Origin of the sequence: Mediterranea sp. ET5 (assembly GCF_023337025.1) — a bacterium.
Classification (GTDB): Bacteria; Bacteroidota; Bacteroidia; order Bacteroidales; family Bacteroidaceae; genus Phocaeicola_A.
Genome location: NZ_JAMBLN010000012.1, coordinates 57672 through 115342, shown reverse-complemented (window position 1 = coordinate 115342; position 57671 = coordinate 57672). Strand labels below are relative to the sequence as shown.

Annotated in this window: 36 protein-coding genes, 1 tRNA gene and 1 pseudogene (2 of these 38 cut by a window edge); 25 read left to right on the top strand and 13 right to left on the bottom strand. The window is 56.1% G+C overall.

Features of this window, described 5'->3' with window-relative positions; translation table 11 throughout:
- The 3 genes in view from glpK to M3087_RS08870 are tightly spaced (at most 5 nt apart) and all read right to left on the bottom strand, a layout consistent with a single transcriptional unit that may run on beyond the window.
- Positions 1-1352 carry the 5' portion of a glycerol kinase GlpK gene (gene glpK, locus M3087_RS08880; protein ID WP_249095072.1) on the bottom strand. It extends 130 nt beyond the left edge of the window, so only the first 1352 of its 1482 coding nucleotides appear in the window; the start codon lies at positions 1350-1352; its stop codon lies off the left edge, out of view.
- Positions 1353-1357: 5 nt separating this feature from the next.
- Complete coding sequence (locus tag M3087_RS08875) at positions 1358-2299, bottom strand: transketolase family protein (RefSeq protein ID WP_249095069.1); 942 nt, start codon at positions 2297-2299, stop codon at positions 1358-1360.
- Positions 2300-2301: 2 nt separating this feature from the next.
- Positions 2302-3150: a transketolase gene (locus M3087_RS08870; RefSeq protein ID WP_249095067.1), complete on the bottom strand. Its 849-nt coding sequence runs from the start codon at positions 3148-3150 to the stop codon at positions 2302-2304.
- A 1103-nt stretch (positions 3151-4253) separates the two neighbouring features.
- Here M3087_RS08870 and M3087_RS08865 point away from each other — a divergent pair.
- The 12 genes from M3087_RS08865 to M3087_RS08810 all read left to right on the top strand — a co-directional run bounded on the left by M3087_RS08865 (position 4254) and on the right by M3087_RS08810 (position 33120).
- Positions 4254-6341 (top strand): glycoside hydrolase family 127 protein, encoded by a 2088-nt coding sequence (locus M3087_RS08865; protein WP_262918930.1) that lies wholly within the window; start codon positions 4254-4256, stop codon positions 6339-6341.
- Between the two features lie 23 nt (positions 6342-6364).
- On the top strand, positions 6365-8182 hold the full coding sequence (locus M3087_RS08860) for a right-handed parallel beta-helix repeat-containing protein (protein ID WP_249095065.1): 1818 nt from the start codon (positions 6365-6367) through the stop codon (positions 8180-8182).
- A gap of 29 nt (positions 8183-8211) precedes the next feature.
- A complete protein-coding gene (locus M3087_RS08855) occupies positions 8212-9579 on the top strand; it encodes an MFS transporter (RefSeq protein WP_249095063.1) in 1368 nt (455 codons plus the stop codon).
- Entirely contained in the window at positions 9563-11716 is a 2154-nt protein-coding gene (locus tag M3087_RS08850; RefSeq protein WP_249095061.1) for an alpha-L-rhamnosidase C-terminal domain-containing protein, read from the top strand. Before M3087_RS08855 ends, M3087_RS08850 begins: the two co-directional genes overlap by 17 nt.
- A gap of 25 nt (positions 11717-11741) precedes the next feature.
- Positions 11742-14438, top strand: a complete 2697-nt coding sequence (locus M3087_RS08845; protein ID WP_410796974.1) for a glycoside hydrolase family 20 zincin-like fold domain-containing protein — start codon at positions 11742-11744, stop codon at positions 14436-14438.
- A gap of 218 nt (positions 14439-14656) precedes the next feature.
- The gene (locus M3087_RS08840; protein WP_249095059.1) at positions 14657-18841 is read left to right on the top strand and encodes a malectin domain-containing carbohydrate-binding protein; all 4185 of its coding nucleotides are present in this window, start codon (positions 14657-14659) and stop codon (positions 18839-18841) included.
- Positions 18842-18904: 63 nt separating this feature from the next.
- On the top strand, positions 18905-22168 hold the full coding sequence (locus M3087_RS08835) for a glycoside hydrolase family 2 TIM barrel-domain containing protein (protein WP_249095090.1): 3264 nt from the start codon (positions 18905-18907) through the stop codon (positions 22166-22168).
- A gap of 16 nt (positions 22169-22184) precedes the next feature.
- Positions 22185-25028: a glycoside hydrolase family 2 TIM barrel-domain containing protein gene (locus M3087_RS08830; RefSeq protein WP_249095058.1), complete on the top strand. Its 2844-nt coding sequence runs from the start codon at positions 22185-22187 to the stop codon at positions 25026-25028.
- 190 nt (positions 25029-25218) lie between these two features.
- Positions 25219-28473 (top strand): glycosyl hydrolase, encoded by a 3255-nt coding sequence (locus M3087_RS08825; protein ID WP_249095055.1) that lies wholly within the window; start codon positions 25219-25221, stop codon positions 28471-28473.
- Positions 28474-28524: 51 nt separating this feature from the next.
- On the top strand, positions 28525-29985 hold the full coding sequence (locus tag M3087_RS08820; protein ID WP_106625591.1) for a sialate O-acetylesterase: 1461 nt from the start codon (positions 28525-28527) through the stop codon (positions 29983-29985).
- 56 nt (positions 29986-30041) lie between these two features.
- Positions 30042-30491, top strand: a complete 450-nt coding sequence (locus tag M3087_RS08815; protein WP_022384097.1) for a DUF6078 family protein — start codon at positions 30042-30044, stop codon at positions 30489-30491.
- 355 nt (positions 30492-30846) lie between these two features.
- Positions 30847-33120: a DUF5703 domain-containing protein gene (locus tag M3087_RS08810; protein WP_262918927.1), complete on the top strand. Its 2274-nt coding sequence runs from the start codon at positions 30847-30849 to the stop codon at positions 33118-33120.
- A gap of 113 nt (positions 33121-33233) precedes the next feature.
- Here the strand turns inward: M3087_RS08810 and M3087_RS08805 are convergent, their stop codons facing one another.
- From M3087_RS08805 to pheS, 8 genes are all read right to left on the bottom strand, one after another.
- Positions 33234-33704, bottom strand: coding sequence for a hypothetical protein (locus M3087_RS08805; RefSeq protein ID WP_249095053.1), 471 nt, complete (start codon positions 33702-33704; stop codon positions 33234-33236).
- A gap of 156 nt (positions 33705-33860) precedes the next feature.
- Positions 33861-36086 (bottom strand): tetratricopeptide repeat protein, encoded by a 2226-nt coding sequence (locus M3087_RS08800; RefSeq protein WP_249095051.1) that lies wholly within the window; start codon positions 36084-36086, stop codon positions 33861-33863.
- A gap of 15 nt (positions 36087-36101) precedes the next feature.
- Positions 36102-37166, bottom strand: coding sequence for a porin (locus M3087_RS08795; RefSeq protein ID WP_249095049.1), 1065 nt, complete (start codon positions 37164-37166; stop codon positions 36102-36104).
- Between the two features lie 29 nt (positions 37167-37195).
- The gene (locus tag M3087_RS08790; RefSeq protein ID WP_249095047.1) at positions 37196-38155 is read right to left on the bottom strand and encodes an ABC transporter substrate-binding protein; all 960 of its coding nucleotides are present in this window, start codon (positions 38153-38155) and stop codon (positions 37196-37198) included.
- A gap of 281 nt (positions 38156-38436) precedes the next feature.
- Complete coding sequence (locus M3087_RS08785) at positions 38437-39693, bottom strand: phosphoglycerate kinase (protein WP_249095045.1); 1257 nt, start codon at positions 39691-39693, stop codon at positions 38437-38439.
- 100 nt (positions 39694-39793) lie between these two features.
- Complete coding sequence (gene nth / locus M3087_RS08780; RefSeq protein ID WP_022384104.1) at positions 39794-40489, bottom strand: endonuclease III; 696 nt, start codon at positions 40487-40489, stop codon at positions 39794-39796.
- Entirely contained in the window at positions 40486-41682 is a 1197-nt protein-coding gene (locus tag M3087_RS08775; RefSeq protein WP_022384105.1) for an MFS transporter, read from the bottom strand. The genes nth and M3087_RS08775 overlap by 4 nt, the downstream gene beginning before the upstream one ends.
- A gap of 103 nt (positions 41683-41785) precedes the next feature.
- Positions 41786-42820, bottom strand: coding sequence for a phenylalanine--tRNA ligase subunit alpha (pheS, locus tag M3087_RS08770; RefSeq protein WP_249095042.1), 1035 nt, complete (start codon positions 42818-42820; stop codon positions 41786-41788).
- A 1145-nt stretch (positions 42821-43965) separates the two neighbouring features.
- On the opposite strand from pheS, the gene M3087_RS08765 reads away from it, so the two are divergent.
- The 7 genes and pseudogenes from M3087_RS08765 to M3087_RS08735 all read left to right on the top strand — a co-directional run bounded on the left by M3087_RS08765 (position 43966) and on the right by M3087_RS08735 (position 49892).
- On the top strand, positions 43966-44628 hold the full coding sequence (locus tag M3087_RS08765; protein ID WP_249095040.1) for a hypothetical protein: 663 nt from the start codon (positions 43966-43968) through the stop codon (positions 44626-44628).
- A gap of 28 nt (positions 44629-44656) precedes the next feature.
- On the top strand, positions 44657-44848 hold the full coding sequence (locus tag M3087_RS08760) for a hypothetical protein (RefSeq protein WP_249095038.1): 192 nt from the start codon (positions 44657-44659) through the stop codon (positions 44846-44848).
- Between the two features lie 217 nt (positions 44849-45065).
- Positions 45066-45728: a hypothetical protein gene (locus tag M3087_RS08755; RefSeq protein ID WP_249095035.1), complete on the top strand. Its 663-nt coding sequence runs from the start codon at positions 45066-45068 to the stop codon at positions 45726-45728.
- 309 nt (positions 45729-46037) lie between these two features.
- Positions 46038-46965: pseudogene (locus M3087_RS08750) on the top strand (ATP-binding protein).
- A gap of 268 nt (positions 46966-47233) precedes the next feature.
- Complete coding sequence (locus tag M3087_RS08745) at positions 47234-47986, top strand: DUF4348 domain-containing protein (RefSeq protein WP_249095033.1); 753 nt, start codon at positions 47234-47236, stop codon at positions 47984-47986.
- Between the two features lie 104 nt (positions 47987-48090).
- Positions 48091-49107 carry a UDP-N-acetylmuramate dehydrogenase gene (gene murB, locus M3087_RS08740; RefSeq protein ID WP_410796978.1) on the top strand — a complete coding sequence of 339 codons (1017 nt, stop codon included), beginning with the start codon at positions 48091-48093 and terminating at the stop codon, positions 49105-49107.
- A 26-nt stretch (positions 49108-49133) separates the two neighbouring features.
- Positions 49134-49892, top strand: coding sequence for an MBL fold metallo-hydrolase (locus M3087_RS08735; RefSeq protein ID WP_022384167.1), 759 nt, complete (start codon positions 49134-49136; stop codon positions 49890-49892).
- Between the two features lie 57 nt (positions 49893-49949).
- On the opposite strand, the gene M3087_RS08730 is transcribed toward M3087_RS08735, so the two are convergent.
- Positions 49950-51500 carry a hypothetical protein gene (locus M3087_RS08730; RefSeq protein ID WP_249095029.1) on the bottom strand — a complete coding sequence of 517 codons (1551 nt, stop codon included), beginning with the start codon at positions 51498-51500 and terminating at the stop codon, positions 49950-49952.
- Positions 51501-51832: 332 nt separating this feature from the next.
- Here M3087_RS08730 and M3087_RS08725 point away from each other — a divergent pair, with 332 nt between their 5' ends.
- The 5 genes from M3087_RS08725 (at position 51833) to M3087_RS08705 (ending at position 55975) form a co-directional block, all read left to right on the top strand.
- Entirely contained in the window at positions 51833-51988 is a 156-nt protein-coding gene (locus tag M3087_RS08725) for a hypothetical protein (RefSeq protein ID WP_249095027.1), read from the top strand.
- Between the two features lie 369 nt (positions 51989-52357).
- Positions 52358-53704: a signal recognition particle protein gene (gene ffh / locus M3087_RS08720; protein WP_022384170.1), complete on the top strand. Its 1347-nt coding sequence runs from the start codon at positions 52358-52360 to the stop codon at positions 53702-53704.
- Between the two features lie 35 nt (positions 53705-53739).
- Positions 53740-54624, top strand: a complete 885-nt coding sequence (folD, locus tag M3087_RS08715; RefSeq protein WP_022384171.1) for a bifunctional methylenetetrahydrofolate dehydrogenase/methenyltetrahydrofolate cyclohydrolase FolD — start codon at positions 53740-53742, stop codon at positions 54622-54624.
- 113 nt (positions 54625-54737) lie between these two features.
- Positions 54738-55808, top strand: coding sequence for a CapA family protein (locus tag M3087_RS08710; protein WP_249095086.1), 1071 nt, complete (start codon positions 54738-54740; stop codon positions 55806-55808).
- 93 nt (positions 55809-55901) lie between these two features.
- Positions 55902-55975, top strand: a tRNA-His gene (locus tag M3087_RS08705).
- A 725-nt stretch (positions 55976-56700) separates the two neighbouring features.
- Here the strand turns inward: M3087_RS08705 and ahpC are convergent.
- Positions 56701-57267, bottom strand: coding sequence for an alkyl hydroperoxide reductase subunit C (ahpC, locus tag M3087_RS08700; protein ID WP_022383295.1), 567 nt, complete (start codon positions 57265-57267; stop codon positions 56701-56703).
- Between the two features lie 233 nt (positions 57268-57500).
- Here ahpC and M3087_RS08695 point away from each other — a divergent pair, with 233 nt between their 5' ends.
- A protein-coding gene (locus M3087_RS08695) for a hypothetical protein (RefSeq protein ID WP_249095025.1) crosses the window boundary here: on the top strand, positions 57501-57671 show its 5' portion. It continues 153 nt past the right edge of the window; only the first 171 of its 324 coding nucleotides appear in the window; it begins with the start codon at positions 57501-57503; the stop codon falls past the right edge of the window.

Here is a 57671-nt window from a genome sequence, read left to right as displayed (position 1 = left end):
CACACGCCGCGTGCCAGTCCGTTCATCACGACGGCACCCATGGCAGACGCTTCCTCCACGTCGGAGCGGTTGATGCAGGCATTCAGCATGTCTGCCTGAAACTGCATGAGGAGCTTGTTCTTCGTCGGTCCGCCGTCCACACGGAGTTCCTTCAGGGTGATGCCGGCATGGCAGGTCATCAGGTCGATGAGGTCCTTGATCTGGTAGGCGATAGCTTCCAGGGCTGCACGGCAGACGTGTCCGCGTTCCGTCCCGAGTGTCATGCCGCAAATCATGGCTTTGGCGTGCGGGTTCCACCACGGGGCGCCCAGTCCGGCAAAGGCAGGCACGAGGTAGACACCTCCGTTGTCCGGCACACCCGCGGCAAGCGCTTCGATGGCAGCCGGGCTCTCGATGAGGCGCAGCTGGTCCGCCATCCACTTGATGGTGGCACCGGTGCAGTGGATGTTGCCTTCAAAGGCGTAGAACACCTTGCCGCAGGCGGCAAAGCCGACGGAGGTCACCAGTCCCTCGGGAGCACCGATGGCTTCCTCTCCGATGTTGACCATCACGGATGAGCCCGTGCCGTAAGTCGCCTTGCCCATTCCCGGTTCGAAGCACATCTGTCCGGCAAGTGCGCCGTGCGAGTCGCCCAGAACTCCGGCAATGGTGATGGGGGAGGAGAAGATGCCTTCGACGGTGGTTTCACCGAAGACAGAGTCGCAGGGATGCGGCTCCGCCATCATGCTGCGGGGGATGGTGAAGAGGCTCAGCAGCTCGTCGTCCCAGTCCAGCGTATGGATGTTGAACAGCAGGGTGCGCGAGGCATTGGTGTAGTCGGTGGCATGTACCCGTCCGCCCGTCAGTTTCCAGACGAGCCAGGAGTCGATGGTACCCATGAGCAGCTCGCCCCGTTCCGCAGCATCGCGGGCGCCGTCCACGTTGTCAAGAATCCACTTGGCACCGCTGGCGGCGAAGTACGGGTCGATGAGCAGGCCGCTGCGTTCGCGGATGAACTCGGTGTAGCCCCGTTGCTTCAGGTCCTCGCAGATGTCCGCTCCACGCTGGCACTGCCACACGACAGCATGACAGACAGGCTTGCCCGTGAGCCGGTTCCACACCACGACGGTCTCGCGCTGGTTGGTGATGGCGAGCGAGTAGGAGGCGTCGGCGTCCGTCCGTCCTTCCATCAGCCGACGGATGGCCTCCACCGTGTTGCGGTAGATTTCCTCGGCATCGTGCTCCACCCATCCTGCCTGCGGATAGTACTGGTGGTGCGCCACGTTCTTGCGGTCGATGAGGCGGCATTGCTCGTCGAACAGCACCGCCTTCGTGGCTGACGTACTTTGGTCGATGGCTATGATGTATCTCATAAGTCTCAAGCGTTTACGAAGTCCTTGGCCGTGTTGTAGATGCCTTCGGCATCGAGGTTGTAGTAGTGGAAGATTTCCAGCGGTTTGCCGTGCACGGCGTTCTCGTCGGGGATGCCCAGGATGCGCATGGGCACGGGGCATGACTGTACGACCGTTTCTGCCACGATGCCTCCCAGTCCGCCGAACATGCTGTGCTCCTCGACGGTGATGATGCGTCCCGTCTCGCGGGCAGCTCTCACGATGGCCTCGGTGTCGGCAGGCTTCAGCGTGTGCATGTCGATGACGCGGGTGCTGATGCCCTCAGCAGCCAGCCGCTTGCCGGCTTCCAGTGCATGGTAGACGGTTTCACCGGTACCGATGATGGTCAGATCATGGCCGTCCTGGAGCTGGATGGACTTGCCTATTTCGTAGTCGAAGTCGTCGTTCTCATAGACATCGGGCACGGCGTTGCGCCCTACACGGACGTAGACCGGGTGCGGGTAGTCGACGAGCTGTTCCACCAGCTTGCGGGTCTGGCGTGCGTCACACGGAAGCACCACCTGCATGCCGGGGAAGGTGCGGAGAACGGCGATGTCGTGCAGGCTGTGGTGGGTGGCACCCAGTGCGCCGTATGCCACACCCCCGCTCACACCGAGGATTTTCACCGGTTGGTTGGAGTAGGCAACGTCGACCTTTACCTGTTCCAGGCTTCGGGCTACATAGAAGCAGGCAGGACCGCAGACGAACACCTTCTTGCCGCAGGAAGCCAGTCCGGCAGAGATGCCCACGGCGTCCTGTTCGGCGATGCCGCATTCCACAAACTGTTCCGGCAGCTCCTTGGCAAAGTCGGTCAGCGTCACCGAACCGCGTGCGTCCGTGGTGACGGCTACAATATTCTTATCTTTTTTGCCCAGTTCCACCAGTGCGTCGGTGAAACTCTTGCGGCAAGCAACACTCTTGATTTCCATGATTAACAGTTCTTTTTAAGTTCTTCGATGCGGTTTGTGATCTCGGTGATGGCACGGTCGTACTCCTCCGCCGTGGGCACGCCGTGGTGCCACTTCAGGATGTTCTCCATGAGCGACACGTGGAATCCCTTGGTCGTGCGGAGAATCACGAGGTGAGGTTTGCCGTTGGTGTAATCGATGTTTTCGAGTGTACGGACGATGGCGCCCATGTCGTTGCCGTCGATGTCATGCACATCCCATCCGAAAGCTTCCCAGCGGTCGCGTATCGGTTCGATGGGCATCACGTCTTCCGTCGGTGCACTGATTTGCAAACCGTTGCGGTCAATCATAGCCACGAGGTTGTCGAGCTTGTATTTGCTGCCCGCCATGGCAGCCTCGTAGATGGAGCCTTCCCCCTGTTCACCATCGCCCATCAGGACGAAGGTGCGGTAGGGCTTGCCGTCCATCTTGGCAGCGATGGCACAGCCCACACCGATGGACAGTCCGTGTCCCAGTGCGCCGCTGTTGAACTCGATGCCCGGCACCTCGATGGTGGGGTGTCCAGCCAGTACCGAGAGATATTCCCCGTAAGTGTCCACCAACTCCTTGGTGATGAAACCCTTTGCTTCGAGCACGGAGTAGAGAGCCTCCACGCAGTGTCCCTTGCTCATGATGAAGCGGTCGCGTCCGTCCATCTTCGGGTTCTGGGGGTCAACGTTCATGATGCGGAAATAGAGTGCCGTCAAGGCATTGAGGCTGGAGAGGTCGCCGCCGATGTGTCCGGCTTTGGCTTTGTAAACCACTTCGACCAATCGTTTTCTGATTTGTTCGCATTTCAGAGTCAGCTCCGGAATGCTCGGTTGATTGTTCATAGTACGAGTATATTAAGTAATAGAATTTGCTGTTAACAGGGTTATTCGATACAAAAGTAATGTTTATTTGTTCAGCTTCAAAAAATTGTCACGGTTTGTTACAAAAAAGCCTTGTGACGCGAAGAAGCGGAAAAAGGAATCGGTTTGGCTGTCTGTTGTCATGTATTCTTTTTGCAGTGAAAAAGTACGTTTGAAGGTGAGAGCGCCGTCTCATGCACCTTGCGTTTACTTCGGTGCGTTCGCCGAATCAGATGGTGACTGCTCTCCAGAGTGGGTACAGATTGTCAAAGTGTCAAAACGTCAAACGAATCGCTTGAGAAGGCCCTCCTTCGCATCCAACCAGGAGCTGGTGGCAAAAATTGCCATTCTCGGGCGATTCGCGAAATACACAATGACACTTCCCCTTGGTGTTTGGTGGCATAAGGCATTCCTGTCCTTTCAAATGATGTCCGAATGAATGCTAAAGAGAGTAATTGCTTTGCTAAATCACACATTTGAAAACGCTCGGCTCGTCGACAAAATAGAGGTGAAAGGAACTAAAAGAATGTTTTGTAATACGAAATAATGTGTTCAAAGCATAAAACACAAGTGTTCGACGGATGAAACAATATTGTTTGGGTCGTCAAACAATATTGTTTCACACTCCAAACACAAGTGTTTGACACGTCAAACAATATAGTTTGAAGGTTAAAATATCATTCATGACTCTAATTTGATAAAAATGAATAGGGATTCCAGAATATGATTGTTAAACGGTTTTTGCACTTTTCGCTGGAAGGCTCTATTTTTCAAAAATACGCGTTAGATGGAAAGTTCGTATTTGCTGATTTTGTCAAGCGTTTAACCTAAAATAGCATCAAAATGTCGGGTACTTCGCGATGCCCAATTCCGTCCAATCACCATCCTTCCCCACGCCGCACATAACAATTAAGATTGACGGGCGCAACAATAACTTGAGCAGAGAGGCAGGCGGAGCAACGTCCGTGGCATCCATCTATCCCGAAAAGTAAAGAAAAGAACAAAAGAATCCTTTTATGCTTCCTTTATCCATATATTTTATTATATATTTGCACGTTAATCTATGAAACTAATACTATAATACTATGATAAAAAGACTATTCTCTACAGTCGCACTGGCTACGTGCGTAGTCGGGGCTGCCCTTTCACAAACAGGCGGACTGACTGATATGGCGTACAGTAAGTATGCGAAAATGGTTAACACACCCCTCGGTGCCGTGAAGTGGACCGGAGGCTTCTGGGGGGAACGATTCAATGTCTATAGCAACACTTCCTTGCAGAGCATGTGGGCAACCTGGAGCAATCCGGACATCTCGCACGGCTTCCGTAATTTCGAAATCGCTGCCGGAACGTGTGAGGGCGAACACTGGGGACCTCCCTTCCACGACGGCGACATGTATAAATGGCTGGAGGCTGTGGCTGCCGTCTATGCCGTCAACAAAGACCCCGAACTGGATGCCCTGATGGACAAGTTCATCGAACAGGTGGTGAAGGCACAGCGTGCCGATGGATACATCCACACACCGGTCATCATCGAAGAGCGAAACAAGGGTATCGATACACACAGCGAACACCGCGACCAGACCGTCATCGGTACAAAGGTCGGAGCGGAAGACGAGAAGGGGGCTTTTGCCAACCGACTGAACTTCGAGACTTACAACCTGGGTCACCTCATGATGGCGGGCATCACCCACTATCGCGCCACGGGTAAGCGTACCCTGTTTGACGCAGCCATCAAGGCGACCGATTTCCTTTGCCATTTCTATGAGACAGCGTCAGCCGAACTGGCACGCAACGCCATCTGCCCGTCGCACTACATGGGCGTGGTGGAGATGTACCGCGCTACGGGCAATCCCCGCTACCTGGAGCTGTCGAAAAACCTCATTGACATCCGCGGCATGGTGGAGAACGGGACCGACGACAATCAGGACCGCATCCCCTTCCGTGAACAATACAATGCCATGGGACATGCCGTGCGCGCCAACTACCTCTATGCCGGCGTGGCTGACGTGTATGCCGAGACCGGAGAGGCGCAGCTGATGAAGAACCTGACGAGCATCTGGAACGACATCGTCAACCGCAAGATGTATGTCACCGGTGCATGTGGGGCGCTCTATGACGGCACATCGCCCGACGGCACCTGCTACGAGCCTGACAGCATCCAGAAGGTGCATCAGAGTTACGGACGTGCCTACCAGCTGCCCAACAGCACGGCGCACAACGAGACCTGTGCCAACATCGGCAACATGCTCTTCAACTGGCGGATGCTCGAGAGCACGGGCGACGCCAAGTATGCCGACATCGTGGAGACGGCACTCTACAACAGCGTGCTGAGCGGGGTGAGCCTCGACGGTAAACGCTACTTCTACACCAACCCCCTGCGTCTGAGCGACGATTTCCCCTATACCCTGCGCTGGCCGCGCGAACGTCAGGAGTACATCAGCTGCTTCTGCTGTCCGCCGAATACGCTGCGCACCATCTGCGAAGCACAGAACTATGCCTACACCGTGAGCGAGAATGCCCTGTGGTGCAACCTCTACGGGCAGAGCGAACTGACGACCAAGCTGGGCAAGCACGACCTGGAAGTGTCTCAGGTGACGGGCTATCCCTATGACGGGAAGGTGATGCTGACCTTCCGTGCCGTCCCCAAGAAGCAGGAGATGGCGCTCCACCTGCGTATCCCTGCCTGGTGTGACCGTGCCACGGTGAAGGTCAACGGAGAGGTGGTCGACGTGCCGGTGAAGGCGAATACGTATGCCACACTCAACCGTGTCTGGAAGAAGGGCGACGTGGTGGAACTCGACATGGAGATGCGTGTGAAGCTGATGGAGTCCAACCCGCTGGTGGAGGAGACCCGCAACCAGGTGGTGGTGAAGCGTGGTCCGCTGGTCTACTGTCTGGAAGGCATGGATGTGGCTGACGGACGCCGCATCGACGACGTGCTGATTCCCTCCACGATTCAGTTCACCCCGACGGAAATCACCATTGACGGCAGCAAGATGATTGCCCTCGACGGTGAGGCACGCCTGATGGACGAGGCTTCATGGGACAATGTGCTCTACCGGGAGGTGGGCAAGGCTGACCGTACGGTGAAAATCCGCCTGATTCCTTACTTCGCCTGGGGCAACCGCGGCAAGTCGGAGATGACGGTGTGGATGCCGTTGGCAAAATGAAACTTAACTACCTTAAATATATTATGAGACATTTCTTATCGATTGTGTTGCTGTCGGCAAGTGTCAGCTTGTCGGCTGCCGACATCTGGGTGTCGCCCCGTGGCAACGATGCCAACGACGGAACAAAGGAACAGCCGAAGGCGACGTTGACGGCTGCCTTGCGCCAGGCACGCGAGTTGCGTCGGCTGGACGACCCCTCGGTGAAAGACGGGGTGACCATCCACCTGGCCGCGGGCGTACATGCGGTCTATGAGCCGGTGTTCATCCGTCCGGAGGACAGCGGGACGGCGGCTGCCCCGACCGTCATCCAGGGAGAGGACGGTGCTTCCATCAGCGGAGGTGTGACCCTGACGGGGTGGAAGCGGCAGGGCAAGCTGTGGGTGGCAGACGTGCCGACGTTCAACGGACGTCCGCTGGACTTCCGCCAGCTGTGGGTCAACGGGGTGAAAGCCGTCCGTGCCCGCGATGTGGACGATTTTGAGCAGATGTACCGCATCCGCAGTGTCGACAAGCAGGAGCGGGTGCTCTGGGTGCCTGCCGAGGCGGTGAAGAAGGTGATGAAGGCACCCTATGCCGAGATGGTGCTCCACGAGATGTGGTGCGTGGCGAACCTGCGCATCAAGTCCATCGAGGTGCGTGGCGATTCGGCAGGTGTGCGTTTCCACGACCCGGAGAGCCGCATCCAGTTCGAACATCCCTGGCCCAGTCCGATGGTCACTACCGACGGACATAACTCGGCGTTCTATCTGACCAATGCCCGTGAGCTGCTCGACCGTCCCGGTGAGTGGTATCACGACATCAATACCCGCAAGGTCTACTATTATCCCCGTGAAGGCGAGGACATGCGTTCGGCGGAAGCAGTCGTCCCGGCAGTGGAGACACTGGTACAGGTGCTGGGCACCATCGACCGTCCGGTGCAGAACGTGCAGTTCAGGAACGTGGACTTCCACTACACCACGTGGATGCGTCCCTCGTTGCAGGGACATGTGCCCCTGCAGGCAGGTATGTACATGACGGACGGCTACCGCATCACCCCGAAGATGATTCGCAACTACAACAACCACAAGCTGGACAATCAGGGCTGGCTGGGACGTCCCGGTACGGCAGTGAGCGTGCGTTTTGCCGACGGCATCGACTTCCTGGGCTGCGACTTCGAGCACCTGGGCTCTACCGGACTGGACTATGTGGAAGGCACGAGAGGCGGACTGGTGGAGGACTGTCTCTTCCGCGACATTGCCGGCAACGGTCTGGTGGTGGGCAGCTTCTCGCCGGCAGCCCACGAGACCCATCAGCCCTATGACCCTGCCGACCGTCGGGAGCTCTGTACCTTCCAGACCGTCCGCAACAACCTCTTCACCGACGTGACCAACGAGGACTGGGGCTGCGTGGCGATTGCCGCAGGCTATGTGGCGGACATCACCATCGAGCACAACGAAATCAACGAGGTCTCCTACACCGGCATCAGCCTGGGCTGGGGCTGGACACAGACGGTGAACTGCATGCGCAACAACGTCGTGCGTGCCAACCTGATTCACCATTATGCCAAGCACATGTATGACACCGCGGGCATCTACACCCTGGGTGCACAGCCCAAGAGCTACGTGGTGGAGAACGTGGTGCACAGCATCTACACGCCCGGCTATGCGCACGACCCGAACCACTGGTTCTATCTCTACACCGACGAGGGGTCGTCGTTCATCACCGTGAAGGACAACTGGACCGAAGGGGAGAAGTTCCTCAAGAACGCCAACGGACCAGGCAATGTGTGGGAGAACAACGGACCGATGGTCAGCGACAGCATCAAGGCGAGAGCCGGCCTGCTCCGACCAATTGAAAGATAAGCCAATCGAACAATCACAGTACAAACGAAATGAAAAACCAAAAAGGAAGTCTGAAGAGCACCATTGCCGTGTCATTGACCAACTACTTGGACGCCGGAGCCATCGTTGCCGGTGCCAGTGGTCTGACGCTGTGGCAGAGCTACCTCGGCCTGACCGAGGGGCATCTGGGCTGGCTCAATGCCATCAGTGCCAACTGTCTGGGCGCTGCCATCGGTGCCATCATCGGCGGATTCCTCGCCGACAAATACGGGCGCAAAGCCATTTATACCTATAATATGCTGGTCTACATGCTGGGCGTGGCGCTCATCGTCATCTCGGTGAACTTCCCCATGCTGCTGGCGGGATTCCTGGTGACCGGAATCTCGGTCGGCGTCGGGGTACCGGCATCGTGGACCTACATCTCCGAGAACTCTGAAGTGAACAACCGTGGCCGCAACATCGGCATCTCCCAGATGGCATGGGGCGTAGGTCCCACCATCATCCTGATTCTGGGCATGCTGCTGGCTCCGCCGACGGGCGACGGCACGAGCGGCATCCTCTTCGGCTGGGTGGAGTCGCTGGCTGAGGCCGTGAGCGGCGGTACACTGACGGGGGCTGCCCTGAATGTCTTCAGTAGCCGCATCGTGTTCGCGTCGCTCTTCATCGTCGCGTTCATCGCCTGGCTGCTGCAACGCCGTCTGAACGAGTCGGAAGAGTGGAAGGCTGCCAAGTCTGCCGCCGGGGCAGGTAGCAAGCAGGGCGGCACGTTTGCCTCCTTCGGCACGTTGCTGACCAACAAGGTGAACATCCGCACCATGATTTTCCTCGCTGGCATCTACCTGACGTGGAACCTCGTCAGCTCGGTGATGGGCTTCTTCCAGCAGCACATCTACGAGACGGCTGGCGGACTCTCGAACGTGTATGCCAACATGCTCTCTGCCGCCCAGTGGATTATCATCATCTTTGCCACCCTTGCCTTCTCGATGGTTGTGGACAAGGTCAACCAGCGCTGGCTCTACTGCTTCGGTGTGGGCATGGGCGTGCTGGCATGGTTCATCATCGTGGCAATCGGGATCAAGAGCCTGTCGGGTCTGCTGTTCTTCACCCTGCTGTGGGCGATTCAGGCAGGTGTCTCCGTGCAGGCATTCTATGCGTTGTGGGCATCGGAGCTGTTCCCTGCCAAATACCGGGCGGCGGCACAGGGCATCATGTTCTTCGTGGTGCGCGGTCTGTCTGCCGTGTGGGGACTTTGCTTTGTCTACATCTACGGCGAGAACGGGGAAGGCTTCTACCGCGCCTCCTACATCATGATTGGCCTCTTGATGGTGTCGTTGCTGGTCGGTACGATCTGGACACCGAAGACACGCGGGAAGACACTGGAGCAAATAACCAAAGAACGATATGGCGATGAAGAATAAGAGTACATGGATATGGTATCCGGGCGACTATGAAATCTGGCTGGGCAACCGCATGAACAGCCGTCGCACGGAGCGCGGAGCTTTCTTCCCTCCTTTCTGGAAGATGGACAGCCACTATGTGACCGTGGAGTTCAGCAAGACGCTTGACCTGGAGCAAGAAGAGGAGATTCGCATTGCTGCCGAGGGGACCTACAACATCAAGCTCGACGGCAAGTTGCAGTTCGGCATGCCTCGTGCCTTCCGGCTTCCTGCAGGCAGGCACCAGCTGAACATCAAAATCTGGAACCAGGCGACGCCGCCTGCCCTCTATGTCAGCGGACCGACGGTACACACCGACGGCACCTGGAAGGTGACCTACGAAGACAAGGAGTGGATTGACGAGAGCGGAAAGGCGAGCGACACGTCCGCCACGGTATACATGGATGCCGGACACTGGAACTTCGACGACCCGTCGCAGCGGCCGTCAGCCTTCCGGCTGGAGCGCAAGCCGTTGCAACCCGTGACGACCGCTCTGGAGAACGGAGGCGTGCTGTACGACTTCGGACGGGAGACGTTCGGCTATGTCGTCCTGGAAGGCATCCATGGAACGGGCTGCCTGGACCTCTACTACGGGGAAAGCCCCGAAGAGGCTTGCGACACGGAACACTGCGAGACGCTCGACCGCCTGGAGGTCAACGGACAGCACATTGCCGACCTTGCCACGAACCGGACGGTGGAGCGCACCGACCGTTACGTGCTGGAGAGCAGCAAGGCGTTCCGCTACGTCTTCCTCAAGCCGACCGATGCGCTGAGCGTGGACCGCGTCGGCATGGAGTATGAGTTCCTGCCGGAGGACTACCGGGGCAGTTTCCGCTGCAACGACGAGGAGCTGAACCGCATCTGGGAGGTGGGAGCCTACACCATGCACCTCACCACGCGCGAGTTCTTCATCGACGGCATCAAGCGCGACCGTTGGGTGTGGAGCGGCGATGCCATCCAGAGCTACCTGATGAACTATTACCTCTTCTTCGACAGCGAGACGGTGAAGCGCACCATCTGGCTGTTGCGCGGCAAGGACCCCGTGACGAGCCACACCAACACCATCATGGACTACACCTTCTTCTGGTTCCTGAGCATCTATGATTACTATATGTACACCGGCGACCGCCACTTCGTGAGCCAGATTTATCCGCGCATGCAGACGATGATGGACTATGTGCTCGGACGTACCAATGCCGACGGCATGGTCGAAGGACTGACGGGCGACTGGGTGTTCGTCGACTGGGCGGACGGCTACCTGGACAAGCACGGCGAGCTCTCGTTCGAGCAGGTGCTCTTCTGCAAGAGCCTGGAGACGATGGCGCTCTGTGCCGGTCTGGCAGGTTGCACTGCCGACGTGCAGAAGTACGACGAGCTGGCTTCCGCCTTGCGCGACAAGCTGATGCCCGCCTTCTGGGACGAGGCACGGCAGGCGTTGGTGCACAACCGCATCGACGGACGGCAGAGCGAAGCCGTGACCCGCTATGCCAACATGTTTGCCGTCTTCTTCGGTTACCTGACGCCGGAACAACAGGAGGCAGTGAAACACTCCGTACTGCTCAACGACGCCATCCTGAAAATCACCACTCCCTACATGCGCTTCTACGAGCTGGAAGCCCTGTGTGCACTGGGCGAGCATGAGGCGGTGATGCGTGAGATGAAGGCCTATTGGGGCGGCATGCTCCGCGAAGGCGCCACCTCCTTCTGGGAGAAGTACAACCCCGCGGAGACGGGGACGCAGCATCTCTCCATGTACGGGCGTCCGTACGGCAAGAGCCTTTGCCATGCCTGGGGAGCCAGCCCCATCTACCTGCTGGGCAAGTATTACCTGGGCGTCCGTCCGCTGAAGCCCGGCTACGAAGAGTTCACCGTGACGCCGACGCTGGGCGGTCTGGAGTGGATGGAGGGCGCCGTGCCCACCCCGCAGGGTGAAATACGGGTACGCATGGATGCTGCCCAAATCCGTGTCCGGGCGACCGGAGGGCAGGGCTACCTGTACTTCCGTTCGGAGAGACGGCCCGAGGCTTCCGTCGGCGTGGTGGAACACGTGGGCGAGGACCGCTACCGGGTACGCATCGCCGGGACGGACGAAGTCATTGTCAACTATTCATCCAACTAGTACTAAACGAACTATTTACAACCTTATGAACAAGTGCAAACTATTCGCTGCCTCGCTGATGGCAATCCTGCTCGCCGCCTGCGGTCAGGAGAAGATTATCGTCGTGGTGCCGCCGGGTGCCGGCAACCGTGTACAGTATGCCGGGGAACGCCTGGAGCGCATCCTGGATGCATCAGGCTATGATGCCTCCCTCACCGACCGTCTGCCCGAAGGAGACAACAAACATAAAGTCATCTCGCTCACGGTAAGTACTCAGGACAGTCTCAGGAAGGAAGGCTACACCATCACCACCGAAGGCTACGTGACCACCGTCTGTGGCAACGACCCGAGCGGTGTCATCTACGGAACGTGCGACCTGACGGACCGTCTGCAACACAACAAAGAGCTGGAGCTGCCCGACCGGGTGACCGACGCGCCCGAGATGGTGCTGCGCGGTACGTGCATTGGCGTGCAGAAGACCTACATCCTGCCCGGCTACCATGTGTACGAGTACCCCTACACGCCGGAGAACTTCCCCTGGTTCTATGACAAGGAACGCTGGATCAAGTACCTCGACATGCTGGTGGACAACCGCATGAACTCGCTCTACCTGTGGAACGGGCACCCCTTTGCCTCGCTGGTGAAGCTGGAGGACTATCCGTTTGCCGTCGAGGTGGACGAGGAGACCTTCAAGAAGAATGAGGAGATGTACAAGTTCCTGACTGAGGAAGCCGACAAGCGGGGCATCTTCGTCATCCAGAAGTTCTACAACATCCTCGTGTCGAAGCCTTTTGCCGAACACTACGGCATCAAGACGCAGGACCGCAACCGCCCCATCACCCCGCTGCTGAGCGACTATACCCGCAAGAGCATTGCCGCCTTCGTGGAGAAGTATCCCAACGTCGGCCTGCTCGTCTGCCTGGGCGAGGCGATGGCTACCTACGAGGACGACGTGGAGTGGTTCACCCAGACCATCATCCCCGGTGTGAAGGACGGACTGCAGGCACTGGGACGTACCGACGAACCGCCCATCCTGGTGCGTGCCCACGACACCAACTGCAAGATGGTGATGGATGCCGCCCTTCCGCTGTACAAGAACCTCTACACCATGCACAAGTATAACGGCGAGTCGCTGACGACCTACGAGCCGCGCGGACCCTGGGCACAGATACACAAGGACCTGAGCTCCCTCGGGTCGACACACATCGAGAACGTGCATGTGCTGGCGAACCTGGAGCCCTTCCGCTGGAGCTCGCCCGACTTCGTGGAGAAGACCGTACAGGCGATGCACGATGTGCACGGTGCCAATGCGCTGCACCTCTTCCCGCAGGCTTCCTACTGGGAGTATCCCTACACCGCCGACAAGCTGCCCGACGGACAGCGCGAGGAACAGCTCTACCGCGACTGGGCATGGTACAAGCTCTGGGGACGTTATGCCTGGAACTGCCGACGCGACCGCAACGGGGAGATGCAGTACTGGGACCGTGAGTTTGCCAACTTCTACGGACTGAGCGACGAACAGGGCGCGCTGGTGCGTGAGGCGTACGAACAGTCGGGCGAGATTGCCCCGAAGCTGCTCCGTCGCTTCGGCATCACCGAGGGCAACCGGCAGACCCTTCTGCTGGGCATGTTTGTCAGTCAGCTGGTCAACCCCTACAAGTACACCATCTATCCCGGCTTCTACGAGAGCTGCGGACCGGAAGGGGAGAAGCTCATCGAATACGTGGAGAAGGAATGGAAGAAGCAGCCTCACGTGGGCGAACTTCCGCTGGACGTCGTGAACGACTGTGCCGAGCGGGGCGACAAGGCAGTGGCTGCCATCGACCAGCTGGCGGGCAAGGCTACTGCCAACCAGGACGAGCTGGCACGCCTCATTAACGACATGCACTGCTACCGTGAATTCGCCTACTTCTTCAACTACAAGGTGAAGGCGGCCGAGCAGGTGCTGAACTACCAGTGGAGCAAGGACCTGAAGTACCTCGACGAGGTGACGCCGCTGCTGGAGAAGAGCCTGGAGCACTACCGCAAGCTGGTGGACCTGACGAAGGACCGCTATCTCTACGCCAACAGCATGCAGACCGCCCAACGCCGCATCCCCATCGGAGGCGATGACGGGAAGAACAAGACCTGGGAGGAGCTGCTGCCGTACTACGAGGCGGAGCTTGCCAACTTCCGCGGACACTTGCAGACGCTGAAGGACAAGGCTGCCGGAAAAGTGACCGAGCAGGCTGCCGCCATTGAACCTTTGAAGCCTGCGGCAGTCCAAATGAAAAGTCCGCTGAAACCGGTGAAACTGGCTGAAGGCGCGGTCCTGATGAGCAACCTCGTTGCGAACAAGGTGCAGGCGCTGGCTCCCGAGCTGAAGGGACTCACGGCATACTGTGTCGACGGAGCTGCCCAACGGGAGGAAGGCACGAAGATTGAATTTGAGTGCCAGGCGTCCGTCAGCCTGTTGGTCGGCTATTTCAAGGACGACCAGAAGAAGTATGCCAAGGCTCCCAAGCTGGAGACCGATGCGTCCGCCAACGAATACGGACAGGCAGAACCCGTGCTGACCAACGCCATCCATCTGGACAAGATGCCGCTGGCGAACATCCATGCCTACCGCTTTGAGGCTGGCAAGCACACCTTGCTGCTGCCGACAGGCATGGCTCTGGTCCTCGGTTTCACCGATTCCGCCATCACGACCCGCAATGCGGCACTTGACGGGACGGACGATGCCATGGACTGGCTGTTCTACTAAGCCACGGCGGTGCTGGCAGGGGATTGACATCTGCCAAGCCCGGGATTGACGCGGACATCATAGGGCATGTACGGACCAAAGTATAATACTTAGGCTGCCAAAGTATTATACTTAGGGGGTCTAAGTATTATACTTTGGTTCGTCTATCCCGTGCTTGTTGCAGACTGGTCCCCTGCTTTCACGCTGTCGGAACAAAGACTTGAATAAACGAAGAACGAATGAATAGACACTCATTATTACTGATGCTGATGACGGCGTTGTGCTGCTGGAATGTGCAGGCGCAGCGTCACGTGTCACAGGAGCGCATGGCGGAAGTCTACGAGGAGGCAAAGACTCCTTACAAATACGGCTTGGTCGTAGCTCCGACGAGCAACCATGCCAAGATTGACTGCCCGACGGTCTTCCGTGAGGGCGACAAGTGGTACATGACCTACGTCATTTACAATGGAAAGGAAGCCAAGGACGGGCGCGGGTATGAGACCTGGCTTGCCGAGAGCGACAACCTGTTGGAATGGAAGACACTGGGACGTGTCCTTTCCTACCGCGACGGCATGTGGGACAGCAACCAGCGTGCCGGATTCCCTGCACTGGTCGATATGGAGTGGGGCGGAAGCTATGCCCTCCAGCGTTACAAGGACCGGGTGTGGATGAGCTACTTCGGTGGAGAAGGGCGGGGCTATGAAGCCATCGAGGCGCCCTTGTCCATCGGTGTCGCATGGACCGAGGAGAGTCCTGCCGTAGCCCACGAGTGGGAGACGGGGAAGAAGCCCGTGATGACTCCCGGTGAGAAGAAGGCACAGTGGTGGGAACGGCTCACGCACTACAAGACCATGGTCTATTGGGACAAGGACGAGACCCTGGGGGCACCCTTCGTGATGTACTACAATGCCGGCGGCATCAATCCCGCCACGAACATCAAGGGCGAGCGCATCGGCATCGCGCTCTCGAAGAACATGAAGAAGTGGACCCGTTACGAGGGCAACCCGGTCTTCAGCCACGAGGCGCAGGGGACCATCACGGGCGATGCCCAGATTGTGAAGATGGGCGATGTCTATGTGATGTTCTACTTCTCAGCCTTCAATCCGAGCCGTCCTTACAAGGCATTCAATACGTTCGCCTGCAGTTATGACCTCGTGACGTGGGACGACTGGCAGGGCGATGACCTCATTTACCCCACGAAACCCTACGACGAGATGTTCGCCCACAAGAGCTATGTGGTGAAGCATGACGGCGTGGTCTATCACTTCTATTGCGCGGTCAACAACGCCGAGCAACGCGGCATTGCCGTGGCTACGAGCCGTCCGATGGGACGGTCGAAGGTGCACTTCCCGGAACCGGAGGGCAAGAAGCGACGCACGCTGGTCAACCTGGACAGCGACTGGACCACGTGGCTCCTCACGTCCGATGGCAAGGAGACACAGCGTCACCGCGTCAACATCCCCCACAACTGGGACGACTACTACGGTTACCGTCAGCTGACGCACGGCAACCTGCACGGCACCGCCGGGTATGAGAAGCACTTCACGCTCGACCGGATTGAATCGGGCAAACGCTACTTCCTGCGCTTCGAGGGGGTGGGCACGTATGCCACCATCCGCCTGAACGGCAAGGACCTGGGGCGTCACCCCATCGGTCGTACGACCCTGACGCTCGATGTGACCGACGCCCTCGCTACGGAGAACACGCTGGAGGTGAAAGCCGAACATCCGGAGATGATTGCCGACATGCCGTGGGTGTGCGGAGGCTGCTCGTCGGAGTGGGGCTTCAGTGAAGGCTCGCAGCCCTTCGGTATCTTCCGTCCGGTGGTGCTGGAGGTGACCGACGAGGTGCGTATCGAGCCTTTCGGCGTGCACATCTGGCACGACGATGCCGTGAAGACGGTGTACATGGATACCGAGGTGACCAACTACGGCAGCGAGCCGCAGACCGTGCAGCTGGTGAACCGACTGAACAATGCCGACGGGGCACAGGTCTTCCGCCTTCCGGTGGAGGTGACCCTGCAACCCGGAGAGACCAAGGTGGTGCACCAGGAGTCGCCCATCGAGGACCCGATACGTTGGAGCACCGAGCGTCCTTACCTCTACGCCCTGGCAACGATGATAAAGCGCGGCACGGCTACGACCGACGAGATAACCACGCCCTTCGGCTTCCGTACGCTGAGCTGGCCGGTGAAGCGCAACGACGGCGACGGACGGTTCTACCTCAATGGCAAGCCGGTGTTCCTCAATGGCGTGTGCGAGTATGAGCACCAGTTCGGACAGAGCCACGCCTTCAGTCACGAACAGATTGCCTCGCGTGTGAAACAAATCAAGAATGCGGGCTTCAACGCCTTCCGTGATGCCCACCAACCGCATAACCTGGAATATCAGAAGTACTGGGACAAGGAGGGCATCCTGTGGTGGACGCAGCTCTCGGCACACATCTGGTACGACACGCCGGAGTTCCGCGAGAACTTCAAGACGATGCTCCGCCGCTGGGTGAAGGAGCGCCGCAACTCCCCGTCCGTGGTGATGTGGGGCTTGCAGAACGAGAGCACACTGCCCAAGGCGTTTGCCGAGGAGTGTTGCGACATCATCCGCGAGATGGACCCGACCGCCCGCAACATGCGCATCATCACGACCTGCAACGGGGGTGACGGCACCGACTGGAACGTCATCCAGAACTGGAGCGGCACGTACGGTGGCGACATCTTCAAGTATGACCAGGAGCTGGCACAGCCCAACCAGTTGCTCAACGGCGAGTATGGCGGATGGCGAAGCATCGACCTGCATACGGAGCCGGGTGCCGCCGCTTCGGAAGGTATCTGGAGCGAGGAGCACATGTGCCACCTGATGGAGGTGAAGGTGCGCCTTGCCGAACAGGCGAAGGACAAGGTCTGCGGACACTTCCAGTGGATTTACAGCAGCCACGACAATCCCGGACGGCGTCAGCCCGACGAGGCGTACCGCAAGATAGACAAGGTCGGTCCGTTCAACTACAAGGGACTGGTCACGCCGTGGGAAGAGCCGTTGGATGTCTATTATATGTACCGTTCCAACTACGTGAGTGCGAAGAAGGACCCGATGGTCTACATCGCCTCGCACACCTGGCCCGACCGGTTCACCGAACCGCGCCGTGCGACCATCGAGGTGTACAGCAACTGTGACTCCGTCCGCCTGTACAACGATGCGGGCGAAGAGGCCTTCCTGGGCTATAAGCTCAAGGGGGAAGTCGGAACCCATTTCATCTGGGCTTACCGCGACATCTGTTACAACGTCCTGCGTGCCGTGGGCTATTACCAGGGCAAGGCGGTGGCTGAAGACCTGATTGTGCTCAACAACCTGCCCGAAGCTCCCAACTTCGACCGGCTCTACCGGGATGCGAAGCCGTTGCTGAAGGCAGCTCCGGGCTATCACTACCTCTACCGGGTGAATTGCGGGGGAGACCAGTACGTCGACGAGTTCGGTCAGACGTGGGAGACGGATAACACCTACTTCTCCCATTCATGGGCGGAGGACTTCAAGGAGCTGAATCCCTACCTTGCCAGCCAGCGCACGACGAACGACCCCATCCGTGGCACGCGCGACTGGAAACTGTTCCAGTCCTTCCGTTTCGGGCGTCACAAGCTGAACTACCGGTTTGAGGTGCCGAACGGCAAGTACCGGGTCGAGCTGTACTTCATCGAGCCGTGGCACGGTACGGGTGCGCCGCTGATTGATTGCGAAGGTATGCGCATCTTCGACGTGGCGGTCAACGGCAAGACCGTGATCGATGACCTCGATATCTGGGCGGAAGCCGGACACGACGGGGCATTCAAGCAGGTGGTCGAAGCCGAAGTGACCGACGGGAAGCTCGTCATCGACTTCCCCGAGGTGAAAGCCGGACAGGCGGTCATCTCGGCAATAGCCATCGCCACGGACAATGCGCTGGTGACGGTGCCTGCCCTTCCCGTCGGCAATGACTGGAGCTGGGAGAAGGCTGCCAGGGAGGTGCTGGTGAAGACCCCAAAGGAGCTGCTGCCCGAGGACAAGAATGCCCGTGTCAACGTGACGTACGAGGCAGAGGATGCCAAGGTGAGCGGCAACTACCAGGTGAAGGTCGTGAAGGACAAGAGCGGCATCTTCTTTGGCAAAGGGACGCGGAACCGCATCGAGTGGAAGGTCTCCACGGGCCTGGCGCAAGTCTATGCCTTGCGGTTCAAATACATGAACAGTACCGGCAAACCCATCCCGGTGAACATGAAGTTCATCGATGCCAAGGGCGTCGTGCTCAAGGACGACACGCTGAACTTCCCCGAGACACCGGAGAAGTGGCGTATGATGAGTACCACGACCGGGACGTTCATCAATGCCGGACATTACCGGGTGGTCATTACCGGCGACAACCTGGAAGGACTGGCATTCGAGGCATTGGACATACAATGACGCCGGTGAGATAGCAATTTGAGTAACTCAACATTCAGAAGCATACACATGAAGCGTATCGGCATGTTGGCAGCGTTGCTGCTACCCTTGTTGGGCTTGCACGCCCAGCAGCATGATTGGGAGAACCATCACGTACTCCAGATAAACCGCGAGCCGGCACGTGCGGCATTCATCCCCTTCGGCGTACAGAAGGGCGACCGCATGCTGTCGTTGAACGGCACCTGGAAGTTCCGTTGGACCAAGACTCCCGACGAACGTATTCCCGATTTTTATCGTACGGACTTTGACGATGCCTCGTGGACGGACTTTACCGTCCCCGCCAATTGGGAAGTCAATGGTTATGGAACCCCCATCTACGCATCGGCGGGCTATGTGTTCCGCATAGACCCTCCCTATGTGATGGGTGAACCGAAGCAGAAGTACACGACTTTCATCGAGCGGAACCCCGTGGGACAATACCGCCGCACGTTCACCTTGCCCGAGGCCTGGCAGAGCGGACAGACCTTCCTGCGCTTTGACGGCGTGATGAGCGCGTTCTACGTCTGGGTCAACGGCAAGCGCGTCGGCTACAGTCAGGGCAGCATGGAGCCGTCGGAGTTCAACATTACTCCCTACCTGCAGCCCGGGACGAACCAGGTGGCTGTGGAGGTCTATCGCTACAGCGACGGCTCGTACCTGGAGGACCAGGACTTCTGGCGTTTCAGCGGCATCCAGCGTGATGTCACCCTGTTCCATACGCCGGACATCCGCATCCGCGACTATGCCGTGCGGACACTTCCCCACGCCGGCTACGAGGACTTTACCTTGCAGATAGACCCGCAGCTGAGCGTGTTCGGCGAGGAGAAGGACCGGAAAGGAAAAGGCTACAAGGTCGTGGCAGTCCTGACAGACAGGGAGGGTCAGACCGTCTTCAGTGGACAGGCGGACGCCGAGCTCATCCTGGACCTCGACCACAAGGCGGCCGTGATGAACGAATGGTATCCCCAACGCGGACCGCGCAAGCTGGGACGCATCGCGGGCGAAATCAAGGCGCCTCACCGCTGGACGGCAGAGACACCTTATCTATATACCCTGAATCTGTCGTTGCAGGACAGCCTCGGTCAGGTGGTGGAACGTGCCACGAGCAAGGTGGGCTTCCGCAGCGTCGAGGTGAAGGACGGGCAGGTGCTGGTCAACGGACGCCCCATCCGTTTCCGGGGCGTGAACCGGCACGAGCATGACCCGCGGACGGCGCGTGTCATGACCGAAGAACGCATGTTGCAGGACATCCTGCTCATGAAGCAGGCGAACATCAATGCCGTGCGCACGGCACACTATCCCAACCATCCGCGCTTCTACGAACTGTGCGACTCGCTCGGACTCTATGTCATGGATGAGGCGGACATCGAGGAGCACGGCTTGCGCGGTACGCTGGCAAGTACGCCCGACTGGCACGCAGCCTTCCTGGACCGTGCCGTCCGTATGGCGGAGCGGGACAAGAACCATGCCTGTATCGTGTTCTGGAGCATGGGCAACGAGAGTGGCTACGGTCCGAACTTTGCAGCCATCTCGGCCTGGCTGAAGGACTTCGACCCGACGCGCCCCATCCATTATGAAGGGGCACAGGGACTGGACGGCGCTCCCGACCCGTACACGGTGGACGTCATCAGCCGCTTTTATCCGCGTACGCAGGATGAATACCTGAATCCGGGCATCCCCGAAGGAGCCGACGAGGAGCGGGCGGAGAATGCCCGTTGGGAACGTCTGCTGTCCATTGCCGAGCGGATGAACGACAACCGTCCGGTGCTGACGAGCGAATATGCGCACTCCATGGGTAATGCCTTGGGGAACTTCCAGGAATATTGGGACGAGATTTACAGCAACCACCGCATGCTGGGCGGCTTCATCTGGGACTGGGTGGACCAGGGCATCATCCGCACCTTGCCCGACGGACGCGAGCAGGTGGCTTACGGCGGTGACTTCGGTGACCAGCCGAACTTGAAGGCATTCTGCATGAACGGCATCGTGCGGTGCGACCGTACGCTGACGCCCAAGTACTGGGAGGTGAAGAAGGTCTATCAGCCGGTCTACATGAAGCTGGCGAACTGGGATGCCGCCACGGGACAATGTGCCGTGGAGATGACCAACCACAACCACCACATCGGTGTCGACGGCTACCGCTGCCTCTGGACGTTGTACAGCAACGGCGTGAAGCAGGCGGAAGGGGAGGCGGAGTTGCCTTACATCCTCCCGGCGGAGTCGAAGAATGTGACGATTGACCTGGCTAAGACAGTGAAGAAGATTGACTGGGAGACGGACGATGTGCGTCTGAACCTCTCGCTGGTGCTCAAGACGGCTTGCGACTGGGCTAAGGCTGGTCACGAGGTGGCAGCCGAACAGCTGACGCTGAAGGACAACCTGATGCAGCTGGCACGCACCGAGGTGAAAGGCGGACGCAAGCTGGCACTCACGGCGGATGAGGCTGTCATCCGGGTGGAGAACAATGCCGTGCTGGCAGTCTGGGACGTGAGGTCGGCTACGCTCCGTCAGCTCGCCTATGCCGGGCGTACCGTCCTCCAGGCGAAGGACTCTCTGGCTGCAGCGAACTTCCAGGCGTTCCGTGCCCCGACGGACAACGACAAGAGCTTCGGCAACTGGCTGGCGAAAGACTGGCAGAAGAACCTCCTGCACGCCCCGAAGGTGGAGGCGCTGGCATGTACGGGCCGTGCGCTCGATGATGGCTCGGTCGAAGTGGAGACCGCGCAACGGTATGCCTACCTTGCCGGGAGCATCCTGGTGAACAGTATATATAAGGTATATGAAGACGGGACGATAGACCTCAGCCAGACGTATACGCCGGAGGGAGACCTGCCGGAACTGCCTCGTCTGGGAGTGTCCTTCGTAGCCGACGCCGCCTGTGACAACGTGGAGTGGTACGGCTACGGTCCCATGGAGACTTATCCCGACCGGCACCGTTCTGCCACCATCAACTGGTGGAGAGCCAAGGCGGGCGACCAGTACACGCACTATCCGCGTCCGCAGGACTCGGGCAATCTGGAGTCGGTGGCTGTCATCCGTCTGACGGACGGGACAGGGCACGGCATCAGCGTGTCGGCACTGGACAAACCCTTCTCCGCTTCGGCACTGCCCTATTCGGTGATGGACATTTATCACGCCTCGCACGACTGCGACCTGCAGCCCTCCGGTGCGGTCTACCTGAACATCGACACAGCCGTATTGGGTCTGGGCAACAGCAGCTGCGGACCGGGCGTACTGAAGAAGTATGCCATCGAGAAGAAGCCGCATACGTTGCACGTGCGGATTCAAGGATTCAGACTCAAGAACTAAAAACCCCTTAAACGATATGAAAAAGACAATGATGTGTGTTGCTTCGTTGCTGTTCTCGGCGGCGCTTTGGGCGCAGTCGTCGGTGGAGACGGAGCGGCAGTACCTTTCCGGAACCGGATGCGACGACATGGTGCAATGGGACTTCATGTGCACAGGCGGCAACAACTCCGGCAAGTGGACCAAGATTGGTGTGCCTTCCTGTTGGGAGTGCCAGGGCTTCGGTACGTTCCAGTACGGCATGAAGTTCTATGGCAAGGCGTTCCCCGAGGGCATTGCCGATGAGAAAGGAATGTACAAGTATGAATTCACGTTGCCGGAGTCGTGGAACGGCAAGCAGGTGGAGCTGATTTTCGAAGCTGCCATGACCGACATGCAGGCGACCATCAACGGACGGAAAGCGGGTACGCCCCACCAGGGCGGCTTCTACCGCATCACTTATGACGTGAGCGACCGGGTGTTCTTCGGACCGAAAAAGAAGAACGTGCTGGAAGTGACCGTCAGCAAGGAGAGCGAGAATGCCGGTGTCAACCTGGCGGAACGTCGTGCGGACTACTGGAACTTCGGCGGACTCATCCGTCCGGTGTTTATGATTGCCCGTCCGGCAATGAACATCCACCAGGTCGCCATCGACGCGAAGGCTGACGGAACGTTCAAGTCGGACTGCTACCTGAACATTGCCGTCCCCGGCGCGAAGGTGCAGACGGCGATTTATGATGCCGCCGGCAAGAAGGTGGGCGAGTCGGTGACGGCACTGCCCACGGGAGGGGACCACTGCCTCGTGAACATGGCGGTGAAGCAGCCTGCCCTGTGGACGGCAGAGACGCCGAACCTCTATAAGGCAGAGTTCACCCTGCTCGATGCCGACGGCAAGGTGCTCCACCGGATGAACGAGAAGTTCGGTTTCCGCACCATCGAGGTACGCGAGAGCGACGGACTCTACATCAACGGTGTGAAGGTGAACATCCGGGGCGTGAACCGCCACAGCTTCCGTCCGGAGAGCGGACGCACGCTCAGCAAGGCGAAGAACATCGAGGACGTGAACCTCATCAAGAGCATGAACATGAACGCCGTCCGTTTGTCGCACTATCCGGCAGACCCGGAGTTCTATGAGGCATGCGACTCGCTCGGACTCTATGTGATGAGCGAGCTCTCCGGCTGGCACGGCAAGCACGAGACCATCGTCGGCCAGAAGCTGGTCAAGGAGATGGTGGAGCGCGACGTGAACCATCCGTGCATCATCTGGTGGAGCAACGGCAACGAGAAAGGCTGGAACGACGAGCTGAACGGCGAGTTCCACAAGTATGACCCGCAGAAGCGTCCCGTGCTCCATCCGCAAGGCAACTTCGGCGGCTTCGAGACCATGCACTACCGCTCCTACGGCGAGAGCCAGAACTACATGCGTCTGCCGGAAATCTTCATGCCGACGGAGTTCCTCCACGGTCTGTATGACGGAGGACACGGAGCCGGACTGTACGACTACTGGGAGATGATGCGCAAGCATCCCCGCTGTGCCGGAGGCTTCCTCTGGGTATTGGCGGACGAAGGAGTGAAGCGCGTCGACATGGGTGGCTTCATCGACAACGTGGGCAACTATGGAGCCGACGGCATTGTCGGTCCGCACCACGAGAAGGAGGGAAGCTACTGGACCGTGAAGCAGGTATGGTCGCCCGTACAGCTCATGAACAGGTCGATTGATGCCGACTTCAACGGGGTGTTCCAGGTGGAGAACCGCTACGACTTCCTCAACCTGAATACCTGCCGCTTCGTGTGGAAGCGCGTGCAGTTCCCTGCCGTGACGGAGAGCGGAGAGGCAAAGGTGCTGAAGCAGGGCGAGGTGAAAGGTCCGGATGTCCCGGCTCACGGCAAGGGGACGTTGACCATCCCGTTTGCCAACGACGGGGCGGATGCGTTGCAGGTGACGGCTGTCGACAAGTACGGCAACGAGCTCTTCACCTGGTCGTATCCGTTGCCCTCTCGGGCGACGAAGGCGGTACTGGCTACCGACGGCGCGGCACCTGCCATCCAGCGTGAGGCGGACCGGCTGACGGTGACTGCCGGCGGACGTGTCTTCACGTTCAGCCAGAAGGACGGACAGCTGAAGGGCGTCAGCGTCAACGGCAAGCAGATTGACCTGAAGGACGGACCGCGCTTCATCTGTGCCAAACGTGCCGACCGCTCCATGGACCAGTTCTACAACCACGATGACAAGGATGCCGAGAAGAAGAAGACCCAGTATACCGAGTTTGAGGACCTGGGCAAGCTCGTCAGCCTCGATGCGAAGGAGGACGGCAACCGTGTCGTGGTGATAGCCACCTACAAGCTGGGTTGCTTTGACATGGCGGTGTGGACCATCGACAGCGAAGGGACGGCGCTACTGGACTTCTACTACAACTTCTCGGGAGTGGTGGACCTCATGGGTGTGAAGTTCGACTACCCCGAAGAGCTGGTTGTCAGCAAACGCTGGGTCGGCGACGGACCGTACCGCGTCTGGCAGAACCGTCTACACGGTCCGCAGTATGGACTCTGGGAGAACGACTACAACGACCCCATCCCCGGAGAAAGCTTTGACTATCCGGAGTTCAAGGGATACTTTGCCCACGTCGACTGGATGAGCCTGCGCACCAAGCAGGGGACCATCCACATCCAGAACGAGACTCCCGATTCCTACATCGGCATCTATGAGCCGCGCGACGGACGTGACCACTTGCTCTACACCCTGCCCAAGACCGGCATTTCGGTGATGAAGGTCATTCCGCCCGTACGCAACAAGGTCAACACGACCGACCTCATCGGTCCGTCCTCACAAGCCAAGTGGGTGGACGGCACGCAGAGCGGACGCATCGTCCTGCGCTTTGAGTAAGAAGACAGACAAGGGAGAGACTGTGCCGGGGATGCAATTCGGCAGAGTCTCTCCTTTGCTTTGATACAGATTTTGTCTACTTTCGTCTGTGCTTTCAGCCGTTCGTTATCAGCATCCTCTGTCCGTACGAAGAGCTCGGAAGGCGGGGAAGGGCTGAACAGGCAGAAAGAATAGATTCATCAACAGAACAATGAAGAAGAACAGATTAGCAACATGGAGTCTGGCACTGGCGTTGCTCGCCGGTCTGCATCCGCAGGCTGCCGCACAGACAACGCTCCAGGACCAGTTCACGCAACTCTCTTCGGAAGAAGCGAAGCCGTGGACCTTCTGGTACTGGATGTTCGGTGCCGTGACCAAGGAAGGTATTACTGCCGACCTGGAAGCGATGAAGCGCGTCGGACTGGGCGGTACGTATCTGATGCCCATCAAGTCGGTCTCTCAAGGACCCGAGTTCAACGGGAAGGCGGAGCAGCTCAGTCCCGAATGGTGGGAGATGGTGCGCTTCAGCATGCAGGAGGCGGACCGCCTCGGACTGAAACTGGGCATGCACATCTGCGACGGCTTTGCCCTGGCGGGCGGTCCGTGGATTACACCGGAAGAGTCGATGCAGAAGGTGGTTTTCACCGATACCATCGTCAGCGGAGGGAAAGTGAACCTGCAGCTCTCCCGTCCGGAAGCTTACAAAGGCTATTACAGGGACATCGCTCTCTATGCCCTGCCGGTGAAAGGGCAGGCGGACGTCCGTCTGACGCCCCGCATGACGTGCGGCAACCTCAACGAACCGGGTGATCCGAAGAAAGGGGTGAGCATCGATGAGAAGGGAGTCATCCGTTCGTCGGTGCCCTGCTGGATTCAGCTGGAATACCCCGAAGAGATTACTTGCCGCAACGTGGAAATCATCCTCACCGGAAACAACTACCAGGCACACCGCATGAAGGTGATGGCAAGCCGTGACGGGAAGGACTTCCGCTTCATCAAGCAGCTGGAGCCTGCCCGGCAAGGGTGGCAGAACACCGACGAGAACTCCACGCACTCCATCCCTCCGACCAAGGCGCGGTTCTTCCGTTTCTACTGGACGCCTGCCGGCAGCGAGCCGGGCAGCGAGGACATGGACGCCGCCAAGTGGAAACCCAACCTGAAAATCAAGCAGCTCGTCCTGCACTCCGAGCCACGCCTCAACCAGTGGGAAGGCAAGGCGGGACTGGTCTGGCGGGTGGCGAAGGATACGCCTGCCACGGATGTGCCCGATGCCGACTGTGTTAAGACGTCCGAGGTCATCAACCTCACCGCCTCTCTGAAGGACGGCGTGCTCGTCGCCACCCTCCCGAAAGGGCAGTGGCGCATCCTGCGCATGGGGCATACCTCCACGGGACATGACAATGCCACGGCGGGAGGCGGACGCGGACTGGAGTGCAGCAAGTTTGATGCAAAGATTGTCCGCAAGCAGTTTGACAACTGGTTCGGCAAGGTCTTCACGATGGTGGACCGCGACCTGGCGAACCGGGTTCTGAAATACATGCACGTGGACAGCTGGGAATGCGGCTGCCAGAACTGGAGCGACAATTTCGCCGCCGAGTTCAAGGCACGCCGGGGCTATGACCTCATGCCCTACCTGCCCTTGCTGGCAGGTATCCCGATGGAGACGGCAGCCCGTTCGGAACAGGTGCTGCGCGATGTCCGCACCACGTGTGCCGAGCTGGTGAAGGACGTGTTCTATGACACGCTGGCAGCATGCGCAAGGGACTATGGCTGCCAGTTCTCCGCCGAGTGTGTCGCACCGACGATGGTGAGCGACGGCATGCTCCATTACCAGTCGGTAGACCTGCCGATGGGGGAATTCTGGCTCCGCAGTCCGACGCATGACAAGCCCAACGACATACTCGATGCCATCAGCGGCGGACACATCTACGGCAAACGCATCATCCAGGCGGAGGGCGGCACCGAGGTGCGCGGCACCTGGGACGAGGCGCCTGCCACGGTGAAGGCACTCTTTGACCGCAACTACGCCCTGGGCATCAACAAACTCTTCTTCCATGTTACCGCACACAACCCGTGGCTCGACCGCAAGCCGGGCATGACGCTCGACGGCATCGGGCTGTTCTTCCAGCGCGACAATACCTGGTTCGAGCAGGGAGGCAAGGCATTGGTCGACTACGTCCGCCGTTGCCAGACCCTGCTGCAATACGGCTGGCCCGTGACGGACATTGCCGTGTTCACCGGCGAGGAGATGCCGCGTCGGGCAGTCCTCCCGGACCGTCTGGTCCCGATGCTTCCCGGCATCTTCGGACGGGAACGGGTGGAGAGCGAGCACGTCCGTCTGGCAAACATCGGACAGCCGCTGCGCACCATGCCCGTCGGCGTGACTCACTCGGCAAACATGGCGGACCCGGAGGATTGGGTGAACCCCCTGCGCGGCTATGCCTATGACTCCTTCAACCGCGACGCCCTGCTCCGCCTGGCACAGGCTGACAACACGAAGGGCGTGATACGGATGCCCTGGGGTGGCGAGTACCGGGTACTTGTCGTTCCGCAGACGCGTCCGATGATGCCCAACCGCGTGTCCTCTCCCGAAGTGGAGAAGAAGCTCAAGGAGCTGTATCAGGCAGGTGTGCTGGTGGTCGACAAGCCGTTCCTCTACGACAGCTTCTCGGACTTCGGACTGGACCGCGACGTCGTGGTGCCGAAGGACATTGCCTGGACGCATCGCCGGGGCGAGGAGGCGGACATCTACTTCATCGCCAACCAGGATGAGGCGGAGAGCAGCAGCTTCACGGCTTCGTTCCGCATCAGTGGCATGCAGCCCGAGCTGTGGAATCCCATGACGGGCGAAATCACCGAGCCGGGCATCTGGCGTGAGAAAGACGGACGGGTGGAAGTCGGGCTGTCACTGGCTCCTTCACAGTCGATGTTCGTCGTGTTCCGCCGTCCGGCATCCAAGGTGGGCAACGCCACGGTGGCAAGCGTACGCCGCCGTCCGCTGGAGGTGAAGGAGTGGAACGTGCACTACAACACCCTGAATACGGACGAGACCGTGACCGAGCTGCGCAGCTGGACACGTTCGTCCGACCCGAAGGTGCGCTATTACTCCGGGACTGCCGTCTACTCGACGGAGTTCAAGTGGAAGGCAGGAAAGTCCGAGCGTGGCAGCCGCGTGTTCCTGAAGTTCAAGGGCTTGAGCGATGTGGCTACCGTCCGCGTCAACGGGGTGCCCTGCGGCACGGCATGGACGGCCCCCTATGAGGTGGAAGTCACCTCGGCGTTGAAGAAAGGCAAGAATACCCTTGAAATCGAGGTGACCAATACCTGGGCGAACGCGTTGCTCGGTGTGGACGAGGGCAAGGCTCCCTTCGACGGCATCTGGACGAATGCCAGGTTCCGGATGGCAGAGAAGGAGTTGCTCCCTGCCGGACTGACCGCTCCCTTGGAATGGAAATTGGTAAAGTAAAAGAGAATGGACGGGGCTTTTCCCCCGTCCGCCATAATAAAGAAATCTATCATGAAAGGATTGAAGACACTGGCTGCCCTGGCTCTGATGCTGTCGGCAGCCGTCAGCCTGCGGGCTGAAATCAGACTGCCGGCATTCTTTGCCGACAACATGGTGCTGCAACAGCAGACCCAAGCCAACCTCTGGGGCTGGGCAAGCCCCTCGAAGACCGTCACCGTGAAGACCGGATGGGACGGGAAGACCTATACGACGACTGCCGCAGCGGACGGCAAGTGGAAGCTTGCCGTGGAAACGCCCGTTGCCGGAGGCCCCTATGACCTCACCATCAGCGACGGACAGCCCCTGACCCTGAAGAATGTACTGATTGGCGAAGTCTGGGTATGCTCCGGACAGAGCAACATGGAGATGCCCATGAAGGGCTTCAAGATGCAGCCCGTGGAGGGTGCCAACATGGACGCGGCATACAGCCGGAACCCCCACATCCGTCTCTTTACCGTCGGTCTGAACTCACAGACGACACCGCAAGACACGGTGAAGGGGCACTGGAGCGAAGCGTGCGCCGAGAGCGTGCGGGAGTTCAGTGCCACGGCATACTACTTCGGGCGGATGCTCAACCGCGTGCTCGACGGTGTCCCCGTCGGACTGATTGTGACGGCGTGGGGCGGCTCTGCCTGCGAGGCATGGATGAACCCCGCCTGGCTGAAACCCGAATGGATGAAGAACTACAAGTACCCCGTGCCGGCTCCCGGCGGCAAAATCCCCTCGAAGAACCGTACAGCCACCGTGCTCTACAACGGCATGCTGCATCCGCTCATCGGCTACACGATGCGGGGCGTCATCTGGTACCAGGGCGAGGACAACTACGACCGGGCATGGAGCTATGCCGACCAGCTCAGCACCATGGTGCGCGGCTGGCGCACGGAATGGGGGCAGGGCGACTTCCCCTTCTACTTCTGCCAGATTGCTCCCTATGACTACAGCCTCCTCTTCAAGGAGGGCGAGGAAGTGCCCAATTCCGCTTTCCTGCGCGAACAGCAGGCGAAAGCTGCCGAGCTGATTCCCAACAGCGGCATGGCGGTGCTGCTCGATGCCGGACTGGAGACATGCATCCATCCGCGTCAGAAGAACAAGGCAGGCGAACGGCTGGCACTGCAGGCGCTCTGCAAGACCTACGGCATGAAGGGTCTCGTCTGCGACCCTCCCGTCTATAAGGAGATGGAGGTGAAGGGCGACACCGTCATCATCACGTTCGACCGCAACAAGATGTGGCCCGCCGGCAAGGGCGTGTTCACCTCAAAGAACTTCCAAGTTGCAGGCGAGGACCGCGTCTTCCATCCTGCCGAGGCATGGATTGTGCAGAAGCACGTCTATGTGAAGAGCAGCGAAGTGGCTCATCCCGTTGCCGTGCGCTACGGTTTCACGAACTGGGTCGACGGAGACCTCTTCGGCGAGGAAATCCCCGTCTCTTCGTTCCGTTCCGACAACTGGCCCGAAACAAAAGACATCAAATAAGGGAGGCGGACATTCGTCCGCCTTCTTCCACTTGACTAACCAAAACCTGACGCTTTATGGATACAAGAATTTCTTTGACCTTTGACCAGATTCCACCCATGTTTTCCCTCTGTTTTCAGGGCGATTGTCCGAAGTCGGACACCTGCATCCGTTTCCTTGCCGGAAGCTGCCTTCCGGGCGACCGGGTTTGCGGTCAGGCAGTTTACCCGACGGCACGACAGGGCAACACCTGCAAGATGTACAAGGAGGCACGCATCATCCATGCTGCCTGTGGGTTTACCGCCCTCTTCGCCGAGGTGAAGCAGAAAGACAGCTCCACGTTGCGCAACCGCATCCGGGCTTACCTGGGTGGAAAGACAACCTACTACCGCTTCCATCACGGCGAGCGGATGCTCACCCCCGAACAGCAGAAGTGGATCATCAACCTCTTCCACCGTTACGGCTACACGGGCGATTTGCATTTCGATGCGTATCGGGACATCTACGACTTCACGGAAGAATACTGACCCCTTCAGCAACACCTTGGGACACCTGCTTCATGGTACTGTCAGTCCCACGCCGTGGAACTGTGAGTCCCACGCCGTGGAACCGTGAGTCCCACGCCGTGGAACCGCGAGTCCCAGGCCGTGGAACTCCAAGTCCCAAGCCGTGGAACTTCGAGTCCCAAGCTGTGGAACTCCTTTTGGGACTCGGCTTGCCGGATTCATGGATGCTTCTTGGGGAGCTTGTATGAAGAAGTGTGTGCCTGGAAAGTATGATTAACAGATAACCTAAGTCCGGTCTGTACGGACGTCGGCTGACGAGGAAGGAACTTCGTCAGCGGTTTCTCCGTATTGTCGGACCTTGAAAATGACGAGACAGATGCTTCGATTCACAACATTCTTAGCGACCGTCCTGGTGTCCCTCGGCCTGTGGGCACAACCGGACGACTACACGTGGACCACGCCGAGCCGGAACTCTTCGGAGTCGATGCCTTGCGGCGGTGGCGACATCGGCATGAACGTATGGGTGGAAAACGGCGAACTGCTGTTCTACCTGAGCCGCAGCGGTACCTTTGATGAGCACAATACGCTCCTGAAGCAGGGGCGTGTGCGTGTCCGGCTGGACGACCCCTCGCTGCTGGACGGTGACTTCCGGCAGACGCTGAAGCTGAACGACGGCTATGTGGAGGTCCTGCTCCGCGGCGTCACCGTGCAGCTGTGGGCGGATGTGCACCGTCCGGTGGTGCACCTGGAGCTGTCGGGCAAACGGCCCTTTACCTATACGCTGACGTACGAGAACTGGCGGTATGCCGACCGTCCGCTGCGCAAGGGAGAGGGACAGCAGTGCTCCTACAAGTGGGCGATTCCCAAGAAGGCGGTGACGACGCACGACGTGATGGAGCCCACGGATGACGGCGTGCTCTTCTACCACCGCAACCCCGGGCGGACGGTCTTTGACGAGGTCGTCGCACAGCAAGGGCTGGAGGGCGTCAAGTCCCGTCTGATGAACCCCATCGGGAACTTGGTGAGCGGCGGAAAGCTGTGGGGCACGAATCTCACCTTCGTCGGGACAGCGGACGCGACGTATGCCGGTACGGACTTCCGTGCCTGGCAGTTCCGTGCACGGCAGGCAGCCCGTCGGCACGAGGTGCTGATAGCCCTGCATACCCGGCAGACCCCCGACCTGGAGGCATGGAAGGACGGCTTGCGGCAGACCGTGGCTTCCGTCCGTACCGAGAGCGACCGCCGGGAGACACGTGCCTGGTGGAACGCCTTCTGGCAGCGCAGCTTCATCGACGCGCCAGCCGGCAGCAAGGCAGGAACCTTGGCACGCAACTACACGCTCTTCCGCTACATGCTGGGTTGCAATGCCTACGGAGCCTACCCGACGAAGTTCAACGGCGGACTCTTCACGTTCGACCCTTGCGGGGTGGACTCCACGCAAGCCTTTACACCCGACTACCGCAAGTGGGGAGGAGGCACGATGACGGCGCAGAACCAGCGCCTCGTCTATTGGGGAATGCTCAAGAGCGGGGACTTCGACCTGATGCCGTCGCAGTTTGACACCTACCTGCGCATGCTTGGCAATGCCGAGCTGCGGAGCCTGGTCTACTGGGGGCATGCCGGGGGCTGCTTCTGCGAGCAGATAGAGAACTTCGGACTACCCAACCCGGCGGAGTACGGCACGAAACGTCCCTCCTGGTTTGACCCTGGACTGGAGTACAATGCCTGGCTGGAGTATGAGTGGGACACCGTGCTGGAGTTCTGCCAGATGATTCTGGAGACATACCGTTACCGTCAGGCTGACATCAGCCGCTATCTTCCCCTGGTGGAGAGTGCACTGACGTTCTTTGACGAGCACTACCGCTACCTGGCTTCCCGTCGCGGTCGGAACGCCCTGGATGCCGACGGCAAGCTGGTGCTTTTCCCCGGTTCCGGTTGTGAGACTTACAAGATGGCGAACAATGCCGCCTCGACCGTTGCCGCCCTGCAGACGGTCACGCGCACCCTCATCGAGGTGAAGGAGGCGCAGGGCGATACAGCCACCTCGGCATGGCGCAGCCTGCTCGCCCGCATCCCGGAGATTCCCCGTCGGGTGGTCGACGGACGGGAGATGATTGCGCCGGCAAAGACCTGGGAGCGCATCAACAATGTGGAGACTCCTCAGCTCTATCCCGTCTTCCCGTGGCGTATCCACACCGTCGCTTCGGCGGACGCGGAAGGGTTGGAAGTGGCGCGCAACACCTATCTCCATGATGCCGACGCGCTGAAGTTCCGCACGTCGAAGGGCTGGAAGCAGGACAACATCTGGGCTGCCTGTCTGGGTCTGACGGATGAGGCGGTGAAGTGGACGGATGAGAAGCTGGCTGACGGTCCGCACCGTTTCCCTGCCTTCTGGGGTCCCGGCTACGACTGGACTCCCGACCACAACTGGGGTGGCAGCGGCATGATTGGTCTGCAGGAGATGCTTCTGCAGACGGAAGGTGACAGGATATACATCCTTCCGGCATGGCCTCGCGACCGGGATGTCCACTTCAAGCTCCATGCACCGGGCAACACGACGGTGGAGGTGCTCTATGAAGACGGGCAGGTGAAACGGCTGGATGTCCTGCCTCGTGAGCGTAAGGCGGATGTGGTGATGCCTGCGGAGTGAGATAAGTACGATTTAGCCCGAATCGTCATTAGGCTCAGAGTGGTCTAATGCGATTCGGGCTTCTTATTTACTGCGACTTCAGCTTGCGAAAGTCGAAGGATTGCTTTCAGCGGTTAGAAGTCATCATAGTCTGTGTCCCGGATTTGTCGTTTGAAGAGAATAACTAAATTGGCTCTTCCTTCGGCTGACATGAAACCGCAGGTGATAAATTGTGGAACGGGCAAACCGTCTTTAGGAGTGAATAGGATTTTGTACTTGCCTTTTCCCTCTTTCTCGATGGTCATCACACCAAAGTCTATCTTGTCTAACTGATTTTCTTTGCAGTAGATGGTTGCTTGGTGGTGTTCGTCAATGGGCTGGATGCTCATGGACTTTTCCTTCATTTCTTCCGTGATAGGATACATGGGAGATTCGTCCATGTTGAATCCCCACATTTCGCAATCCGGATCTACTTCGACATGTACTTCCGCATTCTTATCGGACAGGGTAAACCAGTTCGGAGAGATGTGGGGTGAATAATCCTTCTTTTCGCATGAAAGGAGCAGGAGCATACTGACAAAAAGGAGCAAAAATCTTGTTCTCATAATGGTAAGTTTTTGTTAGAATATGCAAGTCTTTTACCCGAAGACTGTCCTTTGTCGAAAAACTACCATGAGAAGGGAAGAACTTTAAGGTTTTGTAACACGACTCTTTTGCTCTTCCCCTGTTCCTTTCATGCACCGAAGCCCTTCTATATTTCTTTACTCCCCCTCCCCATAGCGCAGCACATCCGCCATGAGGGTCAGGTCGTCGGGAGAGACATGCTGACGTTCCAGTTCCTCCCGGTCCTTGAAGAGGAGGTCGATGAACGACTCCGTATCGCCCTTCGCACGGCAGCCCTTCAGGTACAGAGATACGGCACGTTCCGTGTTGCCTTGCACCCAGGCGGTGTGACCGGCATTCAGGTAGTCCTGCACGTCGGGTTTGTCGGCTTGGAGCAACTGGTTGTAGTATTTCTCTGCCTGGTCATACTTGCCGGTGATGAACGAACACCAGGCGATGCAGCGACGGGCACGCAGGGAACTTCCGTCGAGGTATTCCACCTTGAAGAAGCGGGCAAAAGCATCCTCGTAACGTTCCATCTCCACTTCGCATTCCCCCGTCTGGAGCAGCAGGGCGAGGTTGTCCGGTTGCATTTCCAGCGCCTTCAGGTAGTAGGGGTGGGCAGCTTCCGGTTCCTTCGACAGGCGGAAGCACTGCGCCAGGTGACGGATGGTCCACAGCACATCCGGCTTCAGCACATCGGCTTGCAGGTATGCCTCGATTGCCTTCGGATAGTCTTTGGTCTTCTGGTGACAGAATCCCACCTTCTGGAACAGCTCCGCATCCACAGCTTCGTCCGCGACAAGCTCGTCAAACAGACGCAGGGACTCGTCGTAGTATTCCTTGTGAAACAGGTATTCAGCCACCTTGCGACGTGCGTCGGCATCGGAGAGGAGCGGACGCAGGAGGCTGTTATCGCGGAAGTTGAAGGACAACGTCTCGAAGATGTCGGTGAACTCATGGCGTCGGGGATGCACCTTGAAGAAGCGGTAGAGGTCTTGCAGGTATTGCCGGTTGATGACTTCGGCTGAGGCATTCTCCTGTTTCCAGGCTTCCGCCTCCTGGGGCAGCTCGTTCTGTCCGGGAAAGCCGGAGGCGAACATCTCCCGTTGCTTGGCGGGGATGTTGTTCACCGTGAGGCAGAAGGAGTATTTGTCGGAGTTGCAGAAGAAAGGCGAGGCGAGGATGCCGCGCACCATAAAGTTCTTCTGCTGTTCCTCTTCGGGGAAGACACGGACGACCACGCTGTGTTGCGGGTCGAAGGGGTAGAACCAGTTGCAGACGTTGCGGAAGAACGGGAAGCTCTTCAGCTGGGAGAACGTGCTCATGTAGACATCGATGCCCTCCATCTGCATGTTGCCCAGCTCCTGCATCTTGCTGGTCAGTCCTGCATTCTCCTCCTCCCACTTCTTCCATTCCGGGTTCTTGTCATCGAGGAGCGTCTCTTCGTCCAGCTCGATGAAGTTGATTTTCGAGCGGTTGATGTTGCGGCTGTTCTTGAGGACCTCGGGGATGATTTCATCGCGCATCTTGCGGTCTGCCTTCTTGGTCTCGCGGATGCGCAGCAGCTGAATCTGCATCTCCAGCAGCCGTCGGGTGAAGTCCGGCTTCTCCTGCAACAGTTGCAGGCGTGCCAGCAGTTCCGGTTCCGCCGTCAGTCTTTTCTCATAGGCGAGACATGCCAGGACGATGCCTGTCAGCGCACGCTGTGCCACCTGGGTGTCGGTGTGTTCGCAGGCATCAAAGAGGCAGTGCAGCTTGCGGGCATCGAACACCTGCAGCAGTCCCATCGTCACCGCACTCACGAAGAGTGCCAGGTCGTTGGAAGGCACCAGTACCGATGCGAGGAAGGTGCGCGCCTCCTCCAGCATGTCGGCACCCCATGCCGGCGAGGTCCACACTTTGTTGAACAGGCTGTTCTGTGCCGACTCGTGGCTGGTGTGCAGCTTGTCCAGCTCTGCCGTCAGCTGTTCACCCTGATGGAGCAGGCGCGTCATCGCCATGTCCTCGGCGAACGTCTCGAAGACAAGGCGATAGTCTGCCAGGCTGCGTGCGTCCTGTTTCTGCTCGCGGAGGGTGGCATAGAACAGTTCCGACGAAATCAGCTCCATCTGCACCATGAGCAGGCGTTCGTTCAAGGCATAGGTCTTTCTGAGCAGGTCGGCATGAAGACGCTCACGTTGCGGGTCGCTCACGTTGCGGCGGAAGTACTGGAGCATGTAGCGGTAGGCAGTCTGTAGCTCGTCAAACTGGCTGTGCAGGTCCCATTCGGGTACCTCCTTTACGAACGACCCCAGTTCGTCGAGCGCCTGCTTCAGCCGGTGGTCTGCCAGCAGGGCAGCGATGCTCTGATAGTGTGTCTGGATCTGATTGGCGTTGTTCATTGTCGTATGCAGTGATTAGAAACGTACGTAAAGCTGGAGCATGGCGGTGTGGTAGTTGTTCTTGCTCACGCTCCGTTCTCCTGTATCGGAGTAGGCAGCCTGGCTGCCGTCGGTGTAGCTGTAGGTGCCCTGTATCATGAGGTTCTTCCACAGTCGGTAGTTCAGGGCGAGCGTGTAGAGAGCATTCTGCGTGTCGCTCGTCTTCTCGTCGCGGTACACGTCCCACACGGCATAGGCCTTCAGCTTCTTGCAGAGGGGAGCCCCCACGGAGACATACCAGGCGTCGGCGCGTGTGGCGGCAAACCGGTTGTCGGTCTTTCCACCCTGTGAGGTGGCATATTCGGCACGCACCGTCCAGTCGCCCTCGTACTTGATGCCGTACGCCATGCGGTTGCGGTCGACGGTGACATTGTTCTTGGTGTAGCGTCCCGTCCAGCCGAAGGCACCGATTTGCAGTTCCTTGGTCGGGGATACCCACAGACCGCCGATGACATCCTTCTGTTTGTTCTCGTCAGAGTGGTTGATGCCCTGTCCGTTGTACATGCCCACCTGGTAGTGCAGCCAGCGGTGGTCTTCGGCAGGGAACAAGTCGCCCTGCACCACGATGCCGGCATCACGTCCGCCTGACGAATGTTCGCCCACACGGTCGCTCATGCCTGCCAGCTTCTGCACCAGCTGGGAGTAGTTGCCGAACCCCGTGTCCCAGGGGCTGTAAGGATTCTCGAAGGTGAAGACGCGCTTCATCTGTCCGAACTTCACGCTGAATTCGGGGAAGCGTTTCCACTCGCCGTAGGCATCAAGCAGGCGGACCCCTTTGTCCACTCCCGGTGCCCCGCTGTACTCCAGCTGGATGTAGTAGTTCCACTCCTTCAGGATGGTTCCCTTGACGTAGCCGCGCACCATGCGCAGGTCAAAGCCGCCCCCGTTCTTGGAGGTGCGGTCGTTGGTATATTGGGCGCGTCCGACGAGGTAACCCCCGAATTGCGGGACGCTGGCAATCTCTTTCAGTTTCAGTTGGGCGCAGGCAGGCAGGACCAGCAGTGCTGCCAGCACCAGCGCGTAGAATCGTTTATAAGTCATGGTTCAATGTTCGATGAAAAAGGGGAATGTTAGTTCTTCTTCCTCAGACTGTTCAGCACGGTGCGGTCGACAATGTCGGCGGAGAATTCTGCCGGAATCAGCTCGTAGCGCTTCATCCATTGGGCGGCAGAATCGACGTGTGCTTGCGGGATGGGGCGTGCCCGGTGGAACGGGGCGATGCGGATGGGCGCCTTCCAGTGGGGGAAGCCGATGCTGTCTGCTACAGGGCGGTACCAGCTTCTCACGGGGTGGGAGTTCATGTAGTCCACTGCCCGGTCGTATGCCCGGATGAGCTTGCGGATGGACTCGGCTTTCTTGTTCAGTGCCTGTTGGCTGAAAGCCGTCACGGTGGTGATTTCGTCAAGCTCGCGGAAGGAGTACAGCTTCAGGGCTTTCCTCCGCACCGCCTGTGTGGAGTAGGGCTCGCGGAAGATGCCGGCATCCACCTGTCCGTTGAGCAGCATCTCCATCCGTGTCACGTCGTCGCCGATGGCCGGTTTGCTCACCTCGTCGTTGGTCAGTCCCGCACTGCGGATGAGGCGGTCGGCAAGGTAGTCGGCAGCCGTATAGCTTGCCACGGCGATGGTGCGGTCCTTCAGGGCAGTGTGTGTCAGGATGGTCGAGTCGGGCGTGCCGAGCAGGTAGAAGCACCCCTCGTTGCCCATGACGGGATGGATGCGGTTGCCTTGTGCAGACATGCGCAGGGCATCGGTCAGGTCAAAGATGCAGCCGTCAAGCCGTCCCTTGCGGTAGAGCGTGTCACATTGAAGCTTCGATTCCATCCGCAGGAAGAAAGGTCTGACCTGCAACGAATCGAAGTATCCCTGTTGGAGTGCCAGGTAGAAAGGCAGCATGTCGCTCGACGGGAAGTAGCCTATGACCAGGTCGGGCTTCACGGCGACGGGTTTCTCCTTCCGGAACAGTCCGCATGAAGCCAGGGACACGAGTCCCAGACAGAAGCAGAGAAGGGCTGTAGCTTTTAGTCTCATAGCTGAACGATGGATGGGTGAGAAAGACAAAAGAAAGAGGATGTCTCAAGGCGTGTGCTTCAGGCGCAGAGGACACCGATGATGCGGGGAAAGCCCTTCCCGTTGCACCGGGAAGCAGGAACCCTGCGTCGTCTGCATGCAAGAAACCGGCCTGATGTGCAGGTTGAGACAGCCTCTTTCTTCATGGAATTGAAGTTTCGCAGACTCCGGCCTGTCCGTTGACCGGAGCTTGCCCGGCAGCTGTCGGAGTCTGCGAAAGTAGGGTATACAAACCAATAGCCTTAGCCTTTGATGGCTGCGATGCCCGGCAGTACTTTGCCTTCGATGGCTTCCAGCAAGGCACCGCCACCGGTTGACACGTAAGATACGCCGCTGGCAAGGCCGAACTTGTTCACGCAAGCCACGGAGTCGCCGCCACCCACGAGTGAGAAGGCACCGTTCTTGGTAGCTTCCACGATGGCTTCACCCACGGCACGCGAACCGTGTGAGAAGTTGTCGAACTCGAACACGCCGGTCGGACCGTTCCACAGGATGGTCTTCGAACCCTTGATGACGTTGGCAAACAGTTCCTCGGACTTCGGACCGATGTCCATACCTTCCCATCCGTCGGGAATTTCCTTGGAAGGAACAATCTTCGTGTTGGCGTCGTTGGAGAAGGCATCGCCCACCTTGGTGTCGACAGCCAGTACCAGGTTCACGCCGTTTTCCTTGGCTTTCTTCATGATGTCCAGCGCCAGGTCGAGTTTGTCCTCCTCGCAGATGGAAGTACCGACCGTTCCGCCCATGGCTTTCATGAACGTGTAGGTCATGCCGCCGGCGAGAATTAGGTTGTCCACCTTGGTCAGCAGGTTCTCGATGATTTCAATCTTGGTCGACACCTTCGAGCCGCCCATGATGGCAGTGAACGGACGCTTGATGTCGTTCATCACCTTGTCGACAGCCTTCACCTCTTTCTCCATCAGGTAACCGAACATCTTGTGGTCGGCATCGAAGTAGTCGGCGATGAGAGCCGTAGAGGCATGTGCACGGTGTGCCGTACCGAAGGCGTCGTTCACATAGCAGTCAGCATAGGCAGCCAACACCTTGGTGAACTCCTTCTGGCTTTCCTTGATGGCCTTCTTGGCAGCCTTCTTCTCTTCTTCCGAAGCATCGTCGGCAAGACCGCGGGGTTTGCCTTCCTCTTCTGCATAGAAGCGGAGGTTCTCCAGCAGGACAGCCTCGCCCGGTTTCAGGGAAGCCACGATATCTTGAGCCTTTTGGCAGTCGTCAGCAAATTTGACATCTACGCCCAACACTTCAGATACATGAGCCAGGATGTGTTTCAACGAATACTTGGGATCCGGGTTCTTCTTGGGGCGTCCCATGTGAGAAGCAATGATCAGCATACCGCCATCGGCCAGGATCTTTTTCAAGGTAGGCATGGCTGCACGGATGCGGGTATCGTCGGTGATGTTGAAATTCTCGTCCAGGGGAACGTTGAAGTCTACACGGACAAATGCCTTCTTTCCGGCAAAATTGAAGTTGTCAATGGTTTGCATAGTGTTTTTGATTTTTTGTTATATGGATTTTAGTTCTTGGCAATATTCTGTGCACGCAAAGGTAGGAATTTTATGCTTTCAGTCAAGGCGTTTGCCCGGCTTATTTCGCTTCGGAAGTACCCGGATTGGTTTCAGATTTGTCAGCTTCCCGGAGTTTGTGCTCCTTTTTGTAATGTTTGCATAGCAAATTCAGACCACATTGTTCACACTTCGGCCGACGGGCGATGCACGTGTAACGTCCATGCAGGATGAGCCAGTGGTGGGCAGTGGGGATGACCTCTGCGGGGATATACTTTGTCAGTTCTTTTTCTACACTGAGCGGGGTGGTGCAACGGTCGGGGACCAGTCCGATGCGGTGGCTCACACGGAAGACATGGGTGTCGACCGCCATGGCGGCTTTGTTGAACACCACCGCCTGGATGACGTTGGCAGTCTTCCGTCCCACGCCGGGGAGCTTGACCAGTTCCTCCAGCGTGTCGGGCACCTCGCCGTGGTAGTCATTAACCAGCATGCGTGCCATGCCCACCAGGTGCTTGGCCTTGTTGTTGGGATAGGAGACACTGCGGACGTACTCGAAGACGGCTTCCGGGGTGGCGGCTGCCATCACTTCCGGGGTGGGGTATGCCTCGAACAGGGCAGGGGTGATGAGATTCACCCGCTTGTCCGTACATTGTGCCGAGAGGATGACTGCCACCAGGAGTTCGTAGGGGTTCCGGTAGTGCAGCTCGGTCTCGGCGACGGGGATTGCCTCGCGCATGTACGCCATGACCCGGTCATAGAGTTCTTGTTTTTTCATCTTACCTTGTTATGATTAAAATGTGGAGTGACCTTGAAACGGAAATAGAGCGCCGAGATGATGGTGAGCGTGGCACCGAACAGGTAGGCGTCGTGGAAATTGCTGATGTGGGCGATGTATCCGCCTGCCACCATGCCCAGACCGATGCCTACGTCCCACGAGGTGAGGTAGGTCGAGGTGGCTGTGCCGCGCTGGCTGTTGGGAGCCAGGTTGACAAAGAGCGTGTTGAAGGCGGGGAACATGGTGCCGAACCCGATGCCCAGGAACAGGGCGACACCGAAGAAGAGGTAGCCGGCTGCCGTTGCCGACCAGGCGTAGAGGTTCTCGCAGGCTGCCAGCAGGAAGAAGCAGACGATGACCACACAGTTGCCTGCCGAGATGACCTGGGTGATTTTTCCTCGGTCGACCATCCGTCCGGAGAACAGTCGGGAGATGGCGATGCCCACCGCCATGAAGGTGAAGAAGAAGCCTGTCTCGACATCCAGCCCGATTTCCTGCGCATACATGGCGACATAGTTGGTCGTCATGCCGTAGGGGATGGACAGCAGCAGCAGGGCGAGTCCCGCCGGCATGCCCTTCAGGAGGATGAAGCGGTCGAGGGAGATGGGCTCACGACGGACGGGTGCCTTGTAGGGTGTCTTCACCAGAGTTGCCATGACGAACCCCAACGCGGCGGACAGCAGCGAACAGGTGAAGATGAGGGTGAACGAGGCGCCGGCATTGTGGGCGAAAAGTCCTGCCATCGGTCCCGTCGACATGGCAAAGTTGTTTGCCAGCCCGTAGTAACCCAGTCCCTCGCCACGTCGCGACGACGGCATGATGTCGATGACGATGGTGTTTCCGCTGACGCTTACCATGCCGAACGACAGTCCGTGGATGACGCGGAAGATGACGAACAGTGTGAGGGCACCTGCCACGATGTAGCCGGCAAACATGCAGGTGAACACGAAATAGGCGAGCAGGTAGAGGGGCTTGCGGGCGAAGGTGTCGATGAGATAGCCCGAGAACGGACGGATGCAGAGCGATGCCACCGTGTAGGAAGCCAGGATGATGCCGATGCCCGACTCATTGACCCGGAAGACCTCCTGGAGGTAGAAGGGAAGCACGGGCATCAGGAACCAGAATCCGAAAAACAGCAGGAAGTTGGCTGCCAGGATGAAATAGTAGCTGGGAGTGAATAGTCTGTCCTTCATTGTATGGTAAAAGTTCTTGCTTGGATAGGGCGCTTGGGCGAAAGGCTTACCCGTCGGCAGACTCCTTGCCGGCAGATAAGCCTTTCACACATGCACCGGTATGTCAGTTGGCAGCCTCGAACTCGCGCAGGAAGCGGACGTCGTTCTCGGAGAACATGCGCAGGTCCTTCACCTGATATTTCAGGTTGGTGATGCGCTCGATGCCCATGCCCAGTGCGTAGCCGCTGTAGATCTTGCTGTCGATGCCGCAGGCTTCCAGCACGTTGGGGTCCACCATGCCGCAGCCGAGGATTTCCACCCATCCGGTACCCTTGCAGAAGGGACAGCCCTTGCCGCCGCAGATGTTGCAGCTGATGTCCATCTCGGCACTGGGCTCCGTGAAGGGGAAGTAGGACGGACGCAGACGGATTTTCGTGTCGCTGCCGAACATCTCCTGTGCGAAGAGCAGCAGCACCTGCTTCAGGTCGGTGAACGATACCCCCTTGTCGATGTAGAGCGCTTCCACCTGGTGGAAGAAGCAGTGTGCACGGTAGCTGATGGCCTCGTTGCGGTAGACACGTCCCGGGCAGATGATGCGGATGGGCGGTTGCTGGCGTTCCATGGTGCGCACCTGCACGGAGCTGGTGTGCGAACGCAGGATGACGTTGCGCGTCACGTCGTCTGGGTCGACATCCACGAAGAAGGTGTCCTGCATGTCGCGTGCCGGGTGGTCGGCGGCGAAGTTCAGCTTCGTGTAGACGTGGAGGTCATCCTCCACCTCGGGACCGTCGGCGATGTTGAAGCCCATGCGGGCGAATATGTCGATGATTTGGTTCTTCACGATGGAGAGCGGATGACGTGTGCCCAGAGCGATGGGGTAAGCCGTGCGGGTCAGGTCGAGTTCGTCGCAGCCGTGGTCCTGACTCTCGAACACCTCTTTCAGGGCGGCGATGCGCTCCTGCGTGCGTTGTTTCAGTTCGTTGAGCTTCATGCCGACCTCCTTTTTCTGTTCAGCCGGCACATTGCGGAAGTCCGCCATCAGTTCACTGATGACCCCTTTCTTGCTGAGGTATTTGATGCGCAGTGCTTCCAGTTCCTCGGCACTGTTGGCCTTCAAGGTCTCTACCTCTGATAGAAGTTGTTGAATCTTTGCTATCATTATTGTGTCCTTAATGTTTTGTTTGTCTGTGTGCAAAATCGTTGCAAAGGTAATGAAATCTGTGGAATAATGGTTGTTTTTAGCCGACGAGGAAATATTTTCATTCTGCTTCCCTTTCTGTCAGCCGATGAGCGGACGCGCTGCCTTCCGGTCCCGTCGCTTCCCGGAATTGACATTTTGTCAAACGAAGCCCTTCCCGGTGCCCTTCCTCGCACCAAAATACGCTTTCGTGGATTCCGAGGCCCTTCTCAGACGATTCGCAAAATGCAGATTGTCGCCGATAAGCTCCTGGTGCTTTCCATCTGCCATGTGTAAAGATGAAACACGGTTCACCTGTTTTCTTGTAAACGGAAATATCCCTCCCTTTTATTACCATCCGATTTGTTGACACGGCTCTCCTTCCAGCGAATGAAACTTGATGTTTTTGCGTTTCATTTTCCAAACATTTGACTTTCGCGGACGAAACAATATTGTTTGGGAGGTGAAACAATATTGTTTGACTTCCCAAACACAAGTGTTTGACGCGTGAAACAATATTGTTTGAGCGTTAAAATGTAAGGATTTCGAAAATGAAGTGTATAGTTTTCTAAAACCAAGTCCTCTTTTCCGGCTTTTTGTTTGCATTCATTTACGTTTGCGCGCTGGTTTGCCCGGATTTTGAAAAGTATGCGTTAGGGCAAAAGTCCCATTCTGTGAAATCTGTCAAGCAAAAGTGGAAGTACGGCTGCATTCTGACAAAACGGACGGTCCCTTTTAACAATTCGTTTCCCGGGGCAGGTACCGCATACGCGAGACTTACGTCTTTTTCTCAAACCGAAGTACGTCAGTCCGCCCTGCAAGTACGGGATGAAACGAAAAATCCTGTGAAGAATATTCTATAAGTGTATGATATACAAATGAGAATCTTATCCAAAAAGAATCCTAAATCTTAAATTTCTCCTTTGGAAGATGGCTTGTTTCAAACGTATCTTTGTGACTTGCTGACGGCCTGTGTCAGTCGGTCTGACAGAAGCCTTGCAGTGTCGGAGGTTGTCCGCCCGTATGGGACTGTCAGGCGATTTCCGGGGGTAAGTTGTCTGACGCCCCGGGCGGGCAACCCCCGACACTCGATAAAACGTTGCATGAAATAACTGAAAACCCTAATTATGAAACGATTGCTATTCCTTCTTTGCATGCTGAGCATCCTCCTCACGGATTGGAGTTTCGCTCAGGACATCAAGACCGTCAAACAGGCACTGGATGCGGTGTCTTTTGTAGAACCACCTTATATGACTTCGAAAGTGACAAATTATAGTTATCTAGGAGAATTTCCCATCAATACTGTGATTCCGGATAAGCTTTATGAAGACTTGCAATGTACTCAATACATTCATGCCAGTCGTTCGGAAGACTTATATCCTTCACTTTATTTGAAGATGAAAGTTCCTGCAACACATTATATATTAGGGGCTGTCACTTTTGGAGGTTCTACAGATTATTGGAACGATCAGCTCTTTTTGGCTGATGAAAACGGGAACATCACCGATGTATTGGAAGGCTGTACCCTCAACAGCAATATTGCCATCAAGCAGTATCGGATTTACGAGGACCTGTCCATCACGGTCTCCCATCTGGTCGTAACCAAGCCGGCGCACATTACTTATGATGAGTATTTGACAAATGAGGCACCGGTACGTGCTTATCGTATGGACGAACTCTATCAAGTGAAAGAAGGTAAGTTCGTAAAAGTCGGAGAACGTCCGTTCCCTGAGAAATATTACACCTACGACCAATTGTATAACCTGGATATCTGGGCCCCCGGTATGTAGCCCTTGAACCTGAAACAATGAATGGATTATGAAACGCTTTTTCACCTTGATTTGCTTTGTTTGCGTATTCTTCGTACATCTGTATGCTCAGTATACGTTTGAAGAAGGTTTGGATAGGATTCCTTTTTCGAAACTGCCTTATAAGGAACGCTATCTGCCTGTTGAGTATGAAGGTACTTGCTGTGTCAGTTTTGATTCACGCATTCCGGCAATAATCTGACGGATCATTGGGTTGTTATAACAGGACGAGGGTATGATTCGGAGAAAGAACAATATTATTTTACCTATATTGAGACGGGACGTTATAAGAATCAGGCACATAATGCAGTCTCTGGGAATCGGTTATACTATGATCCAAAGGAAGATAAAATTAGTGGTTATAAATGGGATGGTAAAAAAGTTTATAATGTAGTACAAATTAGACCTAATAAATGATTATGAAACGATTGCTATTACTTATTTGTATGTTGAGCATGATGACTGCAGATTGGTGTATTGCTCAGGATGTCAAGACTGTTAAACAGGCTCTAGATGCTGTCCCTTTTGTAGATCTTCCTTATTCTAGTCGCAAGTGGACTCTATTCCCTTATTTGGGCGAATTTCCCATCAACACGGTTATACCGGACAATCTCTATGAGGATTTGCAATCCACACAGTATATCCGCGCTTATAAGAATGAGGATTTGTATCCTTCTCTTTATCTGAAGGTGAAAATCCCTGATTCAAAGTACGTGCTTGGTGCAGTTACCTTTGGAGGAGCCACTGATTATTTGAATGATCAGCTCTTTTTGGCTGATGAGAACGGAAACATCACTGATGTATTGGAAGGTTGCACCCTTAATAGTAATATTGCTATCAAGCAGTATCGGATTGGCAAGGACTTGACCATTATCGTATCCCATTTAGTCGTTACTGAACCGGCACATATTACTTATCATGAGTATTTAACAAAGCGGGCACCGGTACGTGCTTATCGTATAGACGAACTCTATCAAGTGAAAGGAGGTAAGTTCGTAAAAATCGGAGAACGTCCGTTCCCTGAGAAATATTACACCTACGACCAATTGTATAACCTGGATATCTGGGCACCCGGTATGTAGCCCTTGAACCTGAAACAATGAATAGATTATGAAACGCTTTTGTACCTTGATTTGCCTGATTTGCGTATTCTTCGTACATCTGTATGCTCAATATACGCTGGAAGAAGGCTTGGGTCGGATTCCTTTTTCAAAACTGCCTTATAAGAAATGTAAAGATTAGGGGAAATTTTTCTGATGTGATCCCATATTGATAGTGGTATCAGCGCATAACAATCGAATGACAGTGATAATTTTAACGTATTCTTCAGCTTTATACTTACCTTTGTATATGGAATCAAGACTTTATGCCTGAACAACAATAAGGAAATGATGCAGATACACAATAATAAATTGATAGTAGAATGTTCTGCTTACGATTTCAAGGAAATGTTGGAACGTAAGAAAATAAAATCATGGCTTAAATCCGTGTCAGCTTTTGCCAATACGGAGGGTGGCAGTCTGTTTTATGGAGTAAACGATGACGGAGAGATTGTTGGTCTACCGATCGTGCCCTCTTTGAAGGACTGGTAAATCACCTCATTCATAGAGATTATACGATAATGGGTGGTGAAGTGCATATAGATATTTATGATGACCGCGTCGAACTGGTATCACCGGGGGCCATGCTTGACGGTACACAGATTCAAGATCGGGATATAAGTAAAGTGCCGTCCATGCGCCGTAATCCCGTTATTGCAGAAGTGTTCACACAGTTAAACTATATGGAGAAACGTGGTTCCGGCTTACGTAAAATGAGAGAGCTTACAGAAAAACTTCCCAACTTTTTGTTAGGAAAAGAACCGCAATATCAAACGGAAGCTGCTTCTTTTTATACTACTTTATATAATTTGAACTGGAGTGAGGATGGAAGAATATCTGTGGAAGAAGCTGCTAATAGGGTAAATAGGAAAAGTGTCCTGTAAACGAAAAATGTTCGGTCAAAGAGTTCGGTGTAAATGCAAAAATGTTCGGTGTAACGAGCAAAAGTTCGGTGAAAAAGTTCGGTGTAAATGCAGATAAGTGCGGGGATACATCCGAAACATCTAAGAAAGTCAGTAAAACTGTACAAAAGATAATTGACCTCGTTATTGCTGACCCATCAATTACAGCTGATAATATGGCTGATAAGGTTGGTGTAACAAAGCGCGCTATAGAGAAAAATATCAAGAATCTTCGAGACAGAGGCATTCTCATTCATGAAGGTTCTGATAAGGCTGGTTCTTGGCGTATTATTGTTAAACCACCAACTGAACAATAAACTTATGGAAATAGTCGTTGTCGTTTTGATTACCACCTTTTGATTCTCGTATATCAGCAAAATCTATACAGACCTCAATGTAAAGATTTTGTTTGGGCGAAAGGCAACACGGATTTGTCTCCTTAATCTTTTGTTACTATTGAGAAAAGACCTACTTTTGTGCCAATTTAAAGAAGGTATGAAAACGTTATCTATCGGAATAATCGTGCTTCTGTTGTTTGGCGCATGCAGCAACGGTCAAGGAGCCAAGAGAGTGAATAGCGGAGTTGTGACTGTAGATTCAGTGGCTGCCGATTCCGTGGCGGCTGATTCCGTGCGTGCGATGATGGATGTCCCTGAAAATCTGGATGAGACATTTGACGACTTTGTCTATACGTATGCCTCAGACAAGCAGTTCCAGCTGTATCGGACGCATTTCCCTCTGCCTTATAAGGAAGACAGTGTGCAGACGACCATCGCCCGTTCGGCATGGATTCATGATGCCCTGTATACCAATCTGGAATTTTACAACATGCTCTTCGACAGTGAGCCGGACATGGAGTATGAGAAGAAGACCGACGTCAACCGGGTCTACGTCTCATGGCTCTTCCTGGATACGTCGAAGACACGGCGTTACCATTTCGAACGAGTGAACGGACGCTGGATGCTGGAAGACATCGAGGAGACTTCGCTGAAGAATGACCCCAACGAGGACTTCCTGCAATTCTTCTACAAGTTCTGCAACGACTCCATCTTCCAGCGGGAGCATGTGGAGTCTCCGCTGAAGTTCGTCACGACAGACCCTGACGATGACTTCAATGTGATGGAGGCGTTCATCGAGGTCGACCAGTGGTTTGCCTTCCGTCCGAATCTGCCCAAGGACAAGATGACCAACATCAACTACGGACAGCCTTACAGTCCCTCGTCGAAGGAAAAGATTGTCACTTTCCGGGGCATCGGCAGCGGATACAGCAATACGCTCTTCTTCTCGCGCAAGCATGATGAGTGGTATCTGTCCAGCTTTGAAGACCTGAGCAACTAGGAAACGGCTTTGAGCTCCAGCAAAAGGCTTTCCCGGACTTGCATATTCGTTTCTGCACGACAGGTGCGAAACAGTTTCTAAATCGTGTTCTATATTTGTTTATGATACATCGTTATACAGACTATTCATTGCTGCCGCACAACACCTTCGGGATGGATGTGAAGGCAGCTTTTTTTGTGGAATATACTTCGGTTGATGACCTGCAGACGGTGCTGGCCGAACGTCGGCGTGCAGGCGCTGAAGACCGTCTGCTCCCCATCGGGGGTGGAAGCAACCTGCTGTTTGGAGGCGATTTCAGAGGAACGGTCCTCCATTCTGCCATACGTGGTATGATACCTGTAGCCGAGGATGACAGTCACGTGTGGGTGAAGGTCGGTGCCGGTGAAGTGTGGGATGACTTTGTGGCCCACTGTGTGGACCGGGGTTGGTATGGTGCCGAGAACCTGTCCGCCATTCCCGGGGAGGTGGGTGCCAGTGCCGTGCAGAACATCGGTGCATACGGTGCCGAGGTGAAAGACCTGATCACCGAAGTGGAAGTAGTGGAGGTGGCAACCGGCGCGTTGAGGCTTATTCCCGCAGCCGATTGTCGGTATGCCTATCGTCAGAGTATATTCAAGAATGAGTGGAAAGGGCGGTTCATCGTGACGCATGTCACCTACCGTCTGGGGAAGCAGCCGGACTTCCGCCTGGATTATGGTAACCTGAGTACGGAACTGGAAGGGAAACCCCTGACGTTGGCAACTGTACGCGAGGCGGTGCGCCGTATCCGCGACAGCAAGTTGCCCGACCCGCGCAAGCAGGGCAATGCCGGCAGCTTCTTCATGAATCCGGTGGTGGAGCGTCCGTGTTTTGAACGCATCCGTGCCGACTATCCTTCCATGCCGTTCTATGAGGTGGATGCCGACCATGTGAAAATCCCTGCCGGATGGATGATCGACCAGTGTGGCTGGAAAGGACGTGCGCTGGGACGTGCCGGTGTGCATGACCGACAGGCGTTGGTGCTTGTCAACCGGGGTGGTGCCACGGGTGCAGAGGTCATGGCATTGGCTGAGGCCGTCCGCCGGGATGTGAAGGAGAAATTCGGTGTCGAGATTCATCCGGAAGTGAATTACATAGTTTAATCCAACTCGGTCCTAAAGAGATTCTTATGAAGATAACGATATTAGGCAGCGGGACATCTACCGGGGTTCCCGAGGTCGGATGCACCTGCGAGGTGTGTCGGTCGGATGACCCGCACGACAAGCGTCTGCGTACGTCTGCCCTGGTGGAGACGCACGACACGCGTATCCTGATTGACTGCGGACCCGACTTCCGGGAGCAGGTGATGAACCTTCCTTTTCAACCCATTGACGGGGTGCTCATCACGCATGAGCATTACGACCATGTGGGAGGTATCGATGACTTGCGTCCGTTCTGCCGCCTGGGTGAAGTCACCCTTTATGCGGAGGACTACACGGCGGAGCGGTTGAGGCGTCGCATTCCCTATTGTTTTGCCGAACATAAGTATCCCGGAGTCCCTCAAGTGAAGCTGCAGGAGATTTATCCGGGACGTCCCTTCTTCATCCGTGAGGTGGAGGTGATGCCTCTCCGGGTGATGCATGGACCCTTGCCCATCCTGGGCTACCGCATCGGGGGACTGGTCTACATCACTGACATGAAGAGCATGCCTGAAGAGGAGTTCGCGCATCTGGAGAATGTCGATTGTCTGGTGGTGAATGCCTTGCGCTTTGAACCACACTGGACGCACCAGAATGTGGAGGAGGCTTTGGCTTTTGCAGCCCGTGTCGGTGCGAAAGAGACTTACTTCACGCATGCCAGCCATCACATCGGACTGCATGCCGTGTTCTCCCAGTCATTGCCTCCGCATGTACACATGGCATACGACGGACTGGAAATCGAAGTCTGATGGCGGATGGGAGGCTGAAAGCCGGTCCTCTGTCCCTTGAACCGTCCGGTGTCTCGCTCAGTGCTTGAAGTTCAGTGTGATGTTGGTGTTGAGTGTTTCGTTTGCCTCGATGAATTGGAGCGTGATGGTAAAATCGCCGAAGAACTTCGGGTGGTTGAAGAAGAAGGGTGGAAGAATCGTCTTGAACTCATTCGGATGGAGGTAGATGTCCTCCATGTCGGCGAAGAAGGTGAAGTTTGCTTCCGGCGCCAATGTGTCCAGATAGTCGGTCCATGCCACCCGGGCTACCTCGGAGTAGGAACGCTTGTTCAGGTAAGCCCTCAGGTCCTCTTCCCGGTCGGAGAGGATAAGGTACTGTTCGTTGAGGATGGCGTGCAGCTTGTCAGCTTCAGCCGCACGTTCCGTCAGCAGGTGTTTCGCTAGCCGGTTGTTGGGCAGCGTGTAGATGGGGTAGGACTGTCCCTTGTGCCAGATGCGCTTCCAGCCGCTTCGGGCTATCTTCTGCCAGGCACCCCGCGTGGCGGACAGCTCGAAACGCAGGGGCAGTAACATGACCCGATGGTCTTCCGTGGAGTCGTTCCCCCGGAATCCGATGATGTCCAGCTCCGTGCGTGTGTAGTCCTCCACAAACCGATAGAAAGCCTGTTGCAGGGGACGCTCGGTCAGGGTATCTTTCCCGGCAATGGAGTCCCGGCAGGCAAGCGCGTCGACCAGGTGTTGGATTTGCGGGATACCCATCTGATAGAATGTATAGGTGTTTGTCGGGAGGAAATCGGCAGACAGCAACGGGACTCGTGCATGTGCCAGCTGCGGGTAGTAACAGTCCTTGTCGCCTTCCGCCCGGTAGCACAGTCCGGTCAGGTAGATGGCATTCCCCTGCAGGTGGAGGTCATACTGTGTCCAGTCGGCGATGGGGCGTGTGCGTGCATACAGCCGTGTGGCATTCTCACTCTTTTTCTGTCGGTAGATTTTCGCAAAGAGCGAATCGTGGCGGATGGACGCCTTGTCGGTCGCGGCATCGATGACAGCCTCGATGAGTTTCTTCTGGAAGCTGATGGCATAGCTGTTCTGCTGGAAGAAGCATGCCAGGAACTTCCCGTTGTCGAGTGGATAGATGATGATTTTCTCTCCTTTGTAGGAGACTTCTTTCGGTGTATATCCTGTGGAACTCAGTTCCCGGAGGATGTCCTCCATCAGGTTACGGTCGCCGTTGCCCAGGTGTCCGTACAGGACCTGGTCCTCCGGCAGTCCCGGATTGTGGAAGCTGATGAGTACGTTGCTCATGGGGACGCTCAGTCCGTGACCTTTCTCTTCAGCTATCTCATCAATCTTGTGGTTGAGGAAGTTGAAGAGGTCGGAGAAGTGGAGCTGTTCGTATTCGTCGACAAAGGGAGTGGCCTCCAACGCCTGGAAGAGGCTGTTGATGTTGTTGGTTTCGATGATGGCCTGTGCATGAAGGGGGACGAGGGAAAAGAGGTCGGCCTTCTGGTTCTTCTCCTTCAGATTCAACTGGGCATAGAAGAACACACCTGTCACGACACAACAAAGGACGAAGACAAGCGTAAGGGTGATTCTTGATTTCAGCTTCCGACTCATGACATCTGTCAAATCTTAAAGTCTCTTTTTCCTACAGCTGGGGCAAATATAAGGAATAATGTGAGAAGTATGAAATAATATTAATGAATTCTCTTGATTTGTTCCAAAATCATTAAGGGATGTTAGAAAGGAAACACGGATGCTCAAAAGAAGTGTCTTTCGAAGCATCCGTGTAGGAAAAGAGTATGGAGAGAGAAATTGGGCAATTGAAAACGGCCTGCCGGGACAGGCGGGACCAATCATCGGACGCACCGGAGATACATCCTGATTTGTCATACCCATGTACATGGTCTTCAACCATGTTTACCGCCTGCAAATATAAATGATAAAAACAAAACTAAGGCATGAATTCTGAAGAAAAGGAAGGACTGAAACAGTTTTATTTGAAACTTATGGGCTTTTTTGTATCTTTTGGACTGAATTCAGGGGATAAATGGGAGCCAAGAGTCAAAATTGCCGTTGCAAGGGAGGAGACCGTATTCTTCTTTAGCCGGTGGTGAATACGGTCGTATGCACTTCAATCAGTGCTGGTACAACCCTGGAAAGTGATTGGCTTTCTCATGCAGCACGGCAAGAGGAGGCGGAGCTGCAAGTCCGTCCATCCGTCAGTTGTTCCCTCCCTCCAGCAGAAGTGCCAGCATGTCAAAATGTCAAACGAATCGCTCCACGGCGCCCTTCCTTGCACCCAAATGCGGGCGTTGGCTAAAGTTGGACTTTTCGGGCGATTCGTCAAATAAATCCTTGTCAACAGATGAGTTGGGCATAGCGAAACTTTAGCCGGGTAGTCGTGGATTCTGAAGTTTTTTGTACTTTTGCAACATTCTATAGGATTGAACACGAAATAAAAAACAAAACAAGCGATAATATATATGTTCGATAATCTGAGTGAACGACTCGAACGGTCGTTTAAAATCTTGAAAGGTGAAGGCAAAATCACCGAAATCAATGTGGCAGAGACGCTGAAGGATGTACGCCGTGCGTTGCTCGATGCCGACGTGAACTACAAAGTGGCTAAGACCTTTACGGACACGGTGAAGGAGAAGGCGTTGGGACAGAATGTGCTGACTGCCGTGAAGCCGAGCCAGCTGCTCGTGAAGATCGTGCACGACGAGCTGACGACCCTGATGGGTGGCGAAACGGCGGAGATAAACCTCAAGAGCCGTCCTGCCGTTATCCTGATGTCCGGTCTGCAAGGCTCGGGTAAGACGACCTTCTCCGGCAAGCTCTCCCTGATGCTGAAGAACAAGAAAGGACGCAAGCCGTTGCTGGTAGCCTGCGACGTCTATCGTCCTGCCGCCATCGAACAGCTGAAGGTGCTGGGCGAGCAGGTGCAGGTGCCTGTCTACAGCGAACCGGACAGCAAGAACCCCGTGGAGATAGCCCAACATGCCATTCAGGAAGCCAAGGCGAAAGGGTATGACACGGTGATTGTCGATACGGCCGGACGTCTCGCCATCGACGAGCAGATGATGAACGAAATCGAGTCCATCAAGCGTGCCATCGAGCCGGATGAAACGCTCTTCGTGGTCGATGCCATGACGGGACAGGATGCGGTGAACACTGCCCGTGAGTTCAACGAACGCCTTGACTTCGACGGCGTGGTCCTGACAAAGCTGGACGGTGACACCCGGGGTGGTGCTGCGTTGTCCATCCGTACGGTGGTCAACAAGCCCATCAAATTCGTCGGTACGGGAGAAAAGCTGGAAGCCATCGACTTGTTCCACCCTGCCCGTATGGCAGACCGTATCCTCGGCATGGGTGATATCGTCTCCCTGGTGGAACGCGCCCAGGAACAGTATGATGAGGCGGAAGCCAAGCGTCTGCAAAAGAAAATCGAGAAGAACCAGTTCGACTTCAACGACTTCCTGGCTCAAATCCAGCAAATCAAGAAGATGGGTAACCTGAAGGACCTGGCTTCGATGATTCCCGGTGTGGGTAAAGCCATCAAGGATATTGAAATCGACGACAACGCGTTCAAGAGTATTGAGGCCATCATCTACTCCATGACGCCGAAGGAGCGTACACACCCCGAAATCCTGAACAACTCCCGCCGTCAGCGCATCGCCAAGGGTAGCGGAACGAGCCTTCAGGAAGTGAACCGCCTCCTGAAGCAGTTTGACCAGACACGCAAGATGATGAAGATGGTCACCGGAAGCAAGATGGGCAAGATGATGGCACGGATGCCGAAGATGCCGGGCATGCCGAAAATGAAGTAAGTTTGCAAAAGTTACATTAAAAAAGAATAGATGCTATGACACTAATCGACGGAAAAGCCGTTTCGGCACAGATTAAGAAGGAAATAGCCGAAGAGGTGGCACAGATTGTGGCTGCCGGAGGCAAGCGTCCTCACCTGGCTGCCATCCTGGTGGGTCACGACGGAGGCAGTGAGACGTATGTGGCAAACAAAGTGAAGGCCTGCGAAGAGTGCGGCTTCAAATCGACTCTCATCCGTTATGAGGCGGATGTGACGGAAGCCGAGTTGCTCGACAAGGTGAGAGAGCTGAATGCCGATGCCGACGTGGACGGATTCATCGTGCAGCTTCCCCTGCCGAAGCACATCTCCGAGCAGAAAGTCATCGAGACGATTGACTACCGCAAGGATGTGGATGGTTTCCACCCCATCAATGTCGGACGTCTGTCCATCGGACTGCCCTGCTATGTGTCGGCTACGCCTAACGGCATCCTGGAGTTGCTCCGTCGCTACAACATCGAGACTTCGGGCAAGAAGTGTGTGGTGCTCGGACGCAGCAACATCGTGGGCAAGCCGATGGCTACGCTCATGATGCAGAAAGCCTATCCCGGAGATGCGACCGTGACCGTCTGCCACAGCCGTTCGAAGGACCTGGTGAAGGAATGTCAGGAGGCGGACATCATCATTGCCGCCATGGGACAGCCCAACTTCGTGAAAGCCGAAATGGTGAAGGAAGGCGCCGTGGTCATCGATGTCGGTACGACCCGTGTGCCCGACGCAACCCGTAAGTCCGGCTTCAAGCTCACCGGCGATGTGAAGTTTGACGAAGTGGCTCCGAAGTGCTCGTTTATCACTCCGGTGCCGGGCGGTGTGGGTCCGATGACGATTGTGTCGTTGATGAAGAATACCCTGCTTGCCGGCAAGAAAGCCGTCTATAAGGATTGAAGACTGTAAGAAATTCAGGGGACGGGCGGACGAGTGAACAGATTTCTCGTCGCCTTGTCCCCTTCCCATTTATCCACCCGTTCACTTTTCTCCCCATGTTCCTGCAACGATTGATGAAATGCGGATGCCTGCTTCTAGGCTGCATCCTGTGGCATGCTGCCCCTGCACAGACTGTCGACTTGCTGTTTGCCGGCGACCTGATGCAGCATCAGGCGCAAATCGATGCCGCCCGTACAGCGACCGGTTACAATTATGATTCCTGCTTTACGCTGGTGAAGCCCGAGATAGAGAAGGCCGACCTGGCTGTTGCCAACCTGGAAGTGACCTTGGCAGGCAAGCCTTATAAGGGCTATCCGCAGTTCAGTGCCCCCGATGAGTATCTGAAGGCGGTCAAGGATGCCGGCTTCGATGTGCTGGTCACTGCCAACAACCATTGCCTGGACGGCGGAAAGAAAGGGCTGGCACGCACCATTTCGATGCTTGACTCCCTCCGTATTCCTTTTGCAGGGACTTACCGTGATGCCGCGGAGCGTTTCCACCGTTATCCGCTGCTGGTGGAGCAGAACGGTCTGCGGATTGTCTTCCTCAATTACACGTACGGGACAAACGGGCTGAAAGTGTCTCCTCCCCAAGTGGTCAACTACATTGATACGCTGCAAATCCGCAAGGATATCCAGGCTGCCCGCCGGCTTCGTCCCGATGCCATCATTGCGTTGATGCATTGGGGATTGGAATACAAGAGCCAGCCCGAGGCATCCACCCGTCAGTTGGCACGTTGGTTGATTCGTGAAGGGGTAGACCACATCATAGGTTCGCATCCCCATGTGGTGCAGCCCATTGAGGTCTGGGAAGACGAGAAGGAGCGCTCCCGACGCCATCTGGTGGTCTATTCACTGGGCAACTACATCAGCAACATGTCAAAGTCCGGTACAGACGGAGGGCTGATGGTCCGGTTGCAGTTGACAAAGAAGGGGGAGACCACTCGCCTGAGTAATTGTGCCTATAGCCTGGTGTGGGTATCACGTCCGGTGTTGAGTGGCAAGAGTCAATATCGTCTTTATCCAGCCGCCAATCCTCCCCAAGACCTTACTCCGGCTGAGCGGACGCGCCTTCATACGTTTGTCGGCGAGAGCCGTCGCCTGTTCGAGAAGTACAATAGAGGCATAAAAGAGTATGTTTTCTGAAAAATATCGACCAAACTATTTGCAGGATTCAAAATAATGCCTACCTTTGCATCGCAATTGAGAAAGCGATATCTCAAAAGCAAAACATACATGGTGGCTGTAGTTCAGTTGGTTAGAGCGTCAGATTGTGGTTCTGAATGTCGTGGGTTCGAGTCCCATCTGCCACCCGTAAGAAACGCTAATTACTAATAAAGTAGTTAGCGTTTTTTCTTTGGTTCGCCCAGCATGAACATTCGGCTCAGTGGTTCAGGGTTCAGTTTGTTTTCTTGGGGATTTAACAAATGGCAGATAAATCTTATCTTTGCCATATGAAACATAAAGCCATAGATTATAAATCCGTTTTGTCTTTATTCCTAATAATGGGACTCTTTTGGAAACAATAAATCCCACTTCAGAGTGGGATTTATTGTTTTGAGACAGTCTTTTTTATTTTCCTAATAGAGGTGATAATTTGTTTGTAATCAGAGAGTAATGTATAATGTACTGTCTCTGATGGTTCAAAGATAGTAATTTGGAAGCAAGTCACAACCGTGGGACTTTTGCGAGATATAGACAAGTGACTGTCTCTGATGGTTCAAAGATAGTAATTTGGAAGCAAGTCACAACAATAAAAACACCTAAAACTTATAAGGATTAACTGTCTCTGATGGTTCAAAGATAGTAATTTGGAAGCAAGTCACAACCTACAGGAACAGCTTTTACATTGTATACAACTGTCTCTGATGGCGCAAAGATAGTAATTTGGAAGCAAAATTAGCTCAGTTTGTTTTCTTGACTTTGGGAGGCTCAGGGTTTAGTATTTAAATACCCCCTGATATAAAACAAGCATGCAAGTACGGTTTGCCCTCCGTACTTGCATCTTGACTTCGACCTGTTTCTGATCCGATTGAGATTACAGTTTGCCCACCAGGTCGATGCTGGGCTTTAAGGTTGCAGCGCCTTTTTTCCATTTGGCAGGACAAACCTCACCGTCGTGGGATGCTACGAATTGGGCAGCTTCCACTTTACGCAAGAGCTCGTCGGCGTTACGTCCGATGTTGTTATCCTGAATCTCGGCAAGCTTGATCTGACCTTCCGGGTTGACCAGGAAGGTGCCGCGATAAGCCATACCTTCTTCTTCAATCATGACACCGAATGCACGGCACAGGGCACCTGTCGGGTCGGCAAGCATGGGATAGTGAATGTTGCGGATGCTCTCCGAAGCGTCGTGCCAGGCTTTATGGACAAAATGTGAGTCGGTGCTGACAGAATAAACCTCTACACCCATTGCCTTGAACTGGTCGTAGTTTTGAGCCATGTCAAGCAGCTCTGTCGGGCATACGAAGGTGAAGTCTGCCGGGTAGAAGAAGAAAATAGCCCACTTGCCTTTTACATCTTCATTGGTTACCGTGATAAATTCTCCGTTATGAAATGCCTGCACCTTGAATGCGGGCAGTTGTGAATTAATAATGGGTTCCATAATTGTAATAATTAAAAAGTTTAAGCGTGTACAAAAATAGTTGGCGGGGTTGAATGCTGCAATCACCATTTCTAGGTATTTTGAGGGGCGTTGGCAATTGGAAAGCGAAAACCACAGCTGTCCGTCGGTTTTCCGTTAGGCATATTTGTAAAATGATACAGTATATTAAGATAATATGTGACAAGACTTCCCGATAAGAGTTCTATATTTGCAGCATGTCGAAGAAACATGGAATGAAAACAACGGCTAAACGCCGGATTGCCGTGGCATGGATGCTGTTCCTGGTACTCATGCCTTTCTTCGTGGTGAAGACCCTTCATCACCACGGGACGTGCACCCAGGATGTTTGCCGGAGTACCGACGGGCATGAGCATTCTTCCGAGGAACAGTGCCCCATCTGCCAT

Excerpts from the sequence above, each read along its gene's own strand:
- nth (WP_022384104.1), bottom strand. The coding sequence starts at position 40,489 with ATGAAAAAACAAGAACTCTATGACCGGGTCATGGCGTACATGCGCGAG.
- M3087_RS08830 (WP_249095058.1), top strand. The coding sequence starts at position 22,185 with ATGAAAAAGACAATGATGTGTGTTGCTTCGTTGCTGTTCTCGGCGGCG.
- M3087_RS08870 (WP_249095067.1), bottom strand. The coding sequence starts at position 3,150 with ATGAACAATCAACCGAGCATTCCGGAGCTGACTCTGAAATGCGAACAA.
- M3087_RS08810 (WP_262918927.1), top strand. The coding sequence starts at position 30,847 with ATGCTTCGATTCACAACATTCTTAGCGACCGTCCTGGTGTCCCTCGGC.
- M3087_RS08855 (WP_249095063.1), top strand. The coding sequence starts at position 8,212 with ATGAAAAACCAAAAAGGAAGTCTGAAGAGCACCATTGCCGTGTCATTG.
- M3087_RS08815 (WP_022384097.1), top strand. The coding sequence starts at position 30,042 with ATGGATACAAGAATTTCTTTGACCTTTGACCAGATTCCACCCATGTTT.
- M3087_RS08775 (WP_022384105.1), bottom strand. The coding sequence starts at position 41,682 with ATGAAGGACAGACTATTCACTCCCAGCTACTATTTCATCCTGGCAGCC.
- ahpC (WP_022383295.1), bottom strand. The coding sequence starts at position 57,267 with ATGGAACCCATTATTAATTCACAACTGCCCGCATTCAAGGTGCAGGCA.
- M3087_RS08845 (WP_410796974.1), top strand. The coding sequence starts at position 11,742 with ATGAACAAGTGCAAACTATTCGCTGCCTCGCTGATGGCAATCCTGCTC.
- pheS (WP_249095042.1), bottom strand. The coding sequence starts at position 42,820 with ATGATAGCAAAGATTCAACAACTTCTATCAGAGGTAGAGACCTTGAAG.
- M3087_RS08725 (WP_249095027.1), top strand. The coding sequence starts at position 51,833 with ATGAATTCTGAAGAAAAGGAAGGACTGAAACAGTTTTATTTGAAACTT.
- M3087_RS08785 (WP_249095045.1), bottom strand. The coding sequence starts at position 39,693 with ATGCAAACCATTGACAACTTCAATTTTGCCGGAAAGAAGGCATTTGTC.
- M3087_RS08835 (WP_249095090.1), top strand. The coding sequence starts at position 18,905 with ATGTTGGCAGCGTTGCTGCTACCCTTGTTGGGCTTGCACGCCCAGCAG.
- M3087_RS08735 (WP_022384167.1), top strand. The coding sequence starts at position 49,134 with ATGAAGATAACGATATTAGGCAGCGGGACATCTACCGGGGTTCCCGAG.
- M3087_RS08755 (WP_249095035.1), top strand. The coding sequence starts at position 45,066 with ATGAAACGATTGCTATTACTTATTTGTATGTTGAGCATGATGACTGCA.
- M3087_RS08795 (WP_249095049.1), bottom strand. The coding sequence starts at position 37,166 with ATGACTTATAAACGATTCTACGCGCTGGTGCTGGCAGCACTGCTGGTC.
- M3087_RS08865 (WP_262918930.1), top strand. The coding sequence starts at position 4,254 with ATGATAAAAAGACTATTCTCTACAGTCGCACTGGCTACGTGCGTAGTC.
- M3087_RS08765 (WP_249095040.1), top strand. The coding sequence starts at position 43,966 with ATGAAACGATTGCTATTCCTTCTTTGCATGCTGAGCATCCTCCTCACG.
- ffh (WP_022384170.1), top strand. The coding sequence starts at position 52,358 with ATGTTCGATAATCTGAGTGAACGACTCGAACGGTCGTTTAAAATCTTG.
- M3087_RS08760 (WP_249095038.1), top strand. The coding sequence starts at position 44,657 with ATGAAACGCTTTTTCACCTTGATTTGCTTTGTTTGCGTATTCTTCGTA.
- folD (WP_022384171.1), top strand. The coding sequence starts at position 53,740 with ATGACACTAATCGACGGAAAAGCCGTTTCGGCACAGATTAAGAAGGAA.
- M3087_RS08875 (WP_249095069.1), bottom strand. The coding sequence starts at position 2,299 with ATGGAAATCAAGAGTGTTGCTTGCCGCAAGAGTTTCACCGACGCACTG.
- M3087_RS08800 (WP_249095051.1), bottom strand. The coding sequence starts at position 36,086 with ATGAACAACGCCAATCAGATCCAGACACACTATCAGAGCATCGCTGCC.
- M3087_RS08790 (WP_249095047.1), bottom strand. The coding sequence starts at position 38,155 with ATGAGACTAAAAGCTACAGCCCTTCTCTGCTTCTGTCTGGGACTCGTG.
- M3087_RS08710 (WP_249095086.1), top strand. The coding sequence starts at position 54,738 with ATGAAATGCGGATGCCTGCTTCTAGGCTGCATCCTGTGGCATGCTGCC.
- M3087_RS08850 (WP_249095061.1), top strand. The coding sequence starts at position 9,563 with ATGGCGATGAAGAATAAGAGTACATGGATATGGTATCCGGGCGACTAT.
- M3087_RS08805 (WP_249095053.1), bottom strand. The coding sequence starts at position 33,704 with ATGAGAACAAGATTTTTGCTCCTTTTTGTCAGTATGCTCCTGCTCCTT.
- M3087_RS08820 (WP_106625591.1), top strand. The coding sequence starts at position 28,525 with ATGAAAGGATTGAAGACACTGGCTGCCCTGGCTCTGATGCTGTCGGCA.
- M3087_RS08860 (WP_249095065.1), top strand. The coding sequence starts at position 6,365 with ATGAGACATTTCTTATCGATTGTGTTGCTGTCGGCAAGTGTCAGCTTG.
- M3087_RS08840 (WP_249095059.1), top strand. The coding sequence starts at position 14,657 with ATGAATAGACACTCATTATTACTGATGCTGATGACGGCGTTGTGCTGC.
- M3087_RS08825 (WP_249095055.1), top strand. The coding sequence starts at position 25,219 with ATGAAGAAGAACAGATTAGCAACATGGAGTCTGGCACTGGCGTTGCTC.